A 55,278-nucleotide genomic window follows, 5' to 3' on the forward strand; every position below is an offset into this window, starting at 1 on the left:
CTGGCAGTCGGGCATAGATGTCGTATTCATCGGTGTTGATCAGCGTGCCCGGTGCAACCGCCTCGGTGATGATCGGCTTGATGGTTGCCTGCTGCATGCTGGGCAGCATGTGCAGGATCACCTGTCCACCGCGCTGGATCAGGCTGAGCACGGGCGGTTTCTCCTTTTCCAACGTGCCGCGTCCCGGCGCGCCTGCAAGCTTGCGACGCCGTCCCGGCCGCCCCTTTTTTCGACCTCGCGTGGCTGGCCCGGGCTCATCACCGCGGAGCCCAATAAGCGCCTCCTGAACAACCATGACGCCGAGGATGCTGCCACGGTGCAGCGCCGTTTTGACGGATTGGTGGGTGCCATGATCCGCGACAGCGCCGGTGCCTTGAGCGAGGCGGTCGAGCGCTTCGGCAAAGTCAGCCGCAGCTATCGCCCGGGTCTGTTCCACTGCTACAACGTCCCGGACCTGCCGCGCACCAACAAAGCCCTCAGGCAGGCGTTCGGATCACAACGCCACCACGAGTGTCGCGCGAGCGGGCGAAAGACGGCCTCGCCTGCGCTCGTACTGCGCGGTGAGGCGCGCTTGATCGCCGCCGTGGCCACCCGCCAGCATCCACCCGGCGGCGCCGATCTGGGCCGCGTCGATCGGCAACGATGGAACGACCTTCGCCAACGCTCGACTAAAAAAGCCAGGCCCGCATCCTGCGCACCCGCTTCCGCCGCAATCCAGATGCCTATCTGGCAGAACTGGAACAAAAGGCCAGCCAGCTAACTTTGCCGACCTGGGAAAGAACGCCGATTCAGACCGTATTTCCGCCCGACATCTACAATGATTGCAACGCCGGCATAGAAAATAACAAACTGGATTTGTTCAGCTTTTGACCGGACGCCAGTGGACTGGTGCATTTTCTTGGCGCGCCTGCCGGCGAAAAGGTCAAGGCCATGCGGGCGTACGTTTCCGCTCTTCGCGCACAGGCCGCGGTTCCACAGGACACCGCCAGATGATCGCCTCGATTCCTGAGGAACCGGTTACCCGCCTTCGATCCGCGGAATGAAGAACACCTCTGCCCCCGGCGGCACCGGCTGAAAATACCCGGTCTCGTGGTACTCCCCGTTGATCGCGACCGTCGTTTCCTCCTCCAGGTGTGCGCCCAGCCCCGGAAACAGCGCGTCCATCGCCTTCAGCACGCCGCGCAGGTTCTTCGCCTCCACCTCGAATTCCCGCACGCCGCCGGTGTAGCGGCGGGCGAAGCCCGAGGTGAAGACCACCTTGGCCATGCCGGTCAGCTCTCCGACAGCGCCGCCAGCACGCGCGGCGGCGACATCGGCAATTCGGTCAGCCGCTTGCCGGTCGCCGCGGCAATGGCATTGGCGATCGCCGCCATCGGCGGGCAGATGTTCACCTCGCCCACGCCCTTCGCGCCGTACGGATGCGCCGGGTTCGGCACCTCCACCAGGACCGCCTCGATCATCGGCAGGTCGGAGGCAACCGGGCAGCGGTAATCCAGGAAGCCCGGGTTATCCAGCAGCCCCTGCGGCGTGTAGATGTATTCCTCGTTCAGCGCCCAGCCGATGCCCTGGGTCACGCCGCCCTGGATCTGGCCTTCCACGTAGCTGGGATGGATCGCCCGCCCGACGTCCTGGGCGGCGACGAAGCGCAGGATGGTGACCTTGCCGGTTTCCGGATCGACCTCCACGTCGCAGAACTGCGTCGAGAACCCCGGCGCCTGCCCGCCCGCCGTGACGCCATGCGACGCGGTGATCGGCCCGCCCGTCGCCGCCGCCTTGGCCGCGATCGCCTTCAGCGACAGCGGCGGGAAATCGCCGACGTTGGATCCCGCCGGCCTGGCGTGGCCGTCTTCCCAGACCACGCCATCCTCATCCACGCCCCAGATCAGCGCCGCGCGCTTGATCAGGTCCTTCACCACCGTCTTCGACGCGTTCACCACCGCCATGCCGGTGGCGAACGTCACGCGCGACCCGCCGGTGACATGCGTATAGCCAACCGACGCCGTGTCGGCGACGATCGCCCGCACATCCTTGTAGTCAACGCCCAGCGTCTCCGCCGCCATGATCGCCATGGACGCGCGCGAGCCGCCGATATCCGGGCTGCCCGTCGCCACCAGCACCGTGCCGTCGGCATTCACCTGGATCGTCGCGCTGGATTCTCCCCCGGCGTTGAACCAGTAGCCCGAGGCGACGCCCCGGCCCTGGTTCGGCCCCAGCTTTGCCGTGTAGCCGGGATGCCGCATCAGCGCCTCGACCGTCTCCAGGTAGCCGGCGTGCGCGTGCTTCGGCCCGGCGATCGTCGGCGAACCGATGCGGCAGCCGTTCCTGTGGCGGATCTCCAGCGGGTCCATGCCGATGGCCCGGGCGCACATGTCCAGCACGCTCTCCACCGCGAAGGCGGAAATCGGCGAGCCGGGCGCGCGATACGCCGCCGCCTTCGGCCGGTTCGACACCACGTCGTAGCCGACCGACCGCTGGTTCGGCACGTCATACGGCGCGAACGCGCACAGGCAGCCGTTCATCACCGGCGAGCCCGGCCACGCCCCGGCCTGGAACTTGAACACCCCGTCCATCGCGGTGATCGTGCCGTCCTTCCTGACGCCGATCTTCACCCACATGGAGGCGCCGGAGGTTGGGCCGGAGGCGCGGAACACCTCCTCGCGCGTCATCTGCACCCGCACCGGCAGGCCGGATTTGCGCGACAGCACGGCCGCGACCGGCTCCAGGTAGGTGACGGTCTTGCCGCCGAAGCCGCCGCCGATTTCCGCCGGCGTGACGCGGATATCGCTCAGCCGCGCGCCGATCACCTGCGCCGTCAGCGCCCGGATAGTGAAGTGGCCCTGGCTGGAGGACCAGATCTCGCACTGTCCGTCAGGCTCATATTTCGCCACCGTCGCGTGCGGCTCGATGTAGCCCTGGTGGACGGCGGCGGTCTTGAACTGCTTCTCGATCACCACGTCGGCCTGCTTGAAGCCGGCCTCGACGTCGCCAATGGCGAACTCCAGCCGCTTGGAGATGTTGGACGGCCTGGTGGGCCGCGGCTCGACGCCGCGGGTGATCATGTCCTCGATCAGCACCGGCGCGTCGGGCGCCATCGCCTCGTCGACGTCGATGACGTGCGGCAGCACCTCGTAATCCACCTTGATCAGCGAGATGGCCTGCTCGGCGATGCTGGCGCTGGCGGCGGCCACGGCGGCGACGGCATGGCCTTCGTACAGCACCTTCTCCCGTGCCATGATATTACGGGTGACGTGCCAGAAATTCACCGCCACGCGCTCCGGCCCGATGTAGTCGAACTTCTGCTCCGGCAAATCGGCCGAGGTCATCACCGCCTTCACCCCCGGCAGCGCCTCGGCGGCGGAGGTGTCGATTGAGCGGATGCGGGCATGCGCATGCGGCGAGCGCAGGATCTTGCCGTAGATCATTCCCGGCAGCTTCAGATCGGCGCCGTACATCGCCCGGCCGGTCACCTTGGGCACGCCGTCGGGACGGATCGGGCGGGTGCCAACCCATTTGAAGCGCCTGGCGGATTCGGCAACGATCGCGGTGTCGTTCACGGCAGCCTCTCGCTTTGCTTGCTGGACGTCATTGTTGAGGGAACGCTCGCGCAGCTTGGCCGGAAACACAAGAGGGCCGGCCTGTCGTGGAGCCGGCTACCGGCACCAGGACACTGCGGAACGCATGGACGGCCGCGCCGCCGGCGAACCGATGCACGGACGTTCCGCACTTGGCCCGTCTTTCCGGGTTCACGATTTTTGCGAGGCCCCGCTCATGACTTATCAATGAGTTGGCGGAAAGAGTTTTCACGACATCAGGTCGCGCGGGTGTCGGCGCAGCCCACCTGATTTCTTCTCTGCGGGCTCTGCGCTCCGCTCAGCGAACTCTGCGTTGAATCGCGGTGGTCGGGGCGCCACCGGCGTTGGAGGTTGCGCGACTCACCGGCAACGCCGCTCTTTGTTGCGGCACCACATTTTTGCAACGCAGAGATCGCCGAGCGGGTGGGATGCGGCGCGGCGCGCCTGGACGACGACGCCGGAGAAGGCCGCGGCATTCATTCAGGCGTCCCGCACACGCCTTGCGCCCGAGGCTTGTCAGCAACAAGACCTTTGTCGGCGGCATACGCTGGATTGTCGCCGAAGCGCCGGGCCAGATTGTCACGCGACAGATCATGCGGCCTCGCCCTGGCATGTCCGGATCCGTCGTCACGGCAATGAGCAGCCCGGCTGTCCTTGCAAGGACGCAACCGTATCACGGCGTCAGGCTCGGGCGGCTGCGCCCATCCGACGATGCTCCGGAGGCAGGCCCGCGCCTTCGCATTGTCGGTGATCCCCCGGAACCGCTCGCGCAACTCAATCGCAGCCGACAACGCGCCCTTCCGCTCGAAGGCAGTGCGGATCGCGGCGGCATCAGCTTCGATCACGATAAACATCCCAACAGCATGGGGATCATGCAGGCAGGCAGGCGTCGTGGGCTGGCCCGGCCACCGGGGAGAAGCCGGATGACGACTTACTGAGTGAGCGGGCCGAACATCTGGCCGCCGCGATCGTGACGCTGCGCGGGTCTTGAACGTCAGAGCGTTGTGCTCCCTGGAGCATTCACAGGCCAGCTCATCTCTGGCTCGAAGCCCTCTCACCTGGCTGTGATCGTCTCTATACGGATTATCCCTATACAGACAATCCCTATACTGATTATATCCCGAGCAACCAAGGTGGCCGGATCGGCCCCCTGAACACAGGAGGAAACGTGCAATGACCACCATGAAACCCGTTCTGATCGCCGGCGGCGGCATCGGCGGCCTGGCAACGGCCGTTGGCCTGGCGCGCAAGGGCATCGCCAGCATTGTACTGGAAAAGGCACCGGCCCTGGGCGAAATCGGCGCGGGCATCCAGCTCGGCCCGAACGCCTTCCACGCCTTCGATTATCTCGGTGTCGGCGATACCGCCCGAGCCATGGCCGTCTATATCGACCAGCTCCGGCTGATGGACGCGATGGCCGGGGACGAAATCACGCACATCGACCTCGGCGAGAAATTCCGCCGCCGGTTCGGCAACCCCTATGCCGTGATCCACCGCGGCGACCTGCACGGCGTCTTCCTCAAAGCCTGCCGCGCCAGTCCCCTGATCGAACTGCGCACCGCCAGCGAAGTTTCGGGCTACGAGCAGGACGGCGCCGGCGTCACCGCGCTGCTGGCCAATGGCGAGCGCGTCGCCGGCATGGCCCTGATTGGCGCCGACGGGCTGTGGTCCCGGGTCCGCAGGCAGGTGGTCGGCGACGGCATGCCGCGGGTCTCCGGCCACACCACCTACCGCTCCGTCATCCCCACGGACCGGATGCCCGAGGACCTGCGCTGGAACGCCGCCACGCTGTGGGCCGGGCCGAAGTGCCACATCGTTCACTACCCGCTGCAGGGCTGGAAGCTGTTCAACCTGGTGGTCACCTACCACAACAACGCGCCCGAGCCGGTCGCCGGCAAGCCCGTCGCGTTCGAGGAGGTGATGCGCGGCTTCGAGCATGTCCATCCGCGCGCCCAGGCCATCATCCGCCACGGCACCGACTGGAAGCTCTGGGTGCTGTGCGACCGCGAGCCGACGGAGCACTGGGTCGATGGCCGGGTCGCGCTGCTCGGCGATGCCGCGCACCCGATGTTGCAGTATTTCGCCCAGGGCGCCTGCATGGCGATGGAGGATGCCGTCTGCCTGTCGCACATGCTGGAGGCGTATCCCGGCCGGATCGAGGCGGCGCTGGAGGCCTACCGGGCGCGGCGCCTGCTGCGCACCGCACGGGTGCAGCTGCAATCCCGCGCCATCGGCGAGCATGTCTATCACCCGTCGGGCGCGCACGCGCTGCTGCGCAACGCCATCATGTCCGCCAAGAGTTCGGAGGACTGGTACGAGATCATCGCCTGGCTCTACGGTGGCACCGGGCTGGAGGCAGAAGACTCCAAGAACATGGCCGCATGATGCCCAGCAACAGGAAACAGGAGAACGTCCCCATGACCGATACCCAGACCCAGGCTGCCCCGGCGCTCGGCACCCTGGAGGACCTGCCGGCGGGGTACCGCGCGGCGATGACGGCGCGGAACCTGGTGCCGCTGTGGCCCAGCATGCGGGCCTTCCTGCCGCACGGCGCGCCGCGGCCGCAGACCCGGCCGACGCTGTGGCGCTATGCCGACGTCCGGCCGCTGCTGCTGCAGGCCGGCGAGCTGACGCCGATCGAGAAGGCCGAGCGCCGTGTGCTGGTGTTCGCCAACCCGGGCCATGGCCTCGACGGGCTGCACTGCACGGGCACGATCTATGTCGGCATGCAGCTGATCCTGCCCGGCGAAACGGCGCCAAGCCACCGTCACACGCCCTCGGCCGTGCGGCTGGTGGTGGAAGGCGAGGGTGGCTTCACGGTGGTGAACGGCGAGCGGCTGCCGATGCAGCGCGGCGACCTGATCCTGACGCCGGCGCTGCAATGGCACGAGCACAGCCACACCGGCACAGGTCCGGTCGTATGGCTCGACGCGCTGGACGTCCCGGTGGTGCTCGCCATGGAGGCCTCCTACGCGCTGGAGGGCAAGCCGCAAACGGTGCGCAACGCGCCCGATGCGTCCGCCACCCGCTATCGCCGCGCCGGCCTGGTGCCCTATGCCAGCCTGGATGCGCGGCCCGGCCCCTATCCACTGCTACGCTGGCCCTGGAGCGAGGTGCGCCCGGCGCTGGAGGCACTCGCCGGCGACACCCCTGCCGGCCAGCCGGTGCACCTGGGCTACGTCAATCCGGAGACCGGCGCGGAATGCCTGCCCACGCTTGGTTTCTCGGCGCTGATGCTGCGCCCGGGCGAAGACATGGCGCTGCCGCGCGACAGCGCCTCGGCAGTGTTCCACGTGGTGACCGGCACGCTGCAGGCCGAGGTCGCGGGCACCCCGCTGGCGGCCGAGGACGCCGACGTGATCGCCGCGCCCGCACACGCCCCGGTGCGACTGGCCAATCGCTCGGTCTCGAAGCCCGCATTCCTGTTCCGGATCGACGACGCTCCATTGCAGCGCCGGATCGGCATTTACGAAAGGTTTTCCGCATGAGCGCCGCCCTGTTGTTTCCCGCCCCCGCGTGGCCGACCTTGCCCGTGGCGGGCGGCCGCCGGGTGCCGGTGGCCCGCATCTTCTGCGTCGGCCGCAACTACGCGGCGCATGCAGCCGAGATGGGCACCGAGGTGGACCGCGAAACTCCGTTCTGGTTCACCAAGAGCCCGCATGCCGTGATCGAAAGCGGCGCCACCGTGCCCTATCCGCCGGGCACGACGGACTACCATCACGAGATCGAGCTGGTAGCTGTGCTCGAACGGGGCGGCTTTCAGGTTCCCGTAGAACAGGCCAATGACCTGATCTTCGGCTACGCGGCGGGATTGGACATGACACGGCGCGACCTGCAGCTTGCCGCGCGCGCCAAGGGGCGGCCCTGGGACATTGGCAAGGATTTCGAGGACAGCGCGGTGATCGGGCCGATCGTGCCGGCTTCGCGCATCGGCCATCCGGTGCGGGGTGCCATCGTGCTGCGGGTGAACCGCGCGGTGCGGCAACAGGCCGATATGGCCGACTTGGCCTGGAAGGTGCCGGAGTTGATCGCGCACCTCTCGACGCTGTACCGCCTGCAGCCCGGCGACGTGATCATGACCGGCACGCCCGCCGGCGTCGGTCCGGTCCAGCCGGGCGATTCGCTGGAGGGAGAGGTCGAGGGGGTCGGCAGGGTGTCCCTGGTGGTGGGGCCGCGTCATGAATAAGCCGGTGCCGCCGGACCTGCACGACAAGCCGGCCTACCTGATCCGGCGCTGCCACCAGATCGCCCTGGCGCTGTTCCTGGAACGCTGTGCCGAGTTCGACCTGACCCCGGTGCAGTATGCGCTGCTGAAGGCGGCGGAGGCAGAGCCCGGGGCCGACCAGATCACGCTGGCCGGCATGGCGGCGCTCGACCGCTCCAACGCGGCGCGGCTCGCCCTGGCGCTGGAGACGCGCGGCCTCTTGCGTCGCGCCCCCGACCCGAACGACCGCCGGGTGCGCCGCCTGTCGCTGACGGCGGAGGGACAGGCGCTGCTCCGGCGCGCCCAGCCGGCTGTCGAGCGCGTGCAGGAGGATCTGCTGGCGCCGCTGAAGCCGGCGGAACGCCGGACCTTCGTCGCGGCACTGGAGAAGATCGCTGACGCGCACAACGAGAGTTCGCGAGCGCCGCTGCGCCTCCCGGATGCGGACGAAGCGGCCTGAGCGGTTTCCCCGAGAAGAGAGCCAGGCCGGTCCGGCAGCAACGGTGCTGCCCAGGCGCCCATGCCACACAGGAGAACAGAAAGAGATGGCAGATTCACCCATGCCGATGCGGCTGCACGGCTATTTCCGCTCCACCGCCGCATGGCGGGTGCGCATCGCGCTCGCCCTGAAGGGCCTCTCCGTTGAGCATGTGTCCCACCATCTGCGCCGCGGCGAGCAGCGGGCTGCGGAATACCTGGCGCTCAATCCGCAAGGCCTGGTGCCGGTGCTGGAACTCGATGACCGCGCCACAGTGCTCACCCAGTCGCTCGCCATCTGCGAATGGCTGGACGAGACGCACCCAACGCCGCCGCTGCTGCCCGGGGACGCGCTGAACCGGGCGCGAGTGCGTGCCGTTGCCCTTGCCATTGCCTGTGACATACACCCGGTCCAGAACCTGAAGGTGCTGGCGCGGCTTCGTACGCTTGATGTCGCCGAGAAGGCAGTCACTGGCTGGGCGCGCGAGATCATCGCCGAGGGGCTTGCCGCCTGCCAGGCGCTGCTGCCGCAAGACGAGCCGGGACCTTTCCTGTTTGGTCCGGCCCCGACACTTGCCGAACTCTGCCTGGTGCCGCAGCTTGCCAACGCACGACGCTTCGGTGTGGACCTTGTGCTGTTGCCTCGCCTGCTTGCCGCTGAGGCCGCTTGTCAAACGTTGCCCGCGTTCCAGGCCGCAGCGCCCGACCGGCAGCCGGATGCGGAATAATGGCTCTGTGCCCGCTGACACCGCGCAGCGTGGCATTGCCGGCTTGGTGGCCCGTGGTGTGCCTTTGCCGAATCAGAAAGGCGGGAGAAGCACAGGCTATCAAATGGCTGGGCACTTGCCCCTGCCTCCACGGTGTCCTGAGAGACGGCCGGGTTCGAGAGGGAAGCGGCCGGATCGCGTCCTGATCAGAACCAACCAAACGGCGTTCCAAACGATCTCCGCCCGGGGACATGAGCCGATTGTTCGTTCTGGCCATGGAGCGCCGGCCGGTCAGCGACGCCCCGGCGATCGTCCGGCGCCGTGCGCGCGGGCCGCCCAGCCACGTCGTTCCGCGGCAGCCGCCGTCTCGACCACGGCCTGATCCAGGAACTGGTTGATGGATACGGCACGTGGCTGGCTTGTGCCTTGACATCCGGCATCAGAGAAACCGGGATGCGGCGTGCGAAGGTGCCGACGATCGCCATGACAGGCTTCAGACGATGTCGCCCGGCTGCAATACGGCGTTCCGTCGGATCTCCGTGGCGGTCGCCGCAAGGCCGGGACGAAAGCATATTCGTTTGTATTGACATACGATCCGGCAGGGCGCAGCCTTTGCCCGTCATGATCAAGGAGGGTGCGAACATCAGCATGACTCCACCGAGCTTCGTCACGTTGCCGGCTCTCGTAATACGATTCCCGGAAAAGATTGGCGCTTTGCATACCGCGTAGGTCGTTGGAAAAGCTTGGATTCGACAATCAAGTGAGCGCCAGGTTTTCCGCGGATTCGTATAACACCGGCAACTAATTCAACCGTCTTGATAAGCCTCGAACATTGCTGTCGAGTACACATCACCGCAAACGGCCCCCGTCATTGGGAACGTCGGGGGCCATTGCGTCGGATGGGCATCACCCTTGACCGCGTTCCCGATGGGCTGAACTCGTTTCCGATTCTTCGAAGCGGCAAGCCGTCATCTGCTTGCACAAATCACAAACGTCGCGATCTTCTCTGGTGGATTGTCGCAAGATCGCCGCCTGGGTGCTGAGCGGACGACAATGCGCGCTCATTGCCGAGGCGCCGACCTGACAGAATTGGCCCCCTATGCGGCATCGTGCGCCACGGCTTAACAGGCTGCGGAAAAAGCGGGTTAGCGCGCAATATTCGTCCATGAGGCAGCGTTGCCCGGGAACATTATGTCTTGCCGGGCTGCCACGGGGTCTTGGAATTGCGTCGCGGGAGTTCGTTTCAGGCTTTTTCCGCAGCCTGTTAGCCATCCTCACGGTGGCCTGGACACCGAAACCTGTACCATGGACGAATACACGGCCGCGAACGAGGTGGCCGAATGCTCATCGAGGATGCCCCGAGGTCCTCTTTGCGCCAGTGGTTGCCGCCGTAAAGGCCATTTGTTACCCGAAATTGAGTTGATCGTTTCCCTCGGCGATTCGCAGTGGCCCGGGTCGGGGTTGAGCGGCTGGTCTCCTTGACTGCCCCTCGAAACTGGCCCACAAATTCGACCGCGTATCGCCTCTGTCGTAATAGGGGCAAAACCCCGGGCACGCACGTGCAGCATGCGCTCGAAACTGGGACGACAGGCACGGAATTCCGCCATTTTTTGGCATCCAATTACGAAACGATATGGGCGATCACCAAATTCGCCCGGGGTTTTGCCCGCATTACCCTCTGTCAACGGAAGCCATTGATCTGGCTACAAGAAATCATTTAGTATTCGAAACCAGATTCCCCGGCCAACTCGCTCCCCAGCCCGCCATCCGCGGCCACTTCACGCCATCGCCATCAGGCTGGCATTGCCACCGGCAGCGGCCGTATTCGTGGCAATCGAAACCTCCTGCACCAAACGCGCCAGGTCGTAGGCATCCCCCGGCACCGTGCTGTCCGGACGCGCTGCCTGCGCCTGTACGATCGTCCCGTCCCGCGCCGCCAGCCGGCGGGTCAGTCCGCGCAAGGCATCCACCTCCCCTTCGAACAGCACCGCCTCCAGTCCGGCGGCATCACCAATCGCACCGACGATCGCCACCTCTCGTGCGATCTCTGGCGGCAGCCCCGCCAGCGCCGTCCGTGCGGCATTCCCTTCCTCGACCAGGGCCTGATTGCCGGTCGCGAGGATCGCGCCGAGCTGCACCAGCAACCCGGAGTCCGTCCCGGCAACCGCCGCGACGCCACCGCGCGGGCGCAGCGTATAGACGTTCCGCTCACCGACCGGCCCCGGCAGCGCCTCCGAGGCGCCAACCATCGAGTATGCCAGGAACCCGGCACACTGCTCCGCCTCCCGCACCCACCCCTGCGTGCGAAGCCACGCCACGTAGGCCTGTGCGGCCGCCGGGACATCGGCCGCAACGCCCGGCAGTGCCGTCCGCGGCGGAACTGCCAGCAGACGCCCGAGATACAACGGACCGCCAGCCTTGGGCCCCGTGCCCGACAGGCCGCGGCCACCGAACGGCTGCACGCCGACGACGGCGCCGATAATGTTGCGGTTCACGTAGATATTGCCCGCCCGGATGCCGCCGGTCACCCGCGCAATCGTCTCGTCGATGCGGCTGTGCAGGCCGAATGTCAGGCCATAGCCCGAGCGGTTGATGTCGGTGACCAGGCGATCGAGATCCTCCCGGGCATAGCGCAGCACATGCAGCACCGGGCCGAACACCTCCCGTTCCACATCGGCGATGCAGTCGATCTCGATGATCGTGGGCGCGACGAAGGTGCCATGCGCCAGCCCCGGCGGCAGGGCCGCTTCTGCCACGGCGTGACCGCGGGCGCGCATGGCCGCGATGTGCCCGCGGATGCTGTCTTGCGCCTCGGCGGTGATCACCGGGCCGACGTCCACGGACAGCCGATCGGGACACCCGACCGCGATTTCCCGCAGCGCGCCCTTCAGCATCGCCAGCGTCCGATCGGCGATGTCCTGCTGCAGGCACAGGATGCGCAGGGCCGAGCATCGCTGTCCGGCGGAATCGAAGGCCGAGACGATGACATCGCCGACCACCTGTTCCGCCAGCGCCGAACTGTCCACGATCATCGCGTTCAGCCCCCCGGTCTCGGCGACCAGCGGCACCGGCTGGCCGGACGGGGTCAGGCGGCCCGCCAACTGTCTCTGGATCAGCCGCGCGACGGCGGTCGAGCCGGTGAACATCACGCCGTTCACCCGCGCGTCCGCGACCACCGCGGCGCCGACGGATCCGTCGCCCGGCAGAAGATGCAGCACATCGTGCGGCACGCCGGCCGCGTGCAGCAGGCGCACCGCCTCGGCGGCGATCAGCGGCGTTTCCTCCGCCGGCTTGGCCAGCACCGGATTGCCAGCGGCGAGCGCCGCGGCCACTTGGCCGGTAAAGATCGCCAGCGGAAAATTCCACGGCGAGATGCAGCCGATCGGCCCGAGCGGCGCCGGCCGATCGGCCGCGATGCGCAGGATCTCGGCGGCGTAGTAGCGCAGGAAATCCACCGCCTCGCGCACCTCGGCGACCGCGCCGGGCAGGGACTTGCCGGCCTCGCGGACGATCAGGCCGATCAGCACCGGCATGCGGGCTTCCATCGTGTCGGCGGCCTGGCGCAGGACGGCGGCCCGCTGCCCGGCGGGGGTTGCGGCCCAGGCCGGGGCGGCGCCGGCGGCAGCGCCCAGCGCCGCCTCGATGTCAGCCGGCCCGGCCTCCCGCACCGTGCCGACCACATCCCGGTTGTCGGCCGGATTGCGGACCGGACGTGGCGGGTTGCCGCCGCCGGCGGGCTGCGCGGTCCAGCGGATGCGGACGCTCTCGGTAACGCCGGCAGCGAGCGCGGCGAGGCTGTTCTCGTCCGCCAGGTCCAGGCCCGCCGCGTTCGGACGCCCGGCGCCATACAGGTGGCGCGGCAGGGTGATCCGCTCGTTTGGCGTGAAGCCGGGATTGACGGCATGCGCAGCGGGGGCTGCGGGGGCAGCGGATCGGTGGAGCACAGCCCCCGCCCCCTCGTCATGGCCGGGCCCCTCGTCATGGCCGGGCGTGTCCCGGCCATCTACCCCCCGCCGCCGAAGCGCGGATGGCCGGGACACGCCCGGCCACGACGAGGGATTGGGGGCGTCCGCCCAATCCCCCTCCAAGCCCGCCTTATCCTCACTCCCCCTATCCTCGTAAGCACAGGGATCGGCGGCGCGGAGACGGGCAACCGGATCGGCCACCAGGTCGTCGATGGAGACATCCGGATTGGCAATGCGGTTGACGAACGAGGCGTTGGCCCCGTTCTCCAGCAGCCGCCGCACGAGATAAGCCAGCAGCGTCTCATGCGTACCGACCGGCGCATAGATACGGCACGGGCGGTTCAGCGTGCCCGGGCCGACAACCGCGTCGTACAGCGGCTCGCCCATGCCGTGCAGGCACTGGAACTCGTACTGGCCACGATGAAACGCCGGACCGGCCATCTGCATGACCGCCGCCAGCGTTTGCGCGTTGTGCGTGGCGAACTGCGGGAACACCGCATCCGGCACGGCCAGCAGCTTGCGGGCGCAGGCGAGGTAGCAGACGTCCGTATGCAGCTTGCGGGTGAACACCGGGAAGTCTGCCATCCCGTCCACCTGGGCGCGCTTGATCTCGGCGTCCCAGTAGGCGCCCTTGACCAGCCGGACCATGATGCGCCGCCCGGCCCGGCGCGCCAGGTCAACCAGCCAGTCGATCACGAACGGGCACCGCTTGCCGTAGGCCTGGACCACGAACCCCATGCCGTCCCACCCCGCCAGCGCCGGGTCCAGCGCCAGCGCCTCCAGCAGATCCAGCGACAGCTCCAGCCGATCGGCTTCCTCGGCGTCGATGTTGAGGCCGATGTCGTGGTCCCGGGCGAGAGTGGCCAGGTGCCGCAGCCGCGGCAGCAACTCGGCCATCACCCGCTCGCGCTGGCTGCGGCTGTAGCGCGGGTGCAGGGCGGAGAGCTTGATGGAGATGCCCGGTCCTTCGTAGATGCCGCGTCCGGCGCCGGCGCGGCCGATGGCGTGGATCGCCTCCTCGTAGCTGGCGAAGTAGCGCGCCGCATCCCCGGCGGTGGCCGCGGCCTCGCCGAGCATGTCGTAGGAATGGGTGTATCCCTGGGTTTCCCGCCTACGGGCATTGGCCAGCGCCTCGGTGATCGTCTGGCCGGCGACGAACTGCTCGCCCAGCAGACGCATCGCGATGTCCATGCCCTTGCGGATCAGCGGCTCGCCGCCGCGCGCGACCAGGCTGGTCAGGGAGGCGGACAGGCTGGTCTCGTTCGTCGTGGCGGTCAGCTTGCCGGTGACCACCAGGCCCCAGGTCGCGGCGTTGACGAACAGCGAGGGGCTGTGGCCGGCATGGGCGCGCCAGTTGCCGGTGGCGGTCTTGTCCCGGATCAGCGCGTCGCGGGTCGGGTCGTCCGGGATGCGCAGCAGCGCCTCGGCCAGGCACATCAGTGCGACGCCCTCCTGCGACGACAGCGCATATTCGTGCATCAGCGCTTCCACGCCGCCGCGGCGCTGCTGGGCGCGCAGGCGGGTGACAAGGGCGCGGGCCCGGTCCTGGGCCTGCGCGGCGTCCGGCGCGGACAGGCTTGCCAGGTCGAGCAGCGGCGGCAGGCAATCCGCTTCAGGGCGGCGGCAGGCGGCCATGATGGCGGCCCGCAGCGGCGTCTGCGGCCGCAGGCCGGCCATGAAGGCCGCGAACGGCGCTTCCGGTTCCGGCGGAGAATGGGTGGCGGCTGGTGGTGCAAGGGTCATGTCGGCGTTCCGGTTCCCGCTGGCAGCCATGCGTTCCTCGAAGCGGAAATGGTGACGAAGGCCGGCCGGGGCCAGATACCAGGCCCGCGGAGCACGGGCCGGGCTCCTTTGGCCTGGCCGGACGACAGTCGCCATGGGAGGCACGGACGTCGGAAACGGCGCGCCGCGGCCGTGCCTCTTACCGTCATGGCCCGGCACGTTCCCCCAGCGTCATGGTCCGGCTTGTCCGCATACGCGCTACAGCAGACCGCAGGTCGGTTGGGACGCGCAGGTGGCCTGTCCTCATCGTCATGGCCCGGCTTGTCCGGGCCACCTGTCGCGGCACAAGTGCTGGAATAGGTGGCCCGGACAAGCTGGGCCATGACGAAAAGGCAACGGCCCTGGCTGCCGCGAACGCCGCCGGCGCTTGAGAAGTATCAATGAAGACCGGGCCGCGGCGGGCTAGAAGAACGCCACAATGACCGCAGCACCGGCATGGCCGTGGCATCGTCCGTCACCGGTTCTTGCCCGGCTGCCGCAACGAAGCAGCGCCGTTCACAGCCGGTTGTCATGCGGCCAGAACAAAGGAGGTGTCCCATGATTGACGACATGACATTGCAGGCCCGGGTCATGGATGAACTGGTGTGGGTGCCGAACGTCGACACCGCCCACATCGGCGTCACCGCCCGCAACGGCGTGGTGACCCTCAGTGGCATCGTCTCGACCCTGGCGGAAAAGCTCGCCGCCGAGCGGGCCGTCCGGCGGGTCAAAGGCGTGCGCGGTATTGCCGAGGAAATCATCGTCCGCCCGGCCAACGCCCATAAGCAAGCGGATGAGGAAATCGCCGAACGCGCCGTCAAGATCCTCGCCTGGGACGTCGAGGTTCCCGGGCCGCAGATCCAGGTGAAGGTCGAGAAGGGCGTGGTGACGCTGACCGGCTTCGTCACCTACCAGTTCCAGAAGCAGGCGGCCGAGAACGACATCCGGCGGCTCGGCGGTGTCACCGGCATCGTCAACCTGATCGAACTCCGCGCAGCCGGCGTGTCTCCCGCCCAGTCCGAAGGGGTGCACGAGATGATCGAGGAAGCCTTGCGCCGCAGCGCCGAGCTGGAAGCCCTGCAGATCAGGGTGGAGGTCGCCGGTCCGAAAGTGACCTTGGAGGGCAAGGTGAAAAGCTGGTGGGAGCGCAGCGTCGCCGAGAACGCCGCCTGGTCGGCGCCCGGCGTCACCCAGGTGGACAACCGGCTGGCCATCGGCACCTGATACCGGGCAAAAATGGACGAGAGGCCGTTATCTCTCCGTCATGGCCGTCCGTGCGTCCCAACCGACCCGCGGTTTGCTGTAACTTCAGGGGGAACAGGGCACGGTCGTCGCCCTATCGTCATGGCCGGGCGTGTCCCGGCCATCTGCCCCCGCCGTCGAAGCGCGGATGGCCGGGATACGCCCTACCGCATGCACAGATCTCGGAAACGATGCCCCACCTGCGCCGAGCGAGGCCATGACAATGCACTCATCCGCCCGCCCGGACGGCACTTTGTACCCCGGTATCTTGGCGTCTTGGCGTTGAACAGGAACCGTGCCGTCGCACCAGGCGGTGACGGGTGCGCCCGGTCGGTGGTTCGCGGGGTGGATAGCACCGATAAAACGCCAAGACGCCAAGTTCATGGCCGCCAATCCGCTGCCTGCCGCAACCAAGGGCATGACTGGCGGCCGCGCGATGTCCCCCTGGTCCTCCGCCGCCCCCGGGTCATCTCCGTGCGAACAGACATGCGCCATCGCCCACGCTGTCCGTGCCGGGGAGGCACCATCTCGGACCACCGCCGCTCAGTCGTCGCTCAACGCCTCCCGCGCCGTCTCGGGCATGAAGAGCCACAGCATGCCAATGCCGATCAGGGCAACGACCCCCAAAGCCCCGAATGCAATGGCAAAACTATACGATTGTGCCACGAAGCCGATCGACGTCGTGCTGACGGTGGCGCCGATGCGGGAAACCGTTCCGACGCCGCCGAGCGCGAAATTGTAGCGCCCCGTGCCCTTGGTGCAGTCGGCGACGACCAGGGGCGTCAGGATCCCGACCACCGCGGCCGTCAGTCCCCCCAGTGCCTGGACACCGACGAGAAACCAGGGATCCGCAATCAGGCCAAACAGCCCCGTCCGCAGCAGCAGCGCGCCGAACGCCAGGATCAGCAGGGTCTTGCGTCCCCACTCATCCGCCTTGCGCGCCATCCATGTCGCGATCAGGGCGGCCACGAACTGCGGCACGACGACGAGCGCCGACGTTACCAGTTCCGACTCGAACTTGAAATGCGTAGCCAAACGCTCGCTGGCGAGCGGCAGCACCGAGGCGTTGGCGAACTGGAAAAGAAACAGGCAGCCGGCAAGGACCAGCAGCCCGCGGTTCTTGAACAGCATGCGCCAGCGGACACTGTCATCGGTCCGTGAACTGCGTGCCTGGCGGGCACGGGCGTAGTCGATCTCGTTCCCCCGGATCAGGCCTAGCGTGAACACTGCCGGCAGGCAAAGTCCGGCAGCGGCGAAAAACGGCGCACGCGCGGAAAAGAAATGGCCAAGCAGGCCCATGCCCGCCGCGGTCACGCCATTGCCCAGTGAGTCATAGCGATGATTGCGCCCGACCCGGCGGCTGTAGGCGCGATGTCCGACCAGGCCCAGTCCGATGGATGCGATTGCCGTTGGAAACAGCCCGCCGGTCAGGCCATGCAGGGTTTCAGCGGCCATCACCACCACGTAGCGCGGAAAAAAGGCAAGCAGCAGTGAGCCGGCGACGATGCACGCCAGGCAGACGGCGGCCAGCAAACGCTTCCGATGCAGGCGGTCGGCGATCCAGCCCGAAGGCACCTGGCTGGCCATGGCGACGGCGCTGTTCACGCTCAGGACGGTCCCGATCATGCCCGGAGACCAGCCCTGCCCGGAGAGGTAGACCGACACGAACGGTCCGAACGCCGTCTCGACGTCGGCCATGAAGAAGTTCAGCAAGTCGAGCCCGATCTGGCTCCGTCTGGAGGGCTTGGGCGTTTCCATCGCCCGGTAACCACCGCCGGCCGCATCGGTTCGGCACCTGATGCAGGTTTGCTGTGCCGGCACCTTGCTCTGCCGTCATGGCCTGGCTTGTCCGCATCGGCGCCAACTCAGGCGGCCGTTGCTGTCTCGTCATGCTGGGCGGAGGCCCACCATCCACGCCTTTTGCCGCGATCAGCACCGTAAGGCGTGGACGGTGGCCCTGCCGCCGCCATGACGGTGAAAACACCCCGGCGACCCGCCTTCACGCAAAAAAGAAGGCAATCCCCAGCACCACATAGACCCCGATCAGCAGCACGCCTTCGAACCACGTCGTCTCGCCGTCACCGGCGATGGCATTGACGATGAGGGCGGTTCCGGCGATGGCGAACAGGTCCAGCGGGTTCTCGAACACCAGTGTCATCGGCTGGCCGATGAGCCACGACAGAAGCACCAGCAGCGGCGCCACCACCAGGGCGACCTGGATCGACGAGCCGATGCAGATGCTCATCACCAGCCCGAGCCGGTCCTGCCGCGCGAACCACACGGCCGAGAACAGATCAGCGATAGTACCGACCAGCGCCAGGATGATCACGCCCATGAACAGGGTGGACAAATGAAGCGCCTTGGCCGTGGCGGTCAGCGCACCGGAAACCAGGTCGCTTTCCACCGCCGCGCCGGCGGTTGCGGCGGCCAGGACGGCCAGGCACTGCCACAGCGGCCAGGCCCGCTCCGCCTCATGAGCCTCGCCGGTGGCGAACACGTCGCGGTGCGTCACCAGCGTGTAGACCAGGTTGCCGACATAGAGCAGCAGCAGCGCGGCCGACACCAGCAGGCTGAGATCCTCGTCATTGAGGCTGACATTGCCGGGATGGGTGACGCGGCGTGCGGTGAAGTCGGCCACCGCGGGCAGCAGCAGCGCGATCAGCACCAGGATCAGCAGGCTGGACAGCAGCCCCGCCCGCTCCCGCTTGAAAGTCTGCCGTTCCTGGGTGACGCCGCCGACGACAATCGCCAGGCCCAGGCCCAGCAGGCCGGTGCCGATGATCGAGCCGGTGATCTGCGCATGCACCACCGACGGCTGGCCCTGCGCCAGCACGAACATTGCCAGCATCAGTTCCGCCACGCTGCCCAGGCTGACCGACAGCAGGCCACCGACGGCCGGGCCGGTGTGCCGGGCCAGTTGGTCGGTTGCCGCCCTGATCCAGTCGGCCAGAACCCCAATGCCCAGAATGCCCGCCAGGAACACCCATATCGGCGGTATGCTGAACAGGTAGTGCAGCGCCGGGGCCACGGGCACCAGCGCCAGCAGCGACAGGCGGATCATCGCGAACGCTGCCGCCGGGCGAACCGGCGGCCGAGCAGCGCGGAAAGATGCGTGCCGGTCATGCCATGGGCCACGACCGAGGCCGCGACCGCCAGGCTGACGATCGGCCACAGCATATCCAGCCGGGTCATGCCCTGCGTCTCCAGGGCATAGAACATGGCTGCCGCGCCCACCGGCCCGAACCAGCCGAGGAACAGCGCCTCGGGCAGCCGCCTGGTCCAGGACAGGCCGCGGTACAGCAGCAGCCATGCCGGGATCCGGCGCAGGAACAGGACGCCGGCGGCAAACGCCAGCGCGCGCCATCCCATGGCCTGCCAGGCCGCCCAGGGGATGGCCGCCCCGAACAGGATCATGACGGGCAGGTCGAAGAAGCGGGTGACCGCCTCGTTGAAACGCTCCTGGCGCTCCTGGTACTCGTCCTCGTACCCGGCATTGAGCCACGCCCCGGCGACGAACGCGCCCAGCACGCCGTTCGCGCCGATGGCTTGCAAACCGGTCAGCGTGGCCAGCGCCAGGGCCAGGGCGATCGTCAGCAGCGAAGACCGCTCGGCGCCGGCCTGCCGGTGCGCCCATCGAGTGATGCGGCAGGCGATAAAGCCGGCAACGCCGCCGAGCAGCACCGAGGCTCCCACCTCCCACAGCACGGCGTGCAGTGCCCAGATACTGGCGTCGTGCCAGGAGATCGCCGTGCCGGCACTGGTCAGCGCAACCACCGGCAGCATCACGAACGGTTCCGCCAGGCCGTCGTTGATGCCGCTTTCCGCGGTGATCGCATGCCGCAGGTCAGCCGGCACGGCCCGGCGCGCCAGGTCGCCGCTGACCACGGACGCCGACAGCACCGGATCGGTCGGGGCGATGATCGCGCCGATCAGCGCGCAGACCAGCCACGGCAGGGCGAAACTGAAGGCCGTCACCAGCATGCCGGCGGCCCACATCAGCAGCATGCCCGGCCCAAGGCTCAGGGCGAGGCCGCCCCAGTGCTGGCGCAGCCAGCCCCGAGGCAGGCGGATGGCGGCGGCAAGCACGGCAATGGCAAGCGTGAGCCGTGCGGCTTCGCGCAGGAAGGCCGCGGCCACCGGATCATGCGCCGGGTGCAGCTCCAGAAGGCCCAGGCCGAGCGGCCCGATCGCGACACCGAAGGCCGCGCAGACCAATGGCTCGGAGATCATCAGCCTGGCGTTCACCAATCCCGACGTTGCGCCCAGGACAAGCAGCAGAGCCGCGACGCTGAAGACAAGCAACCAGGGATGAGGCACGATCATGAGGCAGGGACCGATCAGGCGGGGAAACCCAGGCGAAACACCGTCCTGGCCGCTCCATGGGGCACGGACAGGGATAACCGCGTTCCACCAGCCGCCGTTCGGGCACCCGGCCGCCCCTCGGATCACGTCGGTGCGAGCGTGCGGCTTTCCGGTTCCGGCAAACGTTGAACTTTGCCGGCCGCCAGTTGGGGCATCCCGGCAGCCGCCGGCCCGGCCGCGGTTGCGGCGCCGGCGCCGGCCCGCCTGCAACCGACGGAGTCCCGTTGAAAGCCCGCCTGCGCAAACTGCTTCAGGACCTGGGTGAATCCTTCTGGCTGCTGCCGGCCGTGATGGTCCTTGCCGGCACCCTGCTGGCTGTCGGCCTGCTCCGGCTCGACCGGAGCGGCATGGTGCCGGACGCGCTGATCAACAGCGCCTGGCTCTACAACGGCGGCGCGAAGGGGGCGCGGACGTTGCTCGGCGCCGTCGCTTCATCGGCCATCGGCGTCGCCGGCACGGTGTTCTCGATCACCGTCGCCGCCCTGTCGCTGGCCGCCGGCCAGATGGGCCCGCGCCTGCTGCGCAACTTCACCCGCGATCGCGGCAACCAGTTCACCCTGGGCACCTTTCTTGCCACCTTCTCCTATGCCCTGATGGTGCTGCGCAGCGTGCGGACCCGGAGCGAAGGTGAGTTCGTTCCGCATCTTTCGCTCAGCGTCGGCATCTTCCTGGCCTTCGTATCGGTCGCCATGCTGGTGTTCTTCGTCGGCCACATGTCCGGCCGCATCAATGTCGATACGGTGATCGAACTGGTCAGCGACGATGTCCGCTCGGCCATCCGGCGCCTGACCAGCACCGAGCCGCAGCCGGAGGCGCCGCCGGCCGGCCTCTGGCGCGACGCCGTGCCGGTGGTCGATCACCGGCACGGCTATCTTCAGCAGTTGCAGGCGGACGACCTGGCGGACTGGGCGGCGGAGCGGGGCACCGCGCTGCGGTTGCTGGTGCGGCCGGGCGACTACGTGTTCCCGGGCGCGCCGATTGCGCTGATGACCCCGGCGGTGGACGGCGCCGGGGACGCTATCCGGGAGGCAACCGCGCTCGGGCCGACGCGGGTCAGCACCGAGGATCTCGAATTCGCGGTGCGCCAGCTTGTCGAGGTGGCGGTCCGGGCCTTGTCGCCGGGGATCAACGACCCGCACACCGCCGTTGCGGTGCTGGATCGGCTGGGCGCGGCGCTGTGCCTGTGCGCGCCGGTCTTCCTGTCCTCCGGCGTGCTGATCCGGAACAACCGCGTCGCGCTGGTGGTGCCGGCCGTGGATTACGATGGCCTGGCCGACGCGATGTTCCACATGATCCGGCAGTACGCCGCTGGCTCGCCGGCGGTGCTGATGCGGCTGCTGGAGGTGCTGGCGGCGGTGGCAGGCTGCGAGCAGGATCCGTGCCGCATCGCGACGCTGCGCCGCCATGCCGGACTGGCACTGGCTGACGCCGAGCGCTCGATTCAGAATCCGGCCGACCTGGCGGACGTGCGGCGGCGTCATGCCGCCTTCGAGACGATGCGGCTGCGCGGCCCCGTCGCGCTGGCCGGCGGGGCCGAAGGCTGATCCCATGCCGGCAGACCTGGTTGGCGTGACGCCAGTGGCCCCGCAACTGGCGAGGAGTCGCCTGCACAATCAACAGGGTAGCGGCGGACCTGCCGAACGAAAGCAGTCATCGCGCCGGGCTGCCGCCATGACGGCGGTCAGGCGGCACGGGCGCCGCGGCGCCTGCGGTCAACGCTTCAGGCTGAGGATATAGGCCGAGACGTCGTCGATCTCGTTGCGGGTCAGGTGCAGGTCGGGCATCCGGTCGTGCGGCGTCTGGAGGAAGACGTGCAGGCCCATTTCGGTGGTCGTCTTCATCTGCGCGATCGCGTCGAAGGTCGGGGCGCCGGTGCTGGTGCCCCGCTTCTGCCCGGAATCAACGATGTGGCAGTTCGTGCACCATTTTTGCGCCATCGCATGGCCGGCCTGGGGGTCTCCGGCCAGGGCCGCGGCCCGGGACGTCGGGCTTGCAGCCAGAAGCGCCGTCAGAACAAGGCCGGCGCGCAATGCATATGCGTACAAGCTACGTCTCCCTGGAGGTTCACCGCGAGGCTGTTGCTGCCTGCACGCTGCCGCGAAAGCGTTGATCTGCGTCAAATCTGTTTCACCTGTGCGTGCTTCCGCGACTGCTGATACCGGGAGCGATGCCAGGGGCCGTACCAGGGGCTATGCCGGGGCCGGCATCCACTGTTGCGGGCAGCGTCACCGCGTCAGGCGGCCGCATGCCCATCCATTGCCCCCGGGGGCGCGCCGGCTGGCATGCCGGAGTCGTACGCCTGCTGACCGGCCATGCCGCCGGCATAGGGCGCCGCATCGGCCGCCGGCCGCGGGGCCAGGTCGCGGGCGGCGACGATTTCCTGCCACAGGGCGAGGATGCTGCGCGCGGTGGTGTCGGCCACCAGGCAGTGGCCGGCACCATCCAGCGCCGTCAGCAGCGCGTCGGGCGCGCCGCTGACGCGCTGCAGCGCCTCATCGACGGCACGCAGGCAGGCCATCACCTGCTCCGGCCCTTGCAGCCGGGCGTGGCGTGCCATGTCGTCCAGGCGCAGCGCGCGCAGGCCCTGCGCTGTCGCCACCGCGGGTTCCCGCGCAAGCTCGAAGAACACGTTCATGACCGGCAGGATGTCGTTGATCAGCGACAGGATGCCGCGGGCGGTGGCGAGATCGCAGCCAATCAGGTGCCGCTCGGGCGGCTGCATGGCGGGCCGCCCGCGCGAGGCGTTCAGCACGCCGACGATCTGCTGCTCCAGCCAGCGCCGGACTTCCGGCGGCGCCTGGCCAATTTGTTCCGGCGACAGTGTAATGCCGATCATTTCGATACTCCGTCTGCGGGACGGGGAGGCAGTGCCGTCCCCGTCCCATGGACCGGCCGGGCTGTTCAGGCCGCGGCCTTGACTTCGATCTTCTTCGGCGCGGCCTGGGCCGACTTCTGCACAGTCACGCTCAGCACGCCGTTGGCGAACGAGGCGTCGACCTTGTCGCAGTCGGCGGCGTCAGGCAGCAGGAAGGAACGCTGGAACGCGCCGTAGCTCCGCTCGGACAGGTGATAGCCCTTGTCCTGCTCCTCGCGTTCCTGGCGTTTCTCGCCCTTGATGGTCAGGGTGTTGCCGGACAGCGAAACCTGGATGTCCTTTTCCGTCATGCCGGGCAGTTCGGCGGTCAGCTTGATGGCGCTGTCGTCCTCGGTGATGTCGACCGCGGGCGTTGGCATGCTGAAGCCGGGTTCGGAACGAAACGCCTGGAACGGGGCAACGCCGAAGGTGCTGGTGAACCGGTCGAACAGCCGGTCCATCTCGGTCTTGAACGAGCGCCAGTAATCGGGTGCGCCCGAGGCAAGTGCGGTCGTCTGCTTGACGGGTACGGGCGTGTCAGCCATCGGTTGGGTCTCCTCTTGGTTCGTTCCTGGAGGTGCGGCGAATTTATCCAGTGCCGCCTTTGCGTACGTTGACGGAAATCAACGGGCGGCTGCCGGCGTGTTCACGAACCGATGAACGCGCGGGACCCACGTCTTCACGTGCGGCCACAGTTCGTGGTCGGGCACCTTGGTCAGGTCCTTCGCCAGGGTATTGAGCGTGAACGCTTTCGATCTGGTATCGAGCTCCGCATACACCGCGGCCAGGATGTGCGGCGGCGCGACGAGAATCAACCTGCCGAAGCCCTCGTCCGCGGCGGCCGCATTGATCCGCTGCGCCACGAAGCCGGCGAATTTCAGCTTCTCCAGGTCCTTCGGGTCGTGCTGCGGATTCAGCGCATGGTGCGCCGTCGAGCCGGTGTGCATGGATGCGCCGGGATGATCCGTTCCGAGGTCGGATGACTGCTTGTGCGCCGCGGTCGAATCGAAGGCGCATTCACAATGCAGGGCGTTGTTGGCGGCAAGGCGGAGGAAACGGGCGTGTTCGCCGTCGGCGACGACGATCAGCAGGTTGGGCAGGTTCGACATGAATGACTCCTCCTGCAAGGCGGCAGTGGCCGGTGAAGCTTTGCCGGTATTCTACCGCGTGGCGCGCAGGGAGAATTGACGCAACGCATTCCGCGCGGCCTTTCCGGGTCGTCATCGGCGCGGGCCCGAGGCCGCTGGCGTTGCCGAACGAAAGCGGCCAATGGGCCCGGGGCGCGATAACCAATCCGCCAAAGCCGGCGCACCGGCCCCTCCGCGTCGTGGTGGCCGCGGGGCCTCCATGACGGCGGTACACTTGCGCCGGCCATGGCGGTTGGACTGTCCGTGCGGCAATGGCAGCGAGGCTCTTATTGGGTTCCGGGGTGGTCAGGCCAGGCAGCCCCGGAAGCGTTGAATGAGCGGCAGTCGTTGCTACCTCGTCATGCCGGGCGAGGGCCCGGCATCCACGCCTTCTGCCGAAATCAGCACCGCAAGGCGTGGATCGCGGCCCGGAGCCTGTGCCCGGGCTTGTCCCGGGTAGCCGCCATGACGGGAAGCGGCAACCTGCCGCGGTCCGCACTATTCTGCGCCTACCGTGAGACATCCCACCACCCCGGAACCCAACAAGAGCCGACAGCGATTGTTCTGCGCCAGGCCCGATGGGTACCGTCGCTGGTATCACAGTGACTCAAGCGGCGCCGTCACGCTCGTAGCCGCCGCCAGGCTGGTCGCAGCCTGCGGCACCGGCGTCTGCGGCGTGGGCAGCACCAGACCGGCGCCCAGCTCCTTCAGGTCGGTGGCGGAGAACGTCTCCTTCGCCATCAGCGTCCGGGCCGCCCGGGCCAGCAGCGCCCGGTTGTCCGTCAGGATGTTCAGCGCGCGGTGATAGGCGTCGTTGATCAGCGCCCGCACCGCGGCGTCGATGGCGCAGGCGGTTGCCTCGCCATAGCGCCGCGGCTGCCAGTCGTGGTGCATCGGCACGTCCAGCAACTGCTGCGCCTCGGGCTCGTATGCCACCTGGCCGAGGTCCGGGTCCATGCCGAAACGAACCACCATGCTGCGGGCGATGTCCGTCGCCTTCGCCAGGTCGTCGCCGGCGCCGGTGGAGATCTCGTCGAACATCAGCGTCTCCGCCGCCCGGCCGCCCAGCAGCACCGTCATGCGGTTCTGCAGCTCGGTCCGGTCCATCAGGAACCGGTCCTCCAGCGGCCGCTGCATCGTGTAGCCCAGGGCGGCGATGCCGCGCGGGATGATCGAGACCTTCTGCACCGGATCGACACCCGGCAGCGCCATCGCCACCAGCGCGTGCCCCATCTCGTGATGCGCCACCACCTCGCGTTCGTGCGCGTTCAGGATGCGGTTGCGCTTTTCCAGCCCGGCGACAATGCGCTCGATCGCCTGGGTGAAATCGTCCAGCGTCACGCCCTCGCCGCCGCGGCGGGTGGCGAGCAGCGCCGCCTCGTTCACCAGGTTGGCCAGATCGGCGCCGGAGAAACCCGGCGTCAGCGCCGCGATCGTGTCCGCCGAGACCGCCGGCGCCAGCTGGATCTTCCTCAGGTGCACCAGCAGGATGTCCACCCGGCCCTTGCGGTCGGGGCGATCGACCAGCACCTGCCGGTCGAACCGGCCGGCGCGCAGCAGGGCCGGGTCGAGGATCTCCGGCCGGTTGGTCGCCGCCAGCAGCACCACGCCGCTGGTCGGGTCGAACCCGTCCAGCTCACTCAGCAACTGGTTCAGCGTCTGCTCCTTCTCGTCATGGCCGCCGCCGCCGGGCAGGATCGAGCCGCGGGCGCGGCCCAGCGCGTCCAGTTCGTCGATGAACACGATCGCCGGCGCCGTCTCCCGCGCCTGCTCGAACAGGTCGCGCACCCGGGCGGCGCCGACGCCGACGAACATCTCGACGAATTCCGAGCCGGAGATGGAGAAGAACGGCACGCCCGCCTCGCCGGCGACGGCGCGGGCCAGCAGCGTCTTGCCGGTGCCGGGCGGGCCGACCAGCAGCACGCCCTTGGGCATGCGGGCGCCGAGGCGGCTGTGGCGGGCGGGGTCCTTGAGGAAATCCACCACCTCCATCAGTTCCGCCTTGGCCTCATCGACGCCGGCCACGTCGGCGAAGGTGGTCTTGGTATCCTTCTCGACGTAGATGCGCGCCTTGCTCTTGCCCACGGCCATCATGCCGCCAAGGCCCTGGCCGCCCATCGAGCGGCCGATGAACACCCAGATCAGCAGGAAGCCCAGCATCGGCAGCAGCCAGCCCAGGAGCGAGGCCGCGGTGCCGGACGACGGCTCGCCGGAGAAGGTCTGCTTCGCCTGGGTCAGCCGTTTGGCGATGTCCTCGGGGACACGGTAGGTCAGGAAGCGCTGCGGCTCGTTCGGTGGCGCGTCGCGCAGCGCGCCGGTGATCTGGTTCGGCCCGACGACCAGGTCGCTGACTTTCCCGGCGTCCAGCAACGTCTCGAACTGGCTGTACGGGATGGTCTTGGTCACCTTCGAGGTCACCGCCAGATCCTGCAGCAGCAGGACGCCGACGAGCGTGATCACGAAAAACCAGAAAATGATGAAGAAGTTGCGGTTCAGCTTCATTGTCGGCTCCGGCACGCAGCTGGCTGCCGCCACAGTATAGGGTGTTGCCGCGGCTGCCGTTGACTGGAATCAACGCGCCAAATCCCTTTACGGCCCTGATGGCTATGGGAACACGCCTGGCCATGACGGTGGGGCGGCAACTCGCCTCCCTCTACCGCTCGTCAGGCCGCCTATCCAGCATCGCCAGCGCCGCGTCCGAACCCGCCAGGATCTCCACCAGGCGGACCTGGTCCGTCCGGTCCAGCCCGTTCTCGGCCTTGATGGCCTCGGCCGCCTGCGACAGCATCCGGTCATAGGCGGAGCGGCCACCCATGACCCGTGCTTCGGTCTCCAGCGCCCGCAGCCCGCGCGCCGCCGCCTCCAGCGCCGGCACATCCTGGTCCGTGGCCATGTGCAGCCGTGCCAGGACCTGGTCCTGCAGGCCGGTGGCGAAGCGGGCGCGGCAACCGGCATCGACCTGCTGGCGGATCACCGCGACCTGGGCGCGCCGGGCCGACCGGACAGTGCCGTCCTCGATCTGCCGCAGCAGGGTTGCGATGCGGCGCACCGCGACGCTGGCCTCGGCCAGGCCGGCGCCGGCGATCTGCGCTTGTACGCCGTCCTCCGCCGTCAACTGGTCCAGCAGGCTGTCGATCGCCTGGTCCAGCGCGACCTTCACTTGCGGACCGGCGGCGCCGGGATGCGTGGCCAGCAGCGACGCCAGTTGCGGCAGGCGGTTCAGCATCAGCCTGACCAGCATCGGCAGGGCGGTCTCGTCAGCGGCCGAGACGCCCTGCAGGATCGCCTGCAGCGCTTCCGGGCTCGGCGGCAGCAGCCCGTGGACAGTTTCTACGCACAGCCGGTGCAGCGCCGGCATCTGTGCCAGCAGCGCGCCGGCGCGGCGGGCGAGCGGCGCGAACATCGCCTCCGCCACCTCGGTCTCGCGCCACAGCGGCGGCGCGGTGGCGTTGGCCAGGATGGCGCCGGCGGCCGACCAAAGTATCTGCCCCTGCGTCGCAACCAGGGCGGTTTCGGATGTGGTATGGCCGCGGATCGCGGCGTCGATCGCCCGCGCCTGCACGCCCATGGCGTGACGGAGGCAGTCGGCCATCGGCATCAACGCGGTGCGTGGGATTTCATCCTGCCCCGGGCGCCACTGCGCGGCCGGCACGATGACAGGATCGAGCGGGTGGAACAGCAGCCGGACGAAACGCAGCGGCCGCGGCGGGCGCAGCACGGCCAGGCGCTGGCGCAACGGCACGATCAGGTCGTCCGCCGCGCCGCGGCTCGCCATGGCGTCGACCGTGGCGACAATCCGCATCACCTGCGCATCCGGCGCCCCGGCGACATCACGCGTGACCCCACCCAGATCACGGTCGCGCAACGGAGGTGGGCAGAAGGCCATGGCGGTCACCGGCTCATGGCGCGCAGGCTCTCGTTGCGCCCGATCAGGGCGAACGCCGCGCCGCCGCTGCGCCAGGCATTCTCGCGGCTGGTCACCCGGCAAGGCTGCTGCATCGCCTCGGCCGGCACCGCCACATCGGTCCAGGCGCCGGCTTCCGTCGGTTGCACGGGAATGAGTTGGGCGATCTCCAGCAGCGCCATGCGGCGGGCCTCATCGCTCATAGCCGCCAGCCAGAGCAGGCAGACCCACTCCCACCCATCCAGCAGCCAGTCGGCGCGGGTGGCGATCGCGGTGACGCTGTCCGGCTCGGCGCACCATCGCCGCAGCAGGCCGACGGGATCCGCCAACGCGGCGCGGGTCAGCGCCAGGACGGCGTGGCCGATATCGGCCGCCATGCGCATGGCGCGGGCGATGGCCCGGCCCAGGCCACCGAGATCGTGGCCCATGTCGGCGCGCAGCCAGTCCTCCAGGGAGTCCTGCGTCTCCTGCATGCGCGCCAGCAGGCGGGGTATGCGGGCATCCCCATCCTGATCGGCCAGGCCGATCGGCGCGGAGAGATCGCCGATGGCCCTGAGGCCGTCGTTGAGCTCGGCCGGCGCGCGGCCCATCATCGGCGCCAGGCGGTGCAGGACCGCGCTGCTGCGGCGATCGATATCGCCGATGCGCGCGGCGGTCAACGTGGCCGCCGGGCCGATGGGCTGCACCTGTTCGACCAGCCGGACGATCAGCAGGAAGTGCGCCTGCAGGCTCTGCGCGCCGGTATCGGCGATGGCCTGCGTCGCCGCGACAACGGCGTCCCGGCCGGCATAGCCGTCCTGCGCCACCGCCAGCGCGGCGCTGCGCATGGCGGCGGGATCGAGCCGGCCAGACCCGGACAGGCGCCGGATCAGCACGGTGTCGTGCACCGTCGGCGTGCCCAGGGAACGGACGCCGGCCCAGTCCAGGATATAGACGCCGCGGCCGCCGGACGGATTTGGCACCACGAGTTCGATGCCGGTCTTCTCGGACTCCCGCACCCGGGTGCCGGCCAGCAGCGGCGTGGTGAACGGCGTGGCCACCCCGCGGGCGCGAAACGTCGCGGGGTGATGGGTTTCGATCAGAAAGGGGGCTGACTGCCGCACGGCGCCAGCATGACCGGCAATCGTGAATCAAAGGTTACTGGCGAGCGGTGTTTTTGCGGGTGAGCGGTCGCTGCCATGTGGTTGGTCTGGCGCACAACGACCCCGCCGATCCCACGCGCGGACCGGTCGGCTCTGCGAGCCGCCGGTATACCCGGAAGCCGCAGGTTTGTTCACGTCTGCCGGCACCGGCGGAATGTCGCGGTCAATCGCAGCAGCAATCTTCACCACGCCATGCCTCGCGCCCTTCCTTGACCAGAAACCAGACGATGCCGAGTGAGGTCACGGAATCAACCCACCAGGCACCGGTGAGACCTTGGGCAACGAGGCCCACCACAACCATGAGAGACAGCCAGCCGCACGTCACACTTTCCATTGCGTCGGCGCGCATGGCGCGACTGCCGAGCGCGTCGGCAACTGTGATCTTCTGTCGCGCGAGGACATACATCACCGGCATCGCCAGCAGAGTGACGACAAGACCCGGCCAGGAGAACGTTGCGCCCGTTTGGGTCCGGAGCTTCCAGCCTGCCGCGATCACCACATAGGCGGCGAGTGCAAACAGCAAGCCTCCCGCGATACGGCTCGCCACGCGCTCCGCACTTTCAGCAAATGCCTGCCCGCGACGAAGCTCAACGGTCAATCGCCAGATCAGGATGCCAGCCGAGGCAAGCTCAATAACGCTGTCGATTCCGAACGCGAGCAGGGACACGCTTGCCGCATGCACGCCGGCCCAGATGGCAACAGCGGCCTCGACCAGCATCCAGCCCACGGTCGTGTATTCCAGCATGAAAGCACGCCGGATCAGTGCTGCACGATCGGGATTGTTCGCCGCGCCGTGCGCCGGCACACCCGTGCAGCAAGCGTCGTGGCAGCTCGACTCTGGCTGGGTGGTGCCTGAACTGGACTGACCGGAAAGGTTGGTATCCATGTGTCACCTCGACGGAAGCGGGCTCGCGCACCACATGAACCTTGTAGCCGCTACAGGGCCAGGAATGACACTCGAAACATAGAGCATCGGCGAACTCGCCCACCAACCGATATGAAGGTCGAAACCATCCGCTATTACGAGCGGATCGGACTGTTGCCGTTGCCCGCCCGCACTGCCGGCATGGCACGGTTGCGGCGTGCCGCATCATTGCGGCATTGACTTCGCGTGCATAGAGCAAAATTTCTGCACCGTGCCTCGGCCATTGATCATGCTGGGCTTTTTCGGTGCAGAAATCCGGTGCGAAGTCGGCTTCGAGTCGAGAACGGTCGTTGAACAGGGCGTTGGTATTACACGCGCTGGATTGAGGTGGGAGCGCGCGAGGCCAAAGCGAGATTGGGATTCCGCAGGAAGACGGGTATATCAACGCCCCTGGAACACCGGCTTCTGCTTCGCCAGGAAGGCGCGGCAGGCGTTGCGGAAATCCTCGGTGCGGGTGAAGTCGCTGGTCGCCTCTTCCTCGGCCCGGGTGATCGGCAGCGGGCCGCGCAGCTTGCGCAGGGCGGCCTTGTGGTAGCGGGCCGAGAGCGGGCTGCCCTCACTGATCCGCTGCGCCAGCGCCATCGCCTCCGCCTCGACCTTGTCGTCCGGCACGACGCGGGACAGCAGGCCTTTTTCGTAGGCCTCGCGGCCGTTGAAGATGCGGCCCTCGATCAGCATTTCCGAGGCGACGCCGGTGCCGGCCAGGGTGATGATCGGGTCGATCTCGGCATACGGGTACCAGACGCCCAGGTTGCGGGCGGTGATGCCCAGGCGGATGCCCTCGCCGCCGACGCGGAAGTCGCACATCGTGGCGATGCCGGCGCCGCCGCCCAGGCAATGGCCCATGATCATAGCCACCACCGGATGCTGGCACAGGCGGATCGACTGCATGCTGGTATCCAGCACATGCGCGTATTCCGCCTCGCGTTCCTGGGTGCCGCGCTCCTCGGCGAAGGCGCCGATGTCGGCGCCGGCGCAGAACGCTTTCTCCCCGGCGCCGCGCAGCACGACGCAGCGCAGCGAGTCGTCCGAGGACAGGTTGTGCATGATGGTGCGCAGGCCGCGCCACATGGCCAGGTCGAAGGCGTTGCGCTGCTCCGGCCGGTCGAAGGTGACGATGGCGATGGTGTCCTGGCGGGTGACGGTCAGTCTGGGGTCTGGCATCGGGACAAGGTCTCCTGTGCGCGGCGCTGCATATGGGCGTGCATTATACGATGACACCGGCCGATGCGATTGTCCCGGCGGGAGACGGCAGGCAGGGTTGCGCATGGCAGGCCGATCGGCCTGGCCCGGGGCCCGGGATGCGTGCCGCGCCGGACCGGTCTTCCGGCGCGGCGCCGGCCGCACGTTCAGATGATGGTTTCGACCAACAGGACGTCGGTGTCCCCGGCGTGCGTCTCGTAGATGATCTCGTCGGCGCCCCAGACCGCCTTGCTGTCCCGCCGCTTGAGCGTCGTGCCGTCGCAGCGCACCATGCCGTCGATGACGAAGGCATAGACGCCGTGTCCCGCCGAGCGCGGCCGGTAGCGGAACGTGCCAGGCGTGTTGCTCACCAGCCGCGACACCCCGGCGTCCTGCGGTATCGTCAGCGTGCCGGCCTGGTCGCCAACCAGGGCGCTGATCCGGTTCAACCCGGCGGTGGCATCGAAATGGCCACGTTCGTAGGACGGCGGCAGCAGCAGCCGGTCCGGCAGCAGCCAGAGGTAAATGGCCCGCATCGGCTCCTGGTGGCGGTTGAGCTCCTCGTGCAGACCGCCGGAACCGGCCGAGAAGGCATAGTAGTCGCCGGGGCCCAGTTCATCGATCTGGCCCAGCGTATTGATGTGCGTGAGCTTTCCCTCCAGTACGAAGGCACAGATGATGAAGTTGTGGTGGGGATGCATGTTGTAGCTGCATCCCGGATGGTAAAACGCTTCGTCGCCGAACACCCGGATGCGGCCGAACCCGGGCCGCCCGTCCTGGTAGTCACCGAAGTTGAAACTCGAGCAGCGGGTAATGAACGCATCGGGATGCCCGCCGGCATAGGCGGCGGTGGCACCGGTGGAGAGGATTTTGTCGTAGCCGCGCTCATCGGCATGCAGGACGAATGCGTTGCTCATGATGGTTTCCTCGGCTTTTGGCTGGGATCAGGCGGCGACCTGTGCCGCGGGCTGCCCGGCGGCGTAGGGAATCTCGACCATTTCGAAGCGGGATTTCGGCGTGCCGCAATCGGGGCAGACCCAATCCTCCGGAATGTCCCGCCAGCGTGTGCCGGGTGTCAGGCCATGTGCCGACAGGCCCATGGCTTCGTCGTAGGAGAAGCCACAGCCAAGGCAGATCCAGCGTTTCAGGGCATCGTCGGTCATTGCAGCCGCCTCTGGGTCGTGACGGGGTGGAGGGGTATAAAATGTCACGTTCTACAGTAGTGCGCTACTATTATGCGTGACATTGGGTGCAAGCAACCTATGTTCCCAACAGCGAAACGTGATCCACCGGAAGGAGGCTCGCCCTGGACGCATCACAACGGACTCCGGAGTCGGTCACCAGCCTGCGCGACATGGTGCTGCGGCGGGTCCGGGCCGACATCGTGTCGGGCCACGCCGGCCCCGGGACCATGTATTCCGTCCCCACTCTGGCCGAGGAGATCGGCGTGTCGACCACGCCGGTTCGCGAGGCACTCCTGGAACTGAGCCACAGCGGGTTGATCACGCCCGTGCGCAACCGTGGCTTCCGGGTCGAGGCGACGACGCTGGAAGACCTGAGAAACGGGTTCGCCCTGCGCGAACTGCTGGAGCGGTTTGCGATGGTGGGCCTGGCCGGGCAGCGGCTGGCCGATACGGAGCCGCTGCGCGGGCTGGCCGACGCGATTGCCGCCGCCGTCGAACGGGAGGACAGCCGCGGCTATATCGAAGCCGATCGCGCTTTTCACCTGGCGCTTGTGTCGCGCCTCGGCAATGCGATGCTGACCAAGATGATCATGGATCTGCGCGACGGCATGCGCCTCTACGGCCTGGACTCGGCAGCCGGACGACAGCGCCAGGTCGCGTCCGTCATGGAGCACTACCAACTGATCGACATGGCATCGGGGGGCGAGACTGATGCGATCGCACGACTGATCAGCCGGCACATCCGAAGCTGGGAGCCTGTCTTCACCGCGGCTCTGTCGGACCGGCTGGATCGGGCGCTGCAAAGCCGGGGACGCTGAACGCGGCGGGCCCCGGCATGCGTGGAACGGAATGACCGCGCCTATCGGGCGACATGGACGGGCGGAACGGCGCCACAGGGAGGCTTGCGGCTGATCACTGGTTTGTCCGGTCACTGGTCTATCCGGCGCGCAAGGGCGGCACGCCTGGAACGTTTCGGCCCTGACCGGGAACGCCCGTTCGGCAGGCCGCGCCAGGTGGTTCTTGTGGTGTCCGAACCGCTACAGCCGCTTCAGGTCATCCATCGCCGGGCGGCCGGTGACGTGCCGCCAGTGGTGCCACAGCAGCCGCGCCGCCAGCGACCGCACCGGCTGCCAGGCGGTGGCAAGCTGCCGCAGCGCCTGCGGGCCGGGGCGCGCCGGCAGTCGTTTCAGGTCCGCCACCGCCGCCGCCAGGGCGATATCCCCGGCGGGGAACACGTCCAGCCGGTGCAGCGCGAACAGCAGGTAGATCTCGGCGGTCCAGCGGCCCAGCCCCTTGATCGCGCCGATGGTGACGATCGCCGCCTCGTCGTCCAGCAGCGCGATCCTGCCGGCGTCCAGCGTGCCGTCCAGGAAGGCGGCGGCCAGGGCGCGGGCATGGGCCACCTTGGGGCGGGAGAAGCCGGCGGCGCGCAGCGTCTCCTCCGGCAGGGCGATCAGGGTGGCCGGGTCGAGCGCGCCGGGGATGGCGCAGACGCGGCCCCAGATCGCCGCGGCCGCCTGGTTGCTGATCATCTGCGCCACGATCGCCTGCAGCAAGCCGGGAAAGCCGGGGGTGCGCGTCCGCCAGGGCAGCGGGCCGGCACGCTGCAGGATGCCGGCGAAATCACGGTCGAGGCCGATCAGGGTCTCGATCGCCGCCAGTGCCTGTGGCGGCGGATGCGGAAAGGCAGTGCCCGGGTCCATGGCGGCAGAGTGGCGCCGCGGACCCGGGGCGGGCAAGGGCGGGGATCAGCCGACGCGGGCGAGGTGACCGGTATGCGGGTCCATGGTGAACTTCGCCACCACTGAGCCTTCCGGCGTGGCGATGCTGAAGGCGATGGGGCCGTTAGCCGTGGCGGCGACGTCGGTGACCTTCCAGGTGTGGTTGCCGTTCCACAGCAGGAACGCCTCGGCGATCTTCTGCACGTCGGCGGCCGACAACTGCCGGTCCGGATGGCGGTAGACCAGCGCGAAGTCGCGCATATGGTGGAGCCAGCCCTCATGCTCCGGGTGGTGCATGCAGCCCATCATGCCCTGCGGGCCGTGGCCTTGCATCATGCCCATCATGCCCTGCGGGCCGTGGCCTTGCATCATGCCCATCGGCATGCCCGGCGGCGGCGCGGGCGGGGCAGGCTGGGCCTGCGACAGCACCGCGCCCGTGGCAGCGCCACCGATGACAAAGGCCAAAGCGGCGGCGAGGATCGTCTGACGCATGGAAACCTCCTTGTTTTGCGACATTCGTATGCGACAGGTTTATAAATGACGCGGCGGCCTGCCGGGGAGGGGCAACGAATTGCAAGGAAATGCAACAACCGTTCCAGTTTCGCGCGCTCGGGCTTATGTAACAGACTATGGAGCCGACACCGCACATCCTGGTTATCGACGATGATCGCGAGATCCGCGATCTGCTGGCCCGCTTCCTGGAAAAGCAGCGCATCCGGGTCACCGCGGTACGCGACGGCAAGGAAGCCCGGCGGGCCTGGCTTAACGGCCACTACCAGCTCGTGGTGCTGGACCTGATGCTGCCGGGCGAGTCCGGCCTCGACCTGGCGCGCTGGTTGCGCGGCCAGTCGGATATCCCGATCGTGATGCTGACTGCGATGGGCGAGGACACCGACCGGATCATCGGCCTGGAACTCGGCGCCGACGACTACGTGCCGAAGCCGTTCAACCCGCGCGAGCTGCTGGCGCGCATCCGCGCCGTGCTGCGCCGTGCCGGCGACCAGGCCGATGTCCGGCACGACCCGGCGGTGCGCGGCTACCGCTTCGCCGACTGGACGTTGGAGCCGGCGCGGCGGCGGCTGCTGAACCCGGACGGGGTGGAGGTGGCGCTGACCGGCGGCGAGTACGACCTGCTGCTGGCGCTGGTGGAGCGGGCGAACCGGGTGCTGACGCGCGACATGCTGCTGGATCTGCTGCGCGGCCGCCAGGCCGGCCCGTTCGACCGGGCGATCGACGTCGCCGTCTCCCGCCTGCGCCGCAAGCTGGAGGACGACGGGCGCAACGCCCAGCTGATCAAGACTGTGCGCGGCGGCGGCTATGTGCTCGCCGCGACTGTTGATCGTTTATGAAGCTTTACCTGTGGCCGCGCAGCCTGGCCACCCGTACGGCCCTGGTGCTGCTGCTCGGCCTGGCGATCGTGCAGGTCGCCGGCCTGACGATCCATGCGCTGGACCGCATGGACGTGCAGCGCCTGGCCCAGGCCCGCGACTTGGCGGTGCGGGTGGCCAGCTTCTACCGGACCATAGCGCTGACCGACCCGGGCCGGCGCCCAACGGTGCTGGCGGACCTGCACCGTGGCCCCGACCTGACCGCGGCCCTGGCCGGCTCGCCGCCGGACGTCGACATGCCGGAGATGCCGACGCCCGAACAGCGGCTGCTGCGCGTCAACATGAGCATGGTGTGGATGGGCGCGCCCAACCTGCGCTGGCGGGAGATGGTGATCTACGGCGGCCATCCCTGGGGCAAAGTGGTGGTGGCGATGCGGCTGCCGGATGGCGAGTGGCTGAACGTCAGGGCCAAGCTGGAGCCGCTGCGGCCGTGGCACTCGCCGACATTCCTGGTGGCGTTCTCGCTGATGACGGCGGTGGCGGCGGTGCTGACGCTGTGGGCGGTGCGCCGGCTGACCGCGCCGGTGCGGCTGCTGGCCGAGGCGGCCGAGGCGCTGGGCCGCGACGTCAACGCCCCGCCGCTGCCGGAGAACGGGCCGACCGAGGTGGCGGTGGCGGCGGTGGCGTTCAACACCATGGCCTCGCGCATCCGCCGCTTCGTGCAGGACCGGACCGAGCTGCTGACCGCCATCGGCCACGACCTGCGCACGCCGATCACCCGGCTGAAGCTGCGCGCCGAGTTCATCGAGGATGACGAGCAGCGCGGCAAGATCCTGGCGGACCTGGAGGAGCTGGAGGCGATGGTCTCGGCCACGCTGGCGTTCGGGCGGGATTCGCGGGCGATGGAGACGGTGACCTCGATCGACCTGGCGGAACTGCTGCGCACCATCCTGGACGATGCCGGCGACGCCCGCCCCGACGTGGCGGATCGGTTGACATACGAGGGGCCGTCGCACCTGACGGTGCAGGCGCGGACGCTGTCGCTGAAGCGGGCGCTGGTGAACCTGGTGACCAACGCGGTGACTTACGGCGGCGCCGCGCGGGTGCGGCTGGCGCTGCAGGATGACCGGATGGTGGTGATCGAGATCGAGGACGATGGGCCGGGGATCAGCCCGGCCGAGATGGACCGGGTGTTCGAGCCGTTCCATCGCGGCGAGCCGAGCCGGAACCGGGAGACCGGGGGCGTCGGATTGGGCCTGCCGATCGCGCGGAACATCCTGCGGGCGCATGGCGGGGACGTGACGCTGGCCAACCGGCCGGCGGGGGGACTGCGGGCGCGGGTGACCCTGCCGGTTTAGGTTGTGGGTGGTTCAGACCGGGGACTGGTCAACGGGGGGGCGGGTCATTGGGGCGCGGGTCATTCGCTCCGGCCGCAAGGCGCTTCGCGCGACGCGCCGTTTTGCTTTTCCTATGAAAATACGGCCTCGCCGGCGTCAGTCGTTTCTCTGTCGTCATGGCCGGGCGTGTCCCGGCCAGCTGCGCACAGGCGGCGGGGGGTGGATGGCCGGGACACGCCCGGCCATGACGGATAGGCGACGGACCCCTCGCCCATTTTCCGCCATCGCGGTGCCGGTGCGCCGGCTGGCCAACTCCGTCGCCCTTCGTAGTCCTCCGCTTCCTCCGTGTTAAAAATGACAGGCCGCGGAACACACGCCACGGTGCCAGCATGCGCACGATCTCCCGCAAAGGCAACGAACCGCCTCGCCGGCCGGATACCAGCATCTCAAACCACGAACGGAGCCAGCGCTTGACCTTCTCCCACCCCGAGATCGACCGCCTCGCCGGCATCCTCGCCGAAGCCGCGCAGGCGGAAATCATGCCGCGCTTCAAGACGCTGGCGGACGGCGACGTGCGCCACAAGACGTCGGTGTTCGACCCGGTGACCGAGGCCGACGAGGCCGCCGAGCGGTCCATTGCCGCCGGGCTGCGCGCGCATTTCCCGGGCGCCCTGGTCGTCGGCGAGGAAGCCACCGCGGCGGACCCGTCGCTGCTCGATCGCCTGGCGGACGCGCCGCTGGCCTTCGTCGTCGATCCGATCGACGGCACCCGCAACTTCGTTGCCGGGCTGCCGCTGTTCGGCACGATGGCCGCGGCGATCGTGCGCGGCGCGGTCGTGGCCGGCGTGATCCACGACCCGGTCTGCCGGGACAGCGCCTGGGCGCTGAAAGGGCAGGGGGCGTGGCTGTCACGCGAGGGGCGCCCGCCGCTGCGCCTGCATGTCGCCGCGCCGGCGCCGCTGGCGCGGATGGAGGCGATCGCCGGCACACACTACCTGCCGGAGCCGCTGCGCACGACGGTGCTGACCAACCTGCCGAAGCTCGGCTCGGCGACGTGGCTGCGCTGCGCGGCGCACGAATACCGCATGGCGGCGGCAGGGTTCTGCCACGTGCTGTTCTTCAACCGCCTGATGCCGTGGGATCACGCCGCGGGCTGGCTGCTGCACCAGGAGGCAGGCGGCTACAGCGCGCGCTTCGATGGCTCCCCCTACGCGCCGCGGCATACCAGCGGCGGTCTGATCTGCGCGCCGGATCGGGCAAGCTGGCAGGCGGTGCGGGACGGGCTGATGGGGGAATAGCGGGCGCGGAAAGTTTCCTTGCAACCTGTCAGGACGCTCGCGCGGCCGGCATGGCAGTGTTGCCAGACAAGAATGTCATTGACCCGGAATAGTTTGACTTGCAGGCGCGGCTGCGCCATGTGTCCGTACGGGCCGGGGCTGCACGCCTGCGGTCAGGATATTTGTGACAGGAAGCAAGCCATGCTGATCTGCGAAGACTTCGGATCCATCGCCGAACGCCTGCGGCAGATTGAACGGGAGAAGGGTGGTGGCGCTGGCTTGCAGAACCCCGCTCCTGCGGATCCCACGGCGCCGTCGCAGGCCGCCCCGCGAGACTTCGATGAGTGGTTCGACAGCCTGATCTGGTCAACCTGCTGCTGACACGGCGAAAGCAGCCTCCGCGCAGGCGATAATAACGTCTGTAACGATTACCTCCCTGAGGCGGCCAATCGGCCAGACGTGGCGAGGCGTCCTGCCGGTCATCCCCTGATCGGCCGAAGCGGGTGCACCGTGGCGCCGGCAGCCGATTTCCGGCCGTGGTCGCCGGCATGACGCCGCGCCGTCGAGCGAACGGATGCGGCGAAGATGCCGACCATATCAGCTTCGGTGCTGGTTGCCGATGAAACCGGCTTCCTCGGATACGGCAAGGCGGCCTGCTGCGTGGCTCGTCAACCCACCGGGCCGGTGGGCAGGATCACCGGCCACTGCTATTGCCGGCTCGCCTTGAAACCGGCAAGGCACGGAAGCACCGGCCCAGCCTGCGTTCCGGCGCTCGGTGAAAGGTTCCGCTGACCGGCGTGCACCTGCGGCGCGGCATCCCGGTACCGGTTGGTTGACGCCACCCGAGCACGACAGGTTGATCATTCCCGCCTTGCTACCCTGTCACGCCCGCCCGACCTGGACTCTGGGAGGAAGTACCATGCGTAAGCTGATTCTGGCGCTTGGTGCCGCCTGTTTGCTCAGCGGCTGCGCCAATTACGGTGGCTACGACTATGCATACCCGTATGGCTACAGCTATGGGCCGACATACGCCGCCTATGGCTATGGATACCCCTATGGCTACGGCTATGCGGGATTCCCTATCGTTCTCGGCGGTGGCGTGTACGGCTTCCGGCGCTTCGACCACGATTTTCACGACAGATTCGATCATGGCTGGAGCCATGGAGGATGGGGTCACGCCGGCTGGCACGGCGGTTTTGCGCGAGCCGAAGCATTTCACGGCGGCTTCGCGCGAGCGGGAGGATTTCATGGTGGCTTCGGCCACGGCGGCTTTGGCCACGGCGGAATGGGCCATGGTGGTGGCGGCCACGGCCGCTGAACAGTCGTGGCGCGGCATCGCCGATCTGACCGCGGCGGCACGGCAGGCGGCGTGCGTGACGATCTCGCTTCCTGACGGGGCGCCGGGATTTTGGGCATGATCCGGCAGCCGGAAAGGAGTGACGGCGTGTGCATGTTCCGGGGCAGGAAGCGCCGGTTCCGCCAGGGCCCGGACCGGCTCCAGCAGGAATCCTGCAGGCGCAGGAGAACCGTCGAACCGGATATCCTGCAACGACTTTCCACCCTTTTGTGTCGCTGCAGCCGTCTTGTTTTACTTGTCGCCAATGAATCCCGATCGTATCGTGCCGAGGGCGATATGCCTGCCCGTATCGTTGCCTCTGCACGTGAGGATTGGATGCCGCTCAAGAGCCTGCTTGTTCACCTCGACCCGACCGGGCACAGCTTGCAGCGGCTCCAGGCCGCGGTCGCCATGGCTGCGCGGCACCACGCCCGGCTGACAGGGCTCTACGTCAAGGATCTCAGCGTCGCGCAGCTTACCCAGCAGCGAGCCGCCGAACTTGGCCTGTATCCAGCCGACGAACTGAACAGGGTCATTGGCTCGTTCGACACGGCGATCGAAACAGCCGCCGCGACGGCGCGGGAGCAGTTCGAGCGCGCAACCCAGGCCGCCGGCGTGCAGGCCGAGTGGCTGTGCGAGGCGGGAAAGGCGGACGAGATCGTGCCGCTGCGGGCCCGCAGCGTCGATCTCTGCATTCTCGGGCACTGGAAGCCCGAAATGGAGAATTTGCCATATCTTCCGCGCCTGGTCGAGCAGGTGCTGTTCCTGTCCGGGCGGCCGACCCTGATCATCCCGGGCACGGACGGGACAACGGACCCGGGTCGGCACGTGCTGGTCGGCTGGGACGGAAGCCGGGCTGCGGCGCGTGCGGTCCATGATGCCCTGCCGATCATCGCTGCGGCCGAGCACACCACAGTGCTGACGGTGAACGCGACGGAAGGCGATGGCGCCAGCGGCGAGGATATCGTGCGCCACTTCAACGCTCACGGCGCCACGGCGACAACGGTATGTATCCAGGCCGAAACATCCGACATCGGTGAGGCAATTCTGCGGCATGCAGAAAGTATCAAGGCCGATATGATCGTGGCAGGCTGTTACGGGCATTCCCGGCTGCGCGAACTTATTCTGGGCGGCGTGACGCGCACGCTGCTGCGTCAGATCACGCTGCCGGTCCTGATGTCCTCTTAGGGCCTGAGGCAGAACAACCGCTCCACGTGTCGCGCGAACGCTTCAACCGGCATGGCCGGTAGCCGGGACAAGCCCGGGCACGGCAAACCGCAGTTTGCTTGGGACGAAGTTATTGGCCTGTTGTCATGGCGGGCGCAGGCCCGCCATCCACACCTGGCGGTGCTGAATGCGGCAAAAGGCGTGGATGGCGGCCCGGAGCCTGTGCCCAGGCTTGTCCCGGGTGGCCACCATGACGAGGAACGCGCGTCGCCACTGCGACCAGACGATGGCAAGAGCCGGCTCGCTACACCGCAAGCCGATCGGCTTTACCTCACCTCGGCCGCCAGCTTCGCCAGATAATACGCCGGATCGCCGAACAGCCGCTCGATCACCATGCAGCGGCGGAAGTAGTGGCCGACGGCGTATTCCTCGGTCATGCCGATGCCGCCGTGCATCTGTACCGCGCTCTGCGACACGTATCGTCCGGCCTGGCCGATGCCCACCTTCGCCAGCGCGATATCGTGCGTCCGCGCCGCGTCGTCGGGATTGTCCACCGACATGGTCGCCAGCATCGCCATGCTGCGGCCCTGCTCCTGCGTCATGAACATGTCCGCCAAGCGGTGCTGCACCACCTGGTACGAGCCGATCGGCTGGCCGAACTGGACGCGGGTCTTGCTGTATTCCAGCGTCATCTCGTTCATGGCTTCCATCGCGCCGACAGTCTCTCCCGCCGTCGCCGCGATCCCCGCCTCCACCACCCGCCGGACAATCGGCAGGCCGTGCCCGACCTCGCCCAGCACGTCGGCATCCGGCACCGAGACGTTCGACAGGGCGATGTCGGCGGCGCGGGTATCGTCGCGGCTGAGGTAGCCGCGTCGCGCCACGCCCGGCGCCTGGGCATCGACCAGGAACAGCGTGATGCCGTCCTCGTCATGCCGATCGCCGCCGGTGCGGGCGCTGACGATCAGTTTGTCGGCGGCCTCGCCGTGCGAAACGACCGTCTTCGATCCGTCCAGCACCCAGCCCGAACCGTCGCGCTTCGCCGTTGTCACCACGTCGTTCAGGTCGTAGCGCGCCTGCCGCTCGCCGTGGGCGAAGGCCATCTTCAGGCGGCCCTCGGCGATGGCCGGCAGGATCGCCTGCTTCTGCTGCGCGGACCCGGCACGGTTCACCGCGGTGCCGGCCAGCACAACGGTGGACAGGAACGGCTCCAGCACCAGCGCGCGGCCGAACGCCTGCATCACCAGCATGACTTCCTGCGCGCCGCCGCCGAAGCCGCCGTATTCCTCGGCGAACGGCAGCCCGAGCAGGCCAAGCTCGGCGAACTGCGACCAGATGGCGGGCGCGTAGCCCTCGGCCTGCCCCATGTAACTCTTGCGCTGGGCGAAGCCGTAGGTGTCGCCCAGCATCCGCGTGACGCTTTCGACCAGCAGCCGCTGGTCTTCGGATGGTTCAAAATCCATTACAGCCCCAGCACCGCTTTGGTCAGGATGTTCTTTTGGATCTCGTTGGTGCCGCCGTAGATCGAGGCGGCGCGCAGCATCAGGTAGCTGGCGGTGCCGGCGCTGGAGGCCTCCAGCATCTCATCCGGCTCGTTCATCGCCGCCAGTTCCTGCGCCCATATCGGCGTCGCCATCGGCCCGGCGACATCCACCGCCAGCTCGGTGGTCGCCTGCAGCAGTTCGGTGCCCTTGACCTTCAGCACCGACGACAGTGGATCCGGCTTGCCTGCGCCCTTCGCCTTGTCGTAGGCCGAAACGACTCGGTACTGCGTGATCTCCAGCGCCTTCATGTCCACCTGCAACTGTGCGACACGCTGGCGGAACGTCTGGTCCTGGATCAGCGGCGCGCCGTTGAAGTTGACCTCCCGCGCCATGTCCACCGCGGCGCGCACCCGCTCCTGCGATTTGCCAAGGCGGGCGATGCCGGTGCGTTCGTTACCCAGCAGGAACTTCGCCACGTCCCAGCCCTTGTTCTCGGCGTGCACGCGCATCGACACCGGCACGCGCACGTCGTCGAAGAACACCTCGTTCAAATGATGACTCGCATCAATTGAAATGATCGGCCGCACGGTGATGCCGGGCGTCTTCATGTCCACCAGCAGGAATGAAATCCCCTCCTGCCGCTTGCGCGCGTTCGGATCGGTGCGGACAAGCAGGAAGCACCAGTCGGCGTTGTGCGCGGTCGAGGTCCAGATCTTCGAACCGTTGACAACGTAATGATCGCCATCCAGCTTTGCCGCCGTCTTCAGCGACGCCAGGTCCGATCCGGCGCCCGGCTCGGAGAAGCCCTGGCACCACCAGTCGTCCAGGTTGGCGGCGCGCGGCAGGAAGCGCTGCTTCTGCTCATCGGTGCCGAACTGCAGCAGCACCGGGCCGAGCATGGTGATGTTGAACGACAGCAGTTCCGGCGCCGGCGCCATCAGGTTCTCTTCCAGGAAGATCATCCGCTGGATCGCCGTCCATCCCGGCCCGCCCCATTCTTTCGGCCAGGACAGCGCCGCCCAGCCCTTGGCGTTCAGGATTCGCTGCCAGCGCACGGTATCCTCCTTGCGCGGCGGGTGGCCGAGCTTCATGCGCTCGCGCGTGTCGGCCGGCAGGTTGTCGCGGATGAAGGCGCGGACTTCCTCGCGGAAGGCGAGCTCTTCCGGGGTGAAGCGAAGATCCATTGGATATGTCCCCTCCTACTGGCGGGTAAGCTTAGGCCCGCGGGGGGGAGGTGCGCAATCCGGGCGGCAAGTGCCGCCGGCTTATGGCCTGGCGTGCGCCGGAGCCCGGTGCGGTGAGGCTGGACGGTCACGCCCGGCCATGACGGGGAGAGAACGGCCGCTGCGACAATCCGTATTGCCTGTATCAACCTGCCTGTGATTGTCTGGCGGCAAGAATCAGGGAGACTCGCCGTGACACACGCGGAACATCCACACAGGCGGTTCCGCCTCGTCCTGATCAAGCCGTCGCACTACGACGACGATGGCTACGTCATCCAGTGGTTCCGTTCCTCGATGCCCTCCAACAGCCTGGCCGCGCTGTACGGGCTGGCGACGGATTGCGCGGCCCGGCAGGTGCTGGGCACGGATACCCAGATCGTCGTGGATGCCTACGACGAAACCAACACCCGCATCCGGCCGGAGCGGATCGCACGCGACATCCGCCAGGCCGGGGCAGGGCTGGTGGGATTCGTCGGCGTACAGTCCAACCAGTATCCACGGGCCATGGACCTGGCGCGCCGGTTCCGCGCCCTGGGCATCGACGTCGTCATCGGCGGGTTCCACGTTTCGGGTACGCTCGCCATGCTGCCGGCCATCACGCCGGAGCTGCAGGAGGCGATCGACCTCGGCATCGTGCTGTATGCCGGCGAGGCGGAAGACGGGCTGGAGGCGCTGCTGCGCGACGCCGCGGCCGGCCGGCTGCAGCCGATATACAATCACATGGCCACGTTGCCGAACCTGGCCGGCGTGCCGATCCCCTGGCTGCCACCCGACCGCGTCGCGCGAACGGCCGGACGAATGACGACGTTCGACGCGGGGCGCGGCTGCCCGTTTCAATGCAGCTTCTGCACCATCATCAACGTCCAGGGCCGCGTCTCGCGCCGCCGCACCGCCGACGACGTGGAAGCGATCGTCCGGCGGAATGCCGCGCAAGGGGTGCAGAGCTTCTTCATCACCGACGACAATTTCGCCCGCAACAAGGACTGGGAACCGATTTTCGATCGGCTGATCGCCCTGCGCGAACAGGAGGGTTTCACCATCAAGCTGACCATCCAGGTGGACACGCTGTGCCACCGGATTCCCGGCTTCATCGAGAAAGCCGGGCGCGCCGGCGTGGCGCGGGTGTTCATCGGCTTGGAGTCGATCAACCCGGACAGCCTGCTCGCGGCGAAGAAGAAGCAGAACCGCATCACCGAATATCGCAATATGCTGCTGGCCTGGAAGCGGATACGCGCGGTGATCTGGGCCGGCTACATCATCGGCTTCCCCGCCGACACCCCGGCCACCGTGGCGCGGGACATCCGCATCATCCAGCACGAACTGCCGATCGATTTCCTGGAGTTCTTCATCCTGACCCCGCTGCCGGGGTCGGAGGACCATCAGAAGCTGGCCCTGGCCGGTACCGAAATGGACGCCGACCTCAACCGCTATGACACGTTCCACGTCGTGACGGCTCATGGCGGCATGAGCCGCGGTGCGTGGGAGCAGGCCTACTGGACCGCCTGGCGCAGCTATTACTCGCCCGCGCACATGGTGACGCTGATGCGCCGTGCCGCGGCCACCGGGATCTCGCTTGGCAAGATGCTGACCATGCTGCTGAGTTTCTGGAGCCTGAGCCTGGTCGAGCACACTCATCCGCTGGAAGGCGGCTACCTCCGCCGCAAGGTGCGCACCGAGCGCCGGCCGGGATTGCCCATCGTGCCGGCATGGCGCTTCTGGCCGGGGTATGCAGCCGATATGGCGATGAAGCATGCCCGCATCGGATCGATGGCGGCGCGGCTGCTGCTGGTGCGCCGCGAACTGAAGCGGGATGAGGCGGCGCGGGACTATCGCGACCTTGCGCTGACACCCGTCAGCGACGACGACGCGTTAGAATTGTTGACGGTGACGGAAACGGCCCGGCGCGCGGCCGGCACGAAGTTGCGGCCCCTGGCGAACGCGCGGTGAGCGCCAAAGGCGCGCCAGGATAAGCGGAGTGGCGAACCGGGGTCGTCTCCCTGTCGTCATGGCTGGGACCGCCCGCCCATGACGAGGGAGCAGGGACCTTGCTCCGCCGCCCCATGCATCCTGGCAGGCGTGACGAAGCGCTCGGCCGCTCAAAGTTTCGTCAGAACGCCGTCGCGGAATCGGCGCATGGTATCGAGCGTCCGCTCCAGCGTCCGCGCCGTCAGGCGGACATCGACCGCGCTGACGCCAAGCTCGCCCAGGGCCTTGATGTCGCCGACCCAGTCGGCATCGCTGCCGGTGAACAGCTCGGCCGCGCCGTCGATCTGGCCGCGCGGCTTCAGTCCCGGGCCGGACAGCACCCGCAGCGCGACGGCGATCTCGGCCGGATCGCGATTGCCTTTCTCGGCGAAGCCGCGGAAGCGCGCCAACCCGGCCTTGAAGCGTTCGAGCGTGTTCATCGGGAACTGCGGATTGGTGCCGACGGGATACCAGCCCTGGGCGTAGCGCACCGTGCGGCGCAGCGCCGGCGCGCTCTCGCCGCCGACCCAGATCGGGATCGGCTGCTGCACCGGCTTCGGAGTGAACACGACGTCGTCGAAGCTGACGTACTTGCCGGAGAATTTCGGATACTCGGCGGACCACAGTTCCTTGCAGACGTCTATCCATTCATCGGTGACGGCGCCGCGGTCGTCGAACGGGGCGGCGTTGACGGCCTCGAACTCCTCGCGGCACCAGCCGACGCCGATTCCCAGCGTCAGGCGGCCCTTCGAGAGGGTGTCGATGGTCGAGAGCAGCTTCGCCGTCAGCACCGCCGGCCGGTAGGGCACCACCATCACCGACAGCACGAAGCGCAGCTTCTGCGTCAGCGCGGCGAGCCAGGCGGTGGTGGCAAGCTGCTCCAGCCAGGCCGCCTCCGGTCCCGCAGGAAACTCGCCGGTGTCGGTGTAGGGATATTTCGAGGCCAGGTTGCGCGGCACCATGATGTGGTCGCTGACCGTGGCATAGTCGAAACCCAGCGCCTCGCCCTCGGTGATGATCCGGCCCAGGCTGTCGGGCTCGATCAGAGGCCCGGAGGTGGGCGCGTTGAAGCCGATGTGCATGGTGTCCTCCCGGTTGTTGTTGCCGCCCCTTAGGCGGGCCCCTTGGGCGGGCCCCTTGGGCGGGGCCATTCCAGACGGCCGGCCAAATCGGCCACGGCGCGACACGGAGCAAGGCAGATCGGTCGCGCCGGCCGCCAGCCTAGCCGCCCGGCGCCAGGGTCCGCCGGCGCGAGCGGTCCGTCCGTCGCTTCCTGCTGTCCTTGATCAGATCTTGATGCCTGTGCCCGGCCGCCGGCCAAGCGTGCCGTTCGGCCCAGCGTCTTGTCAAACCGGCGTCCAGGGCGTGCGGGGGAAAGCCGCGGAGGCTACCGGGCACGGCTCGAGCTGGAGCGTTCCTGCGAAGTCGGAGCCAGCAGTGCGACGGTGGGGAAAATGGCTCGGGCGGTAGGATTCGAACCTACGACCAATCGGTTAACAGCCGATTGCTCTACCGCTGAGCTACGCCCGAACACTCATTCCCGGCAGCGGCGGCCGGGGAGGCGCCTATCTAGAGTTCTCGGCCAGTCGGGTCAACAGGGTAAAACGCGTTCCGGTAAATTCTTCGGCAGGCCTGGGCGCCTCAGGAGGCGCACGTCGCGCCGGTATGTCCCGTGGCCGATGCCGGGACGCCCGCCGCGCGATCGGGCGGCCTGATCGGCGCCGAGGCAATGGCACGGTCATGGTTGCCGCCGAGGACCGCGAACGGCCGGCGTGGTGCCGTATCGGCATCCTGTCGCAAGCTGCGATCCTGGTCTCCGGCAGCGTTCTCCTGGCGCGGATATGATCGACGCCTGCACGATCGGCGCGACCGCCGTGTCCAGCCGGTGCTGCATGGCCCGATGCCGCGCAGCGAGGCTGTCGGATGATCCTTTGTCGAGCCTGGTCTGGAAAGGTCAGGACGATGAACGGTCCGTTCGCGCCACGCAGCGCCAAGGTGACCGTTACGGGCCGGCGTGGCACGCCACTCGGCCTGGATCGCTGCAACAACGATCGCGCCACGGTTCGTGGGGCTCAGGACGATGGAGGGCTTTGCAACGAGAAAGGGGACCAGGCATCTCTGCCTGATCCCCCGCACCACGCGAAAGTGACGATCCCGTGGATTACTTCACCGCAACCTTAGCCGGACCGGAGATCCAGTTGTACTTCGCGCTGTTGAGCACTTCGATGTGCACCACAACAGCCACGGCCAGCAGGGCCAGGAAGATCGGAACCAGCCACTTGGCCGGGTTGACGACGAGCCAGAACTTATAGTCGTTAGCAGGATCGTAAGCCATTGTCTAGGTCTCCTTAATCAGAACCAGGGGCGCCAGGCGAATACCAGCACGTGCGCCACGATGGCGATCGCGAGCCAGGTCTGGAAGCCGACCTTGAACTGATCCTGGAATTCCTTGGCCTGCTCTTCAGTCAGGCCGGAAAGGCTAGCTGCCATCTTCATATCCCTTTGGGTTGGGGTCTTCGTCTTTGCCACGCAACACCCTCGCCGCCTGGAATGTCACAGCCCAATCGAACCAACAGTATGTGTTGACCGATGTTGGCGAAGATCATGTCCAGTCGAGTGAAGGCCCTTATCCTGTATCAGCGCAAGGGATCAAGCGTTGACCTGATCCCCGCGCCATACGGGAGTGACGATCCCGTTGCTTACTTCACCGCAACCTTGGCCGGACCGGAGATCCAGTTGTACTTCGCGCTGTTGAGCACTTCGATGTGCACCACGACAGCCACGGCCAGCAGGGCCAGGAAGATCGGAACCAGCCACTGGGCCGGGTTGACGACGAGCCAGAACTTGTAGTCGTCAGCAGGATTGTGAGCCATTGTCTAGGTCTCCTCGATCAGAACCAGGGGCGCCAGGCGAACACCAGCACATGCGCCACGACGGCGATCGCGAGCCAGGTCTGGAAGCCAACCTTGAACTGCTCCTGGAATTCCTTGGCCTGCTCTTCAGTCAGGCCGGAAAGGCTTGCCATATTGATACCCTCCAAGTACAAGTACGTCTGCGCCGCGTTGCCCTCGCGGCCGGGATCACCGTAACGAAGCCGTCACGGCAAAGTCTTCGCCAGAAACGTCGATGCGGATAGCCGGTCACGTGGCAAAGAAGTCTCCACGGGAAACACCCTCAATGATCCGCCGGACCGCTCCAGGATATGCCCCGTATGAACTGGTTGTCATCTTAGGCTGACAATCTTCGTTGTCAACGTAGGTTGTCAATAATTTCTGCCCGGAACTTTCCGGCGGCATGTCAGGAGTTTTAGCGGGAAGCAGCCGTGGCCGTGTCGGTGAAATGCACGACACCATAGGGAGTTACCGGACGAATAAGCAGGGTTTACCCCGACTCCACGCCGCAGCCAACGTAATTCCGCCGACAAAACCGAACCCCGTGTCAGGATTAACCTGACATGGGGTTGCGGGCGGCGGATGGAGTCCAAACGCCTCGGTTGTGGCGGCCCGTGAACGGCCTGGTCTGGCCGCGCCGGACGCCTGCCATGACGGCCGTATCGCCGACTCGCCTGCCGCAACGGCAAGCCCGTGCGGCATGGTCCGCAGGCCAGACGAGTCCCGGCCGGTCATCCGCAATAGTGCAATATCACAACGAACAGCAGACTGTCGTTTGCGCTGCTACGAAAATGCGATTCCGGACGCCTGGTTTAGCCCGTCATGGCGGCCGCAGGGCCGCCATCCACGCCTTGCGGTGCCGGGTATCAGCAGAAGGCGTGGATGGTGGGCCTGCGGCCCATCGGCGTTAAAATAGCGGCGGTTGTTGCTACCACGTCATGCCGGGCGCAGGCCCGGCATCCACGCCTTGCGGGGTTGATGCCGCAGAAAGGCGTGGATGGCGGCCCTTCGGCTGCCATGACGACGGAGCAGTTGTACCGCCTATGCGCTTATTTTAACGCCAATGGGGCCTGCGCTCACCATGACGAGGTGGCATTGCCCTCGCCCATTTTCATCCATCGTGGTGGCCGCGCGCGGCCAGGGGGACTGCGTTGCGTTGCATGAAGCCGTTCGGTCAGCTTGCCGGCGAGCATCATCGAGCCGCTGCCCGGCAGGCTCTTCTTTGCCCGCCGGTGCCGGCTACGGCGTGCCGGGCTCGCCCAGGTCCCACCACAGGCCGGCAAACGCCGCCAGCCCCTCGCGCGCCGGGCCAATCAGCAGATGTTCGTCGGGGCCATGCTGGCCGCAGCCGTTGTAGCTGTGCGGAATCCACACCAGCGGCACGCCCAGGAAATCGATGAACACGTCGCCCGGCAGCCCGCCGGAGGCGTTCGGGATCACCTGCACCCGCTTGCCGAGCGTGCGCTGCAGGCTGGCGGCGGCCCAGCCGACCCAGGGATGGCCGGGATCGGTGCGGCTGGCGGGCATGCGGACGCCGGCGTTGTCGATACGCACCGCCGCAAAGCCGCTGTCGTCCAGATGCCGGCGCAGCGCCGCCTCGAACCCGGCGGGATCCGAATCGGCGGTGTAGCGAACCTGGCAGTGCGCCCGCGCGCTGGGCGCGACGGCGTTCACCGGGTTGTCGGGACGGCCGGAGACCATGGCCAGCACGATGAAACTGGCCCAGCCGTAAATTTTCTCCGCCGGGGTCAGGTCCGGCTCGCCCCAGTCCGGATCGGTGCGCGCCGCCTCGCCACCGCCCACCGGGCAGCCGTACAGCGCCTCGCGCACCGCCTCGGGCACGCCCTGCGGCGGCAGCCAGTCGCGCACCTGGATCCGGCCCTGTACGTCGGCGATACAGGCGATCGCGTGGCTGAGGATGATCGCCGGGTCCGCCGTCAATCCGCCCCAGTGGCCGGAATGCACGCCGCCGGGGCGCAGCGCGACAACAAGGTCGCAGTGCCACGTCCCACGAGAGCCGGTGGCAATCGTCGGCACCTCCGGCGCCACCCGCGGCCCATCGCTGGCAATCAATACATCCGCCACCAGCCGATCGGCGTGCAGCGCGACGAAGGCACGCAGGCCGGGGGAGCCGCGTTCCTCGCTGGTTTCCAGCACGAGCTTCAGGTTGAAGCCGAGCCGGCCGTCGCGTTCCGCCAGCACCGCCTCCAGCGCCGCCAGGTTCAGCGCGTGCTGGCCCTTGCTGTCGGCGGCGCCGCGGCCGTACCAGCGGTCACCCCGCTCGGCCAGGGTCCAGGGCGACAGGCCGGGCTGCCATTGCTCATCCAGGCCGCGCACCGTGTCGCCGTGGCCATAGCTCAGCACCGTTGGCCCGTGCCCGCCCTCCAGCCGCTCGGCCAGCAGGATCGGCCCGTGGCCGTGCTGCGGGTTGGGGTGGATTTCGACGCTGAAGCCCATGCGCTGCAGCCAGGGTCGGATGGCATCGTCCAGGTAGCGCCGGAGATCCGCTGCGTGCTCCGCGTCCTGCGAGGTGCTGGGGATTGCAATCAGCGCCGCGAGGTGGTCGCGGAAGGCGTTGCCGTCGAATGCCGTCAGGGCGCGCTCCACGGCGCCGTCGCGCGATGCCATCGTAACCTCCCACTGTCGGGGAAGTTTAGACTAGCCGGGCTGTGCCGCAGCGCAAAATCGTCTGGCCGGCGGACCCGGTCCGGCAGCCTGGCGGCGTTGGACATCCAGCCACGCGGCAACCGGCACGCCGGTTGGGCAATCGGTCATTCGATGACCGGCCGGCGCGTCCCGCCTGCTATGGTCCCAGCACCATCTGCGTCTGCGTCACCAGCGCCACCGCGCGTCCTGCCTCGTTGCTGATCCGCGTCTGCCACACCATCGTACGCCGCCCGCGATGCACCGGCGTCGTCTCGCCGATGACCTTGCTGCCCACCGGCGCCGGCGCCAGGAAGTTGGTCTTCGATTCGATCGTCGTCGTGCCGGCGCCCTGGGGCAGATTGAGGATGGTCGCCGCGGCGCCGAGCGTGTCGGCAAACGCCATGATCGCGCCGCCGTGCAGCACGGCCGGGCGGGTGCACAGGTCCTCCCGCACGTCCATCTCCGCCGTCACCCGCTCCGGCGCGGCGCCGGTGAACCGGATGCCGATCAGCGTGGCGAACGGCAGCGGCGATTGTTGCAGGCGTTCCAGAGCGTCCATGTCGTTTCCCCCTGTTGACCGTGGCCATCCCAGTATCTGCGCCGGCCGGAGCGCAATGACAGGGGGGGTGCCGATGCGGTGATCGCCAGTCAGCGGGTCGCTGGCGCCGACATCCGGGGTGCCGGTGGCGGCGGCAACGGGCTATAGCCCCGCCCGCCACCGCGACCATCCCGCCGCGCGCCGACAGGAGAGCAAGACCATGCGGATAGCCGTCCTGGCCTATGGATCGCAGGGCGATGTGCGGCCGTTCGTGGCGCTCGGCGTTGCGCTGCGCGCCGCCGGGCACGACGTGTGGATCGTCACCGACACCGGCTTCCGGCCGATGGTGGAGGCGGCGGGGCTTGGCTACCAGTCGGTCCAGGGCGACGTGCAGGCGCTGCTGAAGCAGCGCGACGGCCTGTCGGCGGTGACCGGCAATCCGCTGCGGGCGCTGCGGCTGATGCGCCGCCTGACGAGGGAACTGGCGCCGGTCTGGGCGCGCGACACGCTGGCCGCCTGCGACGGCGCCGAGGCGCTGGTCGCCGGCAACGCCGCCGCCTTCATGGCCGCCGCGATCGCCGGGCAGCGGTGCCTGCCGCTGGTCCAGGGCTGGCTGCAGCCAATCGCGCCGACGGGCGACTTCACCTCGCCGCTGGTGCCGCCGCTGCGGCTGTCCGGCGGCGCGGCGCGGCTGACCCACCACCTGTTCCGCCGCCTGGTCTGGCTGGCCGCCCGCACCGCCGCGCACGAACTGCGCGACCGCATCGGCCTGCCGCGCTGGCCCGGCGCGACAGCCGCCTGGGCGGCGCTGGAGACGGTGCCGGCGTTCTGCGCCGTCAGTCCCACCCTGGTGCCGCGCCCCGCGGACTGGCGGCCGACGGCGGCGATGACCGGCTTCCTGTTCCTCGACGCCGCGCAGGAGCCGGACCCGGCGCTGCGCGCCTTCGTCGAGGCGGCCGAGCCGCCGGTCTATCTCGGCTTCGGCAGCATGGTGGCGCGCCATCCGGTGCAGGCGGCCGAGGCCTGCGTGGCGGCGCTCCGGCGGCTGGAGCGGCGGGCGGTGGTCGCCACCGGCTGGGGCGGGCTGGATCCCGCGCCGCTGCTGGCCGCGCGCGACCGCGGCATGCAACTGCACGTCACCGAGGCCGTGCCGCACACCTGGCTGCTGCCGCGCGTCGCCGCTTGCGTGCACCATGGCGGCGCCGGCACCACCGCGGCGGCGGCGCGGGCCGGGGTGCCGTCGGTGGTGGTGCCGTTCCTGGGCGACCAGTTCTTCTGGGCCGCGCGCCTGCTGGCCGCCGGCGCCGCGCCGCCGCCCGTACCCATCCGCCGGCTGACCGCCGGGCGGCTGGAGACGGCGCTGGCGCAGGCACTGGGCAACGCGGCGATGCGCGACCGCGCCGCCGTGCTCGGGCAGGCGATCCGCAGCGAGGGCGGCATGGCAGGAGCTGTCGCGGTGGTGGAGCAGGCAATCACCCGGCCGGACGGCGCGCTGCGTCGCGACTGACCGGGTGCGGGCGGCGCCGGCCCGGAAAGCCGCTGGACGATACGCAGCGGAGCCCGGCGGTTCTCACGGTCAGGACGCAGCCACCTGGAGGGCCGAAGAACGGGCCGGGGCTCGGCGCGAGCCTGTCACGGGGGCGCAGGCGTCTCCGTGTCGGGCCGGGCACGCAGCACGCCGGTGGGGATGGCGGCGCTGTCCACCTGGTCGAGGCTGGTGACCACCAGGTCAGCGCCGGCCGCCTGCAGCAGCGCCTCGTCCCCCAGCCGGGCGATGCCGAGCGCGGCCATGCCGCCGGCGCGTGCCGCCAGAATGCCCGCCGGGGCGTCCTCGACCACCAGGCAGCGGTCCGGCGCAACGCCCAGCGCCTCCGCCGCCAGCAGGAAGATCGCCGGGTCCGGCTTGCCGCGCGGCACCTCGCGCCCGCTGAGATCGGCATCGAAGATCGACAGCAGCGTGCGTCCGTCGGGCAGCATCAGGCGGCGCAGCATCGCCGCGGCGTTGCGCGAGGAGGACGCAAGCGCCAGCCGCATGCCGGCCGCCTTCAGCGCGACGGCCAGGCGCTCGGCGTCCGGGAAGGCGTCGAAGCTGCCCGCCTCGATCAGGCGCTCGATCAGCGCCTGCTTCGCCGCGGCGTATTCGGTGGCGCGGGAATCGGCGTCGGCAACGCCAAGCTGTTCCAGCGCGGCGCGGGCGCCGTCCATCCGGCGCTTGCCGGCGACGTTCGCCTGGTAGAACGCGGTGGTGAAACCGGCCGCATCGGCGAAGCCCGCCAGCGCCTCCCGCCAGGCCCGTTCGTGCGGCGAGGCGACGAGCACGCCATCCACGTCGAAGATCGCCGCCTGCAGCGAGCGGCGGTGGCCGGCCGATGCCGGCGGCTGCGGTGTGCTGGTGCTCATGCCCCCTCCTGTGGGAATGCGGATTCGCGGGCGTCGACGGTTGCCCGGAGCGAGGTCGTCGCCCCATCGTCACGCCCGGCCAGGACGAGGGGGCAGTGCCGGCGCGGTTGACCCACCCGATAGCACGGAACGGCAGCGCCACGCACCCGCGTCGTGCCTACACCCGGCCGATGCGCGGCAGCACGGTCCAGAACAGCGTGCCGGCGCGGCGCAGCGCCTGCAGCCGCGCGGTGATCTCGGACGCGCCGGGCCAGGGCAGGATGATCACGTCGTCCGGCGGGTCGCGCATCAGGGCCTCCACCGGAGCGACCGGGATATGGCTGCCGGGCAGCCGGCGGCCGTGCCAGAGCGGCTCATTGTCGGCGACATAGGCGATGTCCTGCGCCGTGACGCCGCAGCCGTTCAGCAGGGCAATGCCGCGCGCGGTGGCGCCGTACGCGGCGACCCGCCGCCCGGCCTCCTGCCGGATGCGCAGGAATCCGCGGATGTCGTCGCACGCCAGCGCCACCCGGTCGCGGAAGCTGTCCGGCTGGCCCTCCTGCGCCGCGGCCTCGGCCGTCCGCACCGCCCGGACGCCGGGGCGCGCCGGACGTGGCGCGTGCGCGTGGCAGGCATACAAACGCAGCGAGCCGCCATCGTCCGGCACCCGCTCGGCGTCGAACACGCGCAGGCCGACCGAGCGCAACAGCCGCTCGGCTGCCGGCAGCGAGAGATAGGCGAAGGTGTCGTGCCGGAACGCGTCGAACTGCACCCGCTGCAGCAGCGACAGCAGGTGCGGGAACTGCAGGCAGAGCACGCCGTTCGGCCGCAGGATGCAGGCCAGCCCGGCGGCGCAGTCGAACAGATCGGCCGCATGCGGCAACAGGTCGTGCGCCACAATGACGTCGGCGCAGCCGTAGCGCACGGCGATGTCCATCGCGGTCTCGGTATTGAAGGCGGTGTCGGCGGGCAGGCCGAACACCGGGATGCCGGCGGCCTCGAACGCCTGCAGCAGCGTGGCGTCGTGCGCGGCGGTGTCGATCACCAGCGACCGGGCGTCGAGGTGGAACCGCTGTTGCAGCGTCGCGACATGGCGGGTGGCGCGGGCGGCGGCGGCCTCCGGGCATGCCGGCGCCGCGGGGCGCGGCGCGGCGGCGTGCGGCGGCAGCGCGTCGGCGACCTGCACCAGGTCGCAGGCGTCGCACTGCCAGACCCGCAGCGGATACAGGCGCTCGGCCTGGCCGGTGGCGACCAGGGCGGTGGCCAGCGGCTGCTCACCCAGGTCGAGCAGCAAGCGGCGCAAGCCGGCGCCGCACAGGCGGCAGGACGCCGCGGGCGGCCGCCATGGCGGCGCCATGGGGCCAGGTATGGGGGCGGG

The 55,278-nt window shown here is 68.4% G+C and carries 48 protein-coding genes, 1 tRNA gene and 1 pseudogene; 18 read left to right on the forward strand and 32 right to left on the reverse strand.

What is annotated here, in order from left to right; translation table 11 throughout:
* The coding region (locus CCS01_RS36220; protein ID WP_146101913.1) for a transposase at positions 1–295 on the reverse strand (295 nt) is incomplete at its 3' end.
* 21 nt (positions 296–316) lie between these two features.
* On the opposite strand from CCS01_RS36220, the gene CCS01_RS33115 reads away from it, so the two are divergent.
* Entirely contained in the window at positions 317–760 is a 444-nt protein-coding gene (locus CCS01_RS33115; RefSeq protein WP_146101914.1) for a hypothetical protein, read from the forward strand.
* A gap of 257 nt (positions 761–1,017) precedes the next feature.
* Here CCS01_RS33115 and CCS01_RS22950 read toward each other — a convergent pair whose 3' ends face one another.
* Complete coding sequence (locus CCS01_RS22950; protein WP_104521093.1) at positions 1,018–1,266, reverse strand: ubiquitin family protein; 249 nt, start codon at positions 1,264–1,266, stop codon at positions 1,018–1,020.
* A gap of 5 nt (positions 1,267–1,271) precedes the next feature.
* On the reverse strand, positions 1,272–3,554 hold the full coding sequence (locus CCS01_RS22955; RefSeq protein WP_204848406.1) for a xanthine dehydrogenase family protein molybdopterin-binding subunit: 2,283 nt from the start codon (positions 3,552–3,554) through the stop codon (positions 1,272–1,274).
* A 1,191-nt stretch (positions 3,555–4,745) separates the two neighbouring features.
* Between CCS01_RS22955 and CCS01_RS22965 the strand changes: the two genes are divergently transcribed.
* From CCS01_RS22965 to maiA, 5 genes are all read left to right on the forward strand, one after another.
* Positions 4,746–5,957, forward strand: coding sequence for a 3-hydroxybenzoate 6-monooxygenase (locus CCS01_RS22965; protein WP_104521095.1), 1,212 nt, complete (start codon positions 4,746–4,748; stop codon positions 5,955–5,957).
* 32 nt (positions 5,958–5,989) lie between these two features.
* Complete coding sequence (locus CCS01_RS22970; RefSeq protein ID WP_104521096.1) at positions 5,990–7,060, forward strand: cupin domain-containing protein; 1,071 nt, start codon at positions 5,990–5,992, stop codon at positions 7,058–7,060.
* Entirely contained in the window at positions 7,057–7,758 is a 702-nt protein-coding gene (locus CCS01_RS22975) for a fumarylacetoacetate hydrolase family protein (RefSeq protein WP_104521097.1), read from the forward strand. Before CCS01_RS22970 ends, CCS01_RS22975 begins: the two co-directional genes overlap by 4 nt.
* Positions 7,751–8,236: a MarR family winged helix-turn-helix transcriptional regulator gene (locus CCS01_RS22980; RefSeq protein WP_104521098.1), complete on the forward strand. Its 486-nt coding sequence runs from the start codon at positions 7,751–7,753 to the stop codon at positions 8,234–8,236. The genes CCS01_RS22975 and CCS01_RS22980 overlap by 8 nt, the downstream gene beginning before the upstream one ends.
* 100 nt (positions 8,237–8,336) lie before the next feature.
* The gene (maiA, locus tag CCS01_RS22985) at positions 8,337–8,981 is read left to right on the forward strand and encodes a maleylacetoacetate isomerase (protein ID WP_456307618.1); all 645 of its coding nucleotides are present in this window, start codon (positions 8,337–8,339) and stop codon (positions 8,979–8,981) included.
* 1,757 nt (positions 8,982–10,738) lie between these two features.
* Here the strand turns inward: maiA and CCS01_RS35440 are convergent.
* Complete coding sequence (locus tag CCS01_RS35440) at positions 10,739–14,668, reverse strand: L-glutamate gamma-semialdehyde dehydrogenase (protein ID WP_408887504.1); 3,930 nt, start codon at positions 14,666–14,668, stop codon at positions 10,739–10,741.
* 576 nt (positions 14,669–15,244) lie between these two features.
* Here CCS01_RS35440 and CCS01_RS22995 point away from each other — a divergent pair.
* Positions 15,245–15,910 (forward strand): BON domain-containing protein, encoded by a 666-nt coding sequence (locus CCS01_RS22995; RefSeq protein ID WP_204848407.1) that lies wholly within the window; start codon positions 15,245–15,247, stop codon positions 15,908–15,910.
* A gap of 561 nt (positions 15,911–16,471) precedes the next feature.
* On the opposite strand, the gene CCS01_RS23000 is transcribed toward CCS01_RS22995, so the two are convergent.
* From CCS01_RS23000 to CCS01_RS23010, 3 genes are all read right to left on the reverse strand, one after another.
* On the reverse strand, positions 16,472–17,686 hold the full coding sequence (locus CCS01_RS23000) for an MFS transporter (protein ID WP_104521099.1): 1,215 nt from the start codon (positions 17,684–17,686) through the stop codon (positions 16,472–16,474).
* A 241-nt stretch (positions 17,687–17,927) separates the two neighbouring features.
* Positions 17,928–18,989, reverse strand: coding sequence for a calcium/proton exchanger (gene cax, locus CCS01_RS23005; RefSeq protein ID WP_104521100.1), 1,062 nt, complete (start codon positions 18,987–18,989; stop codon positions 17,928–17,930).
* Positions 18,986–20,251, reverse strand: a complete 1,266-nt coding sequence (locus tag CCS01_RS23010) for a cation:proton antiporter domain-containing protein (RefSeq protein ID WP_104521101.1) — start codon at positions 20,249–20,251, stop codon at positions 18,986–18,988. The genes cax and CCS01_RS23010 overlap by 4 nt, the downstream gene beginning before the upstream one ends.
* Positions 20,252–20,514: 263 nt before the next feature.
* Between CCS01_RS23010 and CCS01_RS23015 the strand changes: the two genes are divergently transcribed.
* Positions 20,515–21,834, forward strand: a complete 1,320-nt coding sequence (locus CCS01_RS23015; protein WP_104521102.1) for a DUF2254 domain-containing protein — start codon at positions 20,515–20,517, stop codon at positions 21,832–21,834.
* A gap of 168 nt (positions 21,835–22,002) precedes the next feature.
* Here CCS01_RS23015 and CCS01_RS23020 read toward each other — a convergent pair whose 3' ends face one another.
* The 8 genes from CCS01_RS23020 to CCS01_RS23055 all read right to left on the reverse strand — a co-directional run bounded on the left by CCS01_RS23020 (position 22,003) and on the right by CCS01_RS23055 (position 30,203).
* Positions 22,003–22,320 (reverse strand): c-type cytochrome, encoded by a 318-nt coding sequence (locus tag CCS01_RS23020; RefSeq protein WP_146101915.1) that lies wholly within the window; start codon positions 22,318–22,320, stop codon positions 22,003–22,005.
* A gap of 203 nt (positions 22,321–22,523) precedes the next feature.
* Positions 22,524–23,126 carry a hypothetical protein gene (locus CCS01_RS23025; protein WP_104521104.1) on the reverse strand — a complete coding sequence of 201 codons (603 nt, stop codon included), beginning with the start codon at positions 23,124–23,126 and terminating at the stop codon, positions 22,524–22,526.
* Positions 23,127–23,191: 65 nt separating this feature from the next.
* The gene (locus tag CCS01_RS23030) at positions 23,192–23,689 is read right to left on the reverse strand and encodes an Hsp20/alpha crystallin family protein (RefSeq protein ID WP_104521105.1); all 498 of its coding nucleotides are present in this window, start codon (positions 23,687–23,689) and stop codon (positions 23,192–23,194) included.
* Between the two features lie 78 nt (positions 23,690–23,767).
* Positions 23,768–24,253 carry a host attachment protein gene (locus CCS01_RS23035; protein ID WP_104521106.1) on the reverse strand — a complete coding sequence of 162 codons (486 nt, stop codon included), beginning with the start codon at positions 24,251–24,253 and terminating at the stop codon, positions 23,768–23,770.
* A gap of 615 nt (positions 24,254–24,868) precedes the next feature.
* Complete coding sequence (gene ftsH, locus CCS01_RS23040; RefSeq protein ID WP_104521107.1) at positions 24,869–26,773, reverse strand: ATP-dependent zinc metalloprotease FtsH; 1,905 nt, start codon at positions 26,771–26,773, stop codon at positions 24,869–24,871.
* A 151-nt stretch (positions 26,774–26,924) separates the two neighbouring features.
* Positions 26,925–28,157 carry a hypothetical protein gene (locus tag CCS01_RS23045; protein WP_146101916.1) on the reverse strand — a complete coding sequence of 411 codons (1,233 nt, stop codon included), beginning with the start codon at positions 28,155–28,157 and terminating at the stop codon, positions 26,925–26,927.
* A 5-nt stretch (positions 28,158–28,162) separates the two neighbouring features.
* Positions 28,163–29,278, reverse strand: a complete 1,116-nt coding sequence (locus CCS01_RS23050) for a hypothetical protein (protein WP_104521109.1) — start codon at positions 29,276–29,278, stop codon at positions 28,163–28,165.
* 202 nt (positions 29,279–29,480) lie between these two features.
* The gene (locus CCS01_RS23055; protein WP_104521110.1) at positions 29,481–30,203 is read right to left on the reverse strand and encodes a cation diffusion facilitator family transporter; all 723 of its coding nucleotides are present in this window, start codon (positions 30,201–30,203) and stop codon (positions 29,481–29,483) included.
* Positions 30,204–30,314: 111 nt separating this feature from the next.
* Here CCS01_RS23055 and CCS01_RS23060 point away from each other — a divergent pair.
* Positions 30,315–30,392 (forward strand): annotated as a pseudogene (locus CCS01_RS23060) (MerR family DNA-binding transcriptional regulator); the annotation flags it as partial.
* A gap of 231 nt (positions 30,393–30,623) precedes the next feature.
* Here the strand turns inward: CCS01_RS23060 and CCS01_RS23065 are convergent.
* From CCS01_RS23065 to CCS01_RS23075, 3 genes are all read right to left on the reverse strand, one after another.
* A complete protein-coding gene (locus CCS01_RS23065; RefSeq protein WP_104521111.1) occupies positions 30,624–31,406 on the reverse strand; it encodes an enoyl-CoA hydratase/isomerase family protein in 783 nt (260 codons plus the stop codon).
* Positions 31,407–31,591: 185 nt separating this feature from the next.
* Positions 31,592–32,341, reverse strand: coding sequence for a pirin family protein (locus tag CCS01_RS23070; protein ID WP_104521112.1), 750 nt, complete (start codon positions 32,339–32,341; stop codon positions 31,592–31,594).
* A gap of 27 nt (positions 32,342–32,368) precedes the next feature.
* Entirely contained in the window at positions 32,369–32,587 is a 219-nt protein-coding gene (locus CCS01_RS23075; RefSeq protein WP_170114664.1) for a rubredoxin, read from the reverse strand.
* A 191-nt stretch (positions 32,588–32,778) separates the two neighbouring features.
* On the opposite strand from CCS01_RS23075, the gene CCS01_RS23080 reads away from it, so the two are divergent.
* Positions 32,779–33,426 (forward strand): GntR family transcriptional regulator, encoded by a 648-nt coding sequence (locus tag CCS01_RS23080; protein WP_104521113.1) that lies wholly within the window; start codon positions 32,779–32,781, stop codon positions 33,424–33,426.
* Between the two features lie 219 nt (positions 33,427–33,645).
* Here the strand turns inward: CCS01_RS23080 and CCS01_RS23085 are convergent, their stop codons facing one another.
* The gene (locus CCS01_RS23085; protein WP_104521114.1) at positions 33,646–34,311 is read right to left on the reverse strand and encodes a DNA-3-methyladenine glycosylase family protein; all 666 of its coding nucleotides are present in this window, start codon (positions 34,309–34,311) and stop codon (positions 33,646–33,648) included.
* 45 nt (positions 34,312–34,356) lie between these two features.
* On the reverse strand, positions 34,357–34,821 hold the full coding sequence (locus CCS01_RS23090) for a hypothetical protein (protein WP_104521115.1): 465 nt from the start codon (positions 34,819–34,821) through the stop codon (positions 34,357–34,359).
* A 137-nt stretch (positions 34,822–34,958) separates the two neighbouring features.
* Here CCS01_RS23090 and CCS01_RS23095 point away from each other — a divergent pair, with 137 nt between their 5' ends.
* From CCS01_RS23095 to CCS01_RS23120, 6 genes are all read left to right on the forward strand, one after another.
* Positions 34,959–35,678: a response regulator gene (locus tag CCS01_RS23095; RefSeq protein WP_104521116.1), complete on the forward strand. Its 720-nt coding sequence runs from the start codon at positions 34,959–34,961 to the stop codon at positions 35,676–35,678.
* A complete protein-coding gene (locus CCS01_RS23100; protein WP_104521117.1) occupies positions 35,675–37,015 on the forward strand; it encodes an ATP-binding protein in 1,341 nt (446 codons plus the stop codon). Before CCS01_RS23095 ends, CCS01_RS23100 begins: the two co-directional genes overlap by 4 nt.
* Positions 37,016–37,464: 449 nt before the next feature.
* A complete protein-coding gene (locus CCS01_RS23105) occupies positions 37,465–38,292 on the forward strand; it encodes an inositol monophosphatase family protein (RefSeq protein WP_239992359.1) in 828 nt (275 codons plus the stop codon).
* A 180-nt stretch (positions 38,293–38,472) separates the two neighbouring features.
* On the forward strand, positions 38,473–38,652 hold the full coding sequence (locus CCS01_RS23110; RefSeq protein ID WP_104521119.1) for a hypothetical protein: 180 nt from the start codon (positions 38,473–38,475) through the stop codon (positions 38,650–38,652).
* Between the two features lie 538 nt (positions 38,653–39,190).
* Positions 39,191–39,589 (forward strand): membrane lipoprotein lipid attachment site-containing protein, encoded by a 399-nt coding sequence (locus CCS01_RS23115; RefSeq protein ID WP_104521120.1) that lies wholly within the window; start codon positions 39,191–39,193, stop codon positions 39,587–39,589.
* Positions 39,590–39,685: 96 nt separating this feature from the next.
* The gene (locus tag CCS01_RS23120; RefSeq protein ID WP_104521121.1) at positions 39,686–40,795 is read left to right on the forward strand and encodes a universal stress protein; all 1,110 of its coding nucleotides are present in this window, start codon (positions 39,686–39,688) and stop codon (positions 40,793–40,795) included.
* A 305-nt stretch (positions 40,796–41,100) separates the two neighbouring features.
* Here CCS01_RS23120 and CCS01_RS23125 read toward each other — a convergent pair whose 3' ends face one another.
* Together CCS01_RS23125 and CCS01_RS23130 are read right to left on the reverse strand one after the other, a co-directional pair.
* Entirely contained in the window at positions 41,101–42,237 is a 1,137-nt protein-coding gene (locus CCS01_RS23125) for an acyl-CoA dehydrogenase family protein (protein WP_104521122.1), read from the reverse strand.
* Complete coding sequence (locus CCS01_RS23130; RefSeq protein ID WP_104521123.1) at positions 42,237–43,442, reverse strand: acyl-CoA dehydrogenase family protein; 1,206 nt, start codon at positions 43,440–43,442, stop codon at positions 42,237–42,239. Before CCS01_RS23130 ends, CCS01_RS23125 begins: the two co-directional genes overlap by 1 nt.
* 231 nt (positions 43,443–43,673) lie before the next feature.
* Here CCS01_RS23130 and CCS01_RS23135 point away from each other — a divergent pair, with 231 nt between their 5' ends.
* Positions 43,674–45,428, forward strand: a complete 1,755-nt coding sequence (locus tag CCS01_RS23135; protein WP_204848408.1) for a B12-binding domain-containing radical SAM protein — start codon at positions 43,674–43,676, stop codon at positions 45,426–45,428.
* A 149-nt stretch (positions 45,429–45,577) separates the two neighbouring features.
* Here the strand turns inward: CCS01_RS23135 and CCS01_RS23140 are convergent, their stop codons facing one another.
* The 8 genes from CCS01_RS23140 to CCS01_RS23175 form a co-directional block, all read right to left on the reverse strand.
* Entirely contained in the window at positions 45,578–46,528 is a 951-nt protein-coding gene (locus CCS01_RS23140; protein ID WP_158258556.1) for a TIGR03619 family F420-dependent LLM class oxidoreductase, read from the reverse strand.
* Positions 46,529–46,901: 373 nt separating this feature from the next.
* Positions 46,902–46,976, reverse strand: a tRNA-Asn gene (locus tag CCS01_RS23145).
* A 631-nt stretch (positions 46,977–47,607) separates the two neighbouring features.
* Positions 47,608–47,781 (reverse strand): light-harvesting antenna LH1, alpha subunit, encoded by a 174-nt coding sequence (pufA, locus tag CCS01_RS23150; RefSeq protein WP_104521125.1) that lies wholly within the window; start codon positions 47,779–47,781, stop codon positions 47,608–47,610.
* Between the two features lie 17 nt (positions 47,782–47,798).
* Entirely contained in the window at positions 47,799–47,936 is a 138-nt protein-coding gene (pufB, locus tag CCS01_RS23155) for a light-harvesting antenna LH1, beta subunit (protein ID WP_104521139.1), read from the reverse strand.
* Positions 47,937–48,145: 209 nt separating this feature from the next.
* Entirely contained in the window at positions 48,146–48,319 is a 174-nt protein-coding gene (gene pufA, locus CCS01_RS23160) for a light-harvesting antenna LH1, alpha subunit (protein WP_104521126.1), read from the reverse strand.
* 17 nt (positions 48,320–48,336) lie between these two features.
* On the reverse strand, positions 48,337–48,471 hold the full coding sequence (pufB, locus tag CCS01_RS23165; protein ID WP_104521127.1) for a light-harvesting antenna LH1, beta subunit: 135 nt from the start codon (positions 48,469–48,471) through the stop codon (positions 48,337–48,339).
* A 1,105-nt stretch (positions 48,472–49,576) separates the two neighbouring features.
* Positions 49,577–50,965, reverse strand: a complete 1,389-nt coding sequence (locus CCS01_RS23170) for a M20/M25/M40 family metallo-hydrolase (protein WP_104521128.1) — start codon at positions 50,963–50,965, stop codon at positions 49,577–49,579.
* 175 nt (positions 50,966–51,140) lie between these two features.
* Positions 51,141–51,542, reverse strand: coding sequence for a PaaI family thioesterase (locus tag CCS01_RS23175; RefSeq protein WP_104521129.1), 402 nt, complete (start codon positions 51,540–51,542; stop codon positions 51,141–51,143).
* Positions 51,543–51,741: 199 nt separating this feature from the next.
* On the opposite strand from CCS01_RS23175, the gene CCS01_RS23180 reads away from it, so the two are divergent.
* Positions 51,742–53,028 (forward strand): glycosyltransferase, encoded by a 1,287-nt coding sequence (locus tag CCS01_RS23180; protein ID WP_104521130.1) that lies wholly within the window; start codon positions 51,742–51,744, stop codon positions 53,026–53,028.
* 125 nt (positions 53,029–53,153) lie between these two features.
* On the opposite strand, the gene CCS01_RS23185 is transcribed toward CCS01_RS23180, so the two are convergent.
* Positions 53,154–53,921 (reverse strand): HAD family hydrolase, encoded by a 768-nt coding sequence (locus CCS01_RS23185; RefSeq protein ID WP_104521131.1) that lies wholly within the window; start codon positions 53,919–53,921, stop codon positions 53,154–53,156.
* Between the two features lie 157 nt (positions 53,922–54,078).
* Positions 54,079–55,278, reverse strand: a 1,200-nt coding sequence (locus CCS01_RS23190) for a class I SAM-dependent methyltransferase (protein WP_146101917.1), incomplete at its 5' end; no start/stop codon positions are given.

This window comes from Rhodopila globiformis (assembly GCF_002937115.1).
GTDB classification, from domain to species: domain Bacteria; phylum Pseudomonadota; class Alphaproteobacteria; order Acetobacterales; family Acetobacteraceae; genus Rhodopila; species Rhodopila globiformis.

What these genes read in the sequence shown, in the direction of transcription:
- CCS01_RS22950 (WP_104521093.1), bottom strand. Translation starts at nt 1,266, where the DNA reads ATGGCCAAGGTGGTCTTCACCTCGGGCTTCGCCCGCCGCTACACCGGC.
- CCS01_RS22965 (WP_104521095.1), top strand. Translation starts at nt 4,746, where the DNA reads ATGACCACCATGAAACCCGTTCTGATCGCCGGCGGCGGCATCGGCGGC.
- CCS01_RS22970 (WP_104521096.1), top strand. Translation starts at nt 5,990, where the DNA reads ATGACCGATACCCAGACCCAGGCTGCCCCGGCGCTCGGCACCCTGGAG.
- CCS01_RS22975 (WP_104521097.1), top strand. Translation starts at nt 7,057, where the DNA reads ATGAGCGCCGCCCTGTTGTTTCCCGCCCCCGCGTGGCCGACCTTGCCC.
- CCS01_RS22980 (WP_104521098.1), top strand. Translation starts at nt 7,751, where the DNA reads ATGAATAAGCCGGTGCCGCCGGACCTGCACGACAAGCCGGCCTACCTG.
- maiA (WP_456307618.1), top strand. Translation starts at nt 8,337, where the DNA reads ATGCCGATGCGGCTGCACGGCTATTTCCGCTCCACCGCCGCATGGCGG.
- CCS01_RS35440 (WP_408887504.1), bottom strand. Translation starts at nt 14,668, where the DNA reads ATGACCCTTGCACCACCAGCCGCCACCCATTCTCCGCCGGAACCGGAA.
- CCS01_RS22995 (WP_204848407.1), top strand. Translation starts at nt 15,245, where the DNA reads ATGATTGACGACATGACATTGCAGGCCCGGGTCATGGATGAACTGGTG.
- CCS01_RS23000 (WP_104521099.1), bottom strand. Translation starts at nt 17,686, where the DNA reads ATGGAAACGCCCAAGCCCTCCAGACGGAGCCAGATCGGGCTCGACTTG.
- cax (WP_104521100.1), bottom strand. Translation starts at nt 18,989, where the DNA reads ATGATCCGCCTGTCGCTGCTGGCGCTGGTGCCCGTGGCCCCGGCGCTG.
- CCS01_RS23010 (WP_104521101.1), bottom strand. Translation starts at nt 20,251, where the DNA reads ATGATCGTGCCTCATCCCTGGTTGCTTGTCTTCAGCGTCGCGGCTCTG.
- CCS01_RS23025 (WP_104521104.1), bottom strand. Translation starts at nt 23,126, where the DNA reads ATGATCGGCATTACACTGTCGCCGGAACAAATTGGCCAGGCGCCGCCG.
- CCS01_RS23030 (WP_104521105.1), bottom strand. Translation starts at nt 23,689, where the DNA reads ATGGCTGACACGCCCGTACCCGTCAAGCAGACGACCGCACTTGCCTCG.
- CCS01_RS23035 (WP_104521106.1), bottom strand. Translation starts at nt 24,253, where the DNA reads ATGTCGAACCTGCCCAACCTGCTGATCGTCGTCGCCGACGGCGAACAC.
- ftsH (WP_104521107.1), bottom strand. Translation starts at nt 26,773, where the DNA reads ATGAAGCTGAACCGCAACTTCTTCATCATTTTCTGGTTTTTCGTGATC.
- CCS01_RS23045 (WP_146101916.1), bottom strand. Translation starts at nt 28,157, where the DNA reads ATGGCCTTCTGCCCACCTCCGTTGCGCGACCGTGATCTGGGTGGGGTC.
- CCS01_RS23055 (WP_104521110.1), bottom strand. Translation starts at nt 30,203, where the DNA reads ATGGATACCAACCTTTCCGGTCAGTCCAGTTCAGGCACCACCCAGCCA.
- CCS01_RS23065 (WP_104521111.1), bottom strand. Translation starts at nt 31,406, where the DNA reads ATGCCAGACCCCAGACTGACCGTCACCCGCCAGGACACCATCGCCATC.
- CCS01_RS23070 (WP_104521112.1), bottom strand. Translation starts at nt 32,341, where the DNA reads ATGAGCAACGCATTCGTCCTGCATGCCGATGAGCGCGGCTACGACAAA.
- CCS01_RS23075 (WP_170114664.1), bottom strand. Translation starts at nt 32,587, where the DNA reads ATGACCGACGATGCCCTGAAACGCTGGATCTGCCTTGGCTGTGGCTTC.
- CCS01_RS23080 (WP_104521113.1), top strand. Translation starts at nt 32,779, where the DNA reads ATGGTGCTGCGGCGGGTCCGGGCCGACATCGTGTCGGGCCACGCCGGC.
- CCS01_RS23085 (WP_104521114.1), bottom strand. Translation starts at nt 34,311, where the DNA reads ATGGACCCGGGCACTGCCTTTCCGCATCCGCCGCCACAGGCACTGGCG.
- CCS01_RS23090 (WP_104521115.1), bottom strand. Translation starts at nt 34,821, where the DNA reads ATGCGTCAGACGATCCTCGCCGCCGCTTTGGCCTTTGTCATCGGTGGC.
- CCS01_RS23095 (WP_104521116.1), top strand. Translation starts at nt 34,959, where the DNA reads ATGGAGCCGACACCGCACATCCTGGTTATCGACGATGATCGCGAGATC.
- CCS01_RS23100 (WP_104521117.1), top strand. Translation starts at nt 35,675, where the DNA reads ATGAAGCTTTACCTGTGGCCGCGCAGCCTGGCCACCCGTACGGCCCTG.
- CCS01_RS23110 (WP_104521119.1), top strand. Translation starts at nt 38,473, where the DNA reads ATGCTGATCTGCGAAGACTTCGGATCCATCGCCGAACGCCTGCGGCAG.
- CCS01_RS23115 (WP_104521120.1), top strand. Translation starts at nt 39,191, where the DNA reads ATGCGTAAGCTGATTCTGGCGCTTGGTGCCGCCTGTTTGCTCAGCGGC.
- CCS01_RS23120 (WP_104521121.1), top strand. Translation starts at nt 39,686, where the DNA reads ATGATCCGGCAGCCGGAAAGGAGTGACGGCGTGTGCATGTTCCGGGGC.
- CCS01_RS23125 (WP_104521122.1), bottom strand. Translation starts at nt 42,237, where the DNA reads ATGGATTTTGAACCATCCGAAGACCAGCGGCTGCTGGTCGAAAGCGTC.
- CCS01_RS23130 (WP_104521123.1), bottom strand. Translation starts at nt 43,442, where the DNA reads ATGGATCTTCGCTTCACCCCGGAAGAGCTCGCCTTCCGCGAGGAAGTC.
- CCS01_RS23140 (WP_158258556.1), bottom strand. Translation starts at nt 46,528, where the DNA reads ATGCACATCGGCTTCAACGCGCCCACCTCCGGGCCTCTGATCGAGCCC.
- pufA (WP_104521125.1), bottom strand. Translation starts at nt 47,781, where the DNA reads ATGGCTTACGATCCTGCTAACGACTATAAGTTCTGGCTCGTCGTCAAC.
- pufB (WP_104521139.1), bottom strand. Translation starts at nt 47,936, where the DNA reads ATGGCAGCTAGCCTTTCCGGCCTGACTGAAGAGCAGGCCAAGGAATTC.
- pufA (WP_104521126.1), bottom strand. Translation starts at nt 48,319, where the DNA reads ATGGCTCACAATCCTGCTGACGACTACAAGTTCTGGCTCGTCGTCAAC.
- pufB (WP_104521127.1), bottom strand. Translation starts at nt 48,471, where the DNA reads ATGGCAAGCCTTTCCGGCCTGACTGAAGAGCAGGCCAAGGAATTCCAG.
- CCS01_RS23170 (WP_104521128.1), bottom strand. Translation starts at nt 50,965, where the DNA reads ATGGCATCGCGCGACGGCGCCGTGGAGCGCGCCCTGACGGCATTCGAC.
- CCS01_RS23175 (WP_104521129.1), bottom strand. Translation starts at nt 51,542, where the DNA reads ATGGACGCTCTGGAACGCCTGCAACAATCGCCGCTGCCGTTCGCCACG.
- CCS01_RS23180 (WP_104521130.1), top strand. Translation starts at nt 51,742, where the DNA reads ATGCGGATAGCCGTCCTGGCCTATGGATCGCAGGGCGATGTGCGGCCG.
- CCS01_RS23185 (WP_104521131.1), bottom strand. Translation starts at nt 53,921, where the DNA reads ATGAGCACCAGCACACCGCAGCCGCCGGCATCGGCCGGCCACCGCCGC.